Annotated in this window: 39 protein-coding genes and 3 pseudogenes; 19 read left to right on the plus strand and 23 right to left on the minus strand. The window is 52.5% G+C overall.

Going from position 1 to position 48,428, the window contains the following annotated elements; all coding sequences use genetic code 11:
- Together ACHHZ7_RS22275 and ACHHZ7_RS22280 are read left to right on the plus strand one after the other, a co-directional pair.
- Window positions 1-147: Tn3 family transposase (locus ACHHZ7_RS22275; protein WP_395149212.1), on the plus strand; the 147-nt coding region annotated here is incomplete at its 5' end.
- Window positions 148-177: 30 nt separating this feature from the next.
- Window positions 178-891 (plus strand): annotated as a pseudogene (locus ACHHZ7_RS22280) (AraC family transcriptional regulator); the annotation flags it as partial.
- Window positions 892-1,010: 119 nt separating this feature from the next.
- Here ACHHZ7_RS22280 and yncL read toward each other — a convergent pair.
- Window positions 1,011-1,106, minus strand: coding sequence for a stress response membrane protein YncL (yncL, locus tag ACHHZ7_RS22285; protein WP_071524268.1), 96 nt, complete (start codon window positions 1,104-1,106; stop codon window positions 1,011-1,013).
- Window positions 1,107-1,298: 192 nt separating this feature from the next.
- Here yncL and ACHHZ7_RS22290 point away from each other — a divergent pair, with 192 nt between their 5' ends.
- Window positions 1,299-1,472: a GhoT/OrtT family toxin gene (locus ACHHZ7_RS22290; protein ID WP_003020198.1), complete on the plus strand. Its 174-nt coding sequence runs from the start codon at window positions 1,299-1,301 to the stop codon at window positions 1,470-1,472.
- A 19-nt stretch (window positions 1,473-1,491) separates the two neighbouring features.
- Here the strand turns inward: ACHHZ7_RS22290 and ACHHZ7_RS22295 are convergent, their stop codons facing one another.
- The 3 genes from ACHHZ7_RS22295 to ACHHZ7_RS22305 are packed head-to-tail and all read right to left on the minus strand — an operon-like array spanning window position 1,492 to window position 7,944.
- The gene (locus ACHHZ7_RS22295; protein WP_060682175.1) at window positions 1,492-3,654 is read right to left on the minus strand and encodes a virulence factor SrfC family protein; all 2,163 of its coding nucleotides are present in this window, start codon (window positions 3,652-3,654) and stop codon (window positions 1,492-1,494) included.
- Window positions 3,651-6,632, minus strand: coding sequence for a virulence factor SrfB (locus ACHHZ7_RS22300; RefSeq protein ID WP_060683725.1), 2,982 nt, complete (start codon window positions 6,630-6,632; stop codon window positions 3,651-3,653). Before ACHHZ7_RS22300 ends, ACHHZ7_RS22295 begins: the two co-directional genes overlap by 4 nt.
- A gap of 4 nt (window positions 6,633-6,636) precedes the next feature.
- Window positions 6,637-7,944: an SrfA family protein gene (locus ACHHZ7_RS22305; protein ID WP_060682176.1), complete on the minus strand. Its 1,308-nt coding sequence runs from the start codon at window positions 7,942-7,944 to the stop codon at window positions 6,637-6,639.
- Window positions 7,945-8,226: 282 nt separating this feature from the next.
- Between ACHHZ7_RS22305 and ACHHZ7_RS22310 the strand changes: the two genes are divergently transcribed.
- Together ACHHZ7_RS22310 and ACHHZ7_RS22315 are read left to right on the plus strand one after the other, a co-directional pair.
- A complete protein-coding gene (locus ACHHZ7_RS22310) occupies window positions 8,227-9,825 on the plus strand; it encodes an ABC transporter substrate-binding protein (protein WP_060682177.1) in 1,599 nt (532 codons plus the stop codon).
- A gap of 17 nt (window positions 9,826-9,842) precedes the next feature.
- Window positions 9,843-10,076 (plus strand): YdcY family protein, encoded by a 234-nt coding sequence (locus tag ACHHZ7_RS22315; RefSeq protein WP_003020183.1) that lies wholly within the window; start codon window positions 9,843-9,845, stop codon window positions 10,074-10,076.
- Window positions 10,077-10,140: 64 nt separating this feature from the next.
- Here ACHHZ7_RS22315 and ACHHZ7_RS22320 read toward each other — a convergent pair whose 3' ends face one another.
- Together ACHHZ7_RS22320 and mddA are read right to left on the minus strand one after the other, a co-directional pair.
- A complete protein-coding gene (locus ACHHZ7_RS22320) occupies window positions 10,141-10,590 on the minus strand; it encodes a DMT family transporter (protein ID WP_008784831.1) in 450 nt (149 codons plus the stop codon).
- A complete protein-coding gene (mddA, locus tag ACHHZ7_RS22325; RefSeq protein WP_060682178.1) occupies window positions 10,587-11,105 on the minus strand; it encodes an L-methionine sulfoximine/L-methionine sulfone acetyltransferase in 519 nt (172 codons plus the stop codon). Before mddA ends, ACHHZ7_RS22320 begins: the two co-directional genes overlap by 4 nt.
- Before the next feature lie 37 nt (window positions 11,106-11,142).
- On the opposite strand from mddA, the gene ACHHZ7_RS22330 reads away from it, so the two are divergent.
- The gene (locus ACHHZ7_RS22330; protein WP_060682179.1) at window positions 11,143-11,718 is read left to right on the plus strand and encodes an XRE family transcriptional regulator; all 576 of its coding nucleotides are present in this window, start codon (window positions 11,143-11,145) and stop codon (window positions 11,716-11,718) included.
- A 58-nt stretch (window positions 11,719-11,776) separates the two neighbouring features.
- The gene (locus ACHHZ7_RS22335) at window positions 11,777-12,811 is read left to right on the plus strand and encodes an NADP-dependent oxidoreductase (protein ID WP_060682180.1); all 1,035 of its coding nucleotides are present in this window, start codon (window positions 11,777-11,779) and stop codon (window positions 12,809-12,811) included.
- Window positions 12,812-12,849: 38 nt separating this feature from the next.
- Here ACHHZ7_RS22335 and pqqU read toward each other — a convergent pair whose 3' ends face one another.
- Window positions 12,850-14,970 (minus strand): TonB-dependent receptor PqqU, encoded by a 2,121-nt coding sequence (pqqU, locus tag ACHHZ7_RS22340; protein ID WP_060682181.1) that lies wholly within the window; start codon window positions 14,968-14,970, stop codon window positions 12,850-12,852.
- A gap of 259 nt (window positions 14,971-15,229) precedes the next feature.
- On the opposite strand from pqqU, the gene ACHHZ7_RS22345 reads away from it, so the two are divergent.
- Window positions 15,230-16,291, plus strand: a complete 1,062-nt coding sequence (locus tag ACHHZ7_RS22345) for a YncE family protein (protein ID WP_032943509.1) — start codon at window positions 15,230-15,232, stop codon at window positions 16,289-16,291.
- 137 nt (window positions 16,292-16,428) lie between these two features.
- Entirely contained in the window at window positions 16,429-16,650 is a 222-nt protein-coding gene (locus tag ACHHZ7_RS22350; RefSeq protein ID WP_060682182.1) for a YgdI/YgdR family lipoprotein, read from the plus strand.
- 41 nt (window positions 16,651-16,691) lie between these two features.
- Here ACHHZ7_RS22350 and ansP read toward each other — a convergent pair whose 3' ends face one another.
- Both ansP and ACHHZ7_RS22360 read right to left on the minus strand, forming a co-directional pair.
- Window positions 16,692-18,134, minus strand: coding sequence for an L-asparagine permease (ansP, locus tag ACHHZ7_RS22355; protein WP_395149210.1), 1,443 nt, complete (start codon window positions 18,132-18,134; stop codon window positions 16,692-16,694).
- Window positions 18,135-18,414: 280 nt separating this feature from the next.
- Window positions 18,415-19,956: a PAS domain-containing methyl-accepting chemotaxis protein gene (locus tag ACHHZ7_RS22360; RefSeq protein ID WP_048235339.1), complete on the minus strand. Its 1,542-nt coding sequence runs from the start codon at window positions 19,954-19,956 to the stop codon at window positions 18,415-18,417.
- Between the two features lie 514 nt (window positions 19,957-20,470).
- Here ACHHZ7_RS22360 and ACHHZ7_RS22365 point away from each other — a divergent pair.
- The 6 genes and pseudogenes from ACHHZ7_RS22365 to ACHHZ7_RS22390 all read left to right on the plus strand — a co-directional run bounded on the left by ACHHZ7_RS22365 (window position 20,471) and on the right by ACHHZ7_RS22390 (window position 27,087).
- Complete coding sequence (locus tag ACHHZ7_RS22365; RefSeq protein ID WP_060682183.1) at window positions 20,471-21,469, plus strand: LLM class flavin-dependent oxidoreductase; 999 nt, start codon at window positions 20,471-20,473, stop codon at window positions 21,467-21,469.
- Window positions 21,469-22,590, plus strand: a complete 1,122-nt coding sequence (locus ACHHZ7_RS22370; protein WP_008784823.1) for an amidohydrolase — start codon at window positions 21,469-21,471, stop codon at window positions 22,588-22,590. Before ACHHZ7_RS22365 ends, ACHHZ7_RS22370 begins: the two co-directional genes overlap by 1 nt.
- 25 nt (window positions 22,591-22,615) lie before the next feature.
- A pseudogene (locus tag ACHHZ7_RS22375) lies at window positions 22,616-24,874 on the plus strand (NtaA/DmoA family FMN-dependent monooxygenase).
- Window positions 24,875-24,884: 10 nt separating this feature from the next.
- A complete protein-coding gene (locus ACHHZ7_RS22380) occupies window positions 24,885-25,394 on the plus strand; it encodes a GNAT family N-acetyltransferase (protein WP_003833076.1) in 510 nt (169 codons plus the stop codon).
- A gap of 9 nt (window positions 25,395-25,403) precedes the next feature.
- Window positions 25,404-26,330 carry an amino acid ABC transporter permease gene (locus tag ACHHZ7_RS22385; protein ID WP_060682185.1) on the plus strand — a complete coding sequence of 309 codons (927 nt, stop codon included), beginning with the start codon at window positions 25,404-25,406 and terminating at the stop codon, window positions 26,328-26,330.
- Entirely contained in the window at window positions 26,314-27,087 is a 774-nt protein-coding gene (locus ACHHZ7_RS22390; protein ID WP_008784819.1) for an amino acid ABC transporter ATP-binding protein, read from the plus strand. Before ACHHZ7_RS22385 ends, ACHHZ7_RS22390 begins: the two co-directional genes overlap by 17 nt.
- A 35-nt stretch (window positions 27,088-27,122) precedes the next feature.
- Here ACHHZ7_RS22390 and ACHHZ7_RS22395 read toward each other — a convergent pair whose 3' ends face one another.
- On the minus strand, window positions 27,123-28,112 hold the full coding sequence (locus ACHHZ7_RS22395; RefSeq protein ID WP_060682186.1) for a zinc-dependent alcohol dehydrogenase family protein: 990 nt from the start codon (window positions 28,110-28,112) through the stop codon (window positions 27,123-27,125).
- An 89-nt stretch (window positions 28,113-28,201) separates the two neighbouring features.
- Window positions 28,202-29,131: a LysR family transcriptional regulator gene (locus tag ACHHZ7_RS22400; protein WP_060682187.1), complete on the minus strand. Its 930-nt coding sequence runs from the start codon at window positions 29,129-29,131 to the stop codon at window positions 28,202-28,204.
- Between the two features lie 112 nt (window positions 29,132-29,243).
- On the opposite strand from ACHHZ7_RS22400, the gene ACHHZ7_RS22405 reads away from it, so the two are divergent.
- Window positions 29,244-29,861, plus strand: coding sequence for a glutathione S-transferase family protein (locus tag ACHHZ7_RS22405; RefSeq protein ID WP_060682188.1), 618 nt, complete (start codon window positions 29,244-29,246; stop codon window positions 29,859-29,861).
- Window positions 29,862-29,930: 69 nt separating this feature from the next.
- On the opposite strand, the gene ACHHZ7_RS22410 is transcribed toward ACHHZ7_RS22405, so the two are convergent.
- Both ACHHZ7_RS22410 and ACHHZ7_RS22415 read right to left on the minus strand, forming a co-directional pair.
- A complete protein-coding gene (locus ACHHZ7_RS22410; RefSeq protein WP_032943494.1) occupies window positions 29,931-31,241 on the minus strand; it encodes an MFS transporter in 1,311 nt (436 codons plus the stop codon).
- Window positions 31,242-31,315: 74 nt separating this feature from the next.
- The gene (locus ACHHZ7_RS22415; protein WP_060682189.1) at window positions 31,316-32,512 is read right to left on the minus strand and encodes an L-talarate/galactarate dehydratase; all 1,197 of its coding nucleotides are present in this window, start codon (window positions 32,510-32,512) and stop codon (window positions 31,316-31,318) included.
- 319 nt (window positions 32,513-32,831) lie between these two features.
- Here ACHHZ7_RS22415 and ACHHZ7_RS22420 point away from each other — a divergent pair, with 319 nt between their 5' ends.
- The gene (locus ACHHZ7_RS22420) at window positions 32,832-33,836 is read left to right on the plus strand and encodes a LacI family DNA-binding transcriptional regulator (RefSeq protein WP_162623432.1); all 1,005 of its coding nucleotides are present in this window, start codon (window positions 32,832-32,834) and stop codon (window positions 33,834-33,836) included.
- A gap of 34 nt (window positions 33,837-33,870) precedes the next feature.
- Window positions 33,871-34,098 (plus strand): tautomerase PptA, encoded by a 228-nt coding sequence (gene pptA / locus ACHHZ7_RS22425; protein ID WP_032943490.1) that lies wholly within the window; start codon window positions 33,871-33,873, stop codon window positions 34,096-34,098.
- A 37-nt stretch (window positions 34,099-34,135) separates the two neighbouring features.
- On the opposite strand, the gene ACHHZ7_RS22430 is transcribed toward pptA, so the two are convergent.
- Window positions 34,136-36,112: an alkyl/aryl-sulfatase gene (locus ACHHZ7_RS22430; RefSeq protein ID WP_395149211.1), complete on the minus strand. Its 1,977-nt coding sequence runs from the start codon at window positions 36,110-36,112 to the stop codon at window positions 34,136-34,138.
- Window positions 36,113-36,326: 214 nt separating this feature from the next.
- Window positions 36,327-36,899, minus strand: coding sequence for a flavin reductase family protein (locus ACHHZ7_RS22435; RefSeq protein ID WP_008784810.1), 573 nt, complete (start codon window positions 36,897-36,899; stop codon window positions 36,327-36,329).
- A 157-nt stretch (window positions 36,900-37,056) separates the two neighbouring features.
- Between ACHHZ7_RS22435 and nhoA the strand changes: the two genes are divergently transcribed.
- Window positions 37,057-37,902: an N-hydroxyarylamine O-acetyltransferase gene (gene nhoA / locus ACHHZ7_RS22440; RefSeq protein ID WP_060682190.1), complete on the plus strand. Its 846-nt coding sequence runs from the start codon at window positions 37,057-37,059 to the stop codon at window positions 37,900-37,902.
- Between the two features lie 58 nt (window positions 37,903-37,960).
- On the opposite strand, the gene ACHHZ7_RS22445 is transcribed toward nhoA, so the two are convergent.
- The 8 genes and pseudogenes from ACHHZ7_RS22445 to ACHHZ7_RS22480 all read right to left on the minus strand — a co-directional run.
- Window positions 37,961-38,854: a PhzF family isomerase gene (locus tag ACHHZ7_RS22445; protein ID WP_192464119.1), complete on the minus strand. Its 894-nt coding sequence runs from the start codon at window positions 38,852-38,854 to the stop codon at window positions 37,961-37,963.
- Window positions 38,855-38,953: 99 nt separating this feature from the next.
- Entirely contained in the window at window positions 38,954-39,634 is a 681-nt protein-coding gene (narI, locus tag ACHHZ7_RS22450) for a respiratory nitrate reductase subunit gamma (protein ID WP_003833047.1), read from the minus strand.
- Complete coding sequence (narW, locus tag ACHHZ7_RS22455) at window positions 39,631-40,326, minus strand: nitrate reductase molybdenum cofactor assembly chaperone (RefSeq protein ID WP_048214176.1); 696 nt, start codon at window positions 40,324-40,326, stop codon at window positions 39,631-39,633. The genes narI and narW overlap by 4 nt, the downstream gene beginning before the upstream one ends.
- Window positions 40,326-41,870, minus strand: a complete 1,545-nt coding sequence (gene narH, locus ACHHZ7_RS22460) for a nitrate reductase subunit beta (RefSeq protein WP_008784807.1) — start codon at window positions 41,868-41,870, stop codon at window positions 40,326-40,328. Before narH ends, narW begins: the two co-directional genes overlap by 1 nt.
- On the minus strand, window positions 41,867-45,607 hold the full coding sequence (locus tag ACHHZ7_RS22465) for a nitrate reductase subunit alpha (RefSeq protein WP_060682192.1): 3,741 nt from the start codon (window positions 45,605-45,607) through the stop codon (window positions 41,867-41,869). The genes narH and ACHHZ7_RS22465 overlap by 4 nt, the downstream gene beginning before the upstream one ends.
- Before the next feature lie 96 nt (window positions 45,608-45,703).
- Window positions 45,704-47,089: a NarK family nitrate/nitrite MFS transporter gene (locus tag ACHHZ7_RS22470; RefSeq protein ID WP_008784805.1), complete on the minus strand. Its 1,386-nt coding sequence runs from the start codon at window positions 47,087-47,089 to the stop codon at window positions 45,704-45,706.
- A gap of 212 nt (window positions 47,090-47,301) precedes the next feature.
- Window positions 47,302-47,760, minus strand: a pseudogene (locus tag ACHHZ7_RS22475) (TetR family transcriptional regulator); the annotation flags it as partial.
- A gap of 21 nt (window positions 47,761-47,781) precedes the next feature.
- Window positions 47,782-48,428, minus strand: a 647-nt coding sequence (locus ACHHZ7_RS22480) for a Tn3 family transposase (RefSeq protein WP_140416262.1), incomplete at its 5' end; no start/stop codon positions are given.

A 48,428-nucleotide genomic window follows, 5' to 3' on the forward strand; every position in this document is an offset into this window, starting at 1 on the left:
ACCGTCCATCTTGGTCATGCCGTCACGGAGCGGCGGAACGAAGGGTTGGATGTTCCCCCTGAATTTCTTCCCCACATATCCCCATTGGGCTGGGCGCACATTCTACTGACTGGCGAATATCTTTGGCACAAGGAACCGAAAGCTTAGGGTGTCATTTCGCCCTCAGCCGGAACCGACCCCGATATGGGCGTACATGATTCCGGGCGGCATAGTCATCTTCGTCATCAGCTACTTTTTTCGGCAGCGGGAAGTATTACGATTGAACTGGAGCAGGCCCTGTGTCTGCTACCGCCACGCCGTGCGGTTTGGATCCCGGCAGGCACGGTACATCGCGCCATAATGCGTGGTGTGATGGCTTATCGCTCTTTGTACTTTTCAACCACATTGCCGTTATCTGAGTTACCGCTGCAGATAGTCGAAGTTAATCCGCTGTTTTTTGAAGTGATAGAACGTATGGCCTTCTGGCCATGGGAAATGCCTGCCGCACAGCAGTCCAGCCTCATTGCCGTTTTTTGTGAGGAAATGCGTGCCGCCCGCAGTGAAAACTGGACATTGCAGTACCCCTCAGATCCACGGCTTAACGAGTGGCTCAAGGGATTACGCATGGGTGAATTGCCACCACGACTGAATCAATTGTCCCGACAGGTTGGGGCATGCGAGAGGACGATCAGCCGAATATTTATCAGGGATACCGGGATGAATTATCAGGACTGGCGACAGCAATTTAGGTTGTTAAAAGCCATGGAAATGTTGGCTGATGGATGCCATATCAGCCAGGTCGCGCAATATCTGGAGTTTGTCAGCGACAGTGCTTTTATTGCTTTCTTCCATCAACATACCGGCACAACACCTGGCCGTTATTCGGGCAATATAATGCCGCAGAAGGATTAGGGGTATTACATATTAAGGATAATTTACCCAGTGATAGCAGAGTGGGAAGATTGTTTACTGATGGCAGAGAGAAGATCCTCTCTGCCAGCGGACGCTGCAATTAATCAAGAAGCGTTACATCAAGCAAACCAGCCGAACCTTGCGGATATCAGACTGAAAAGTCCTACAGCAGCAAATATATTTATCAGCACCACAGTTTTACTGGAAACATTCATTTTTGCCACCTTTCGTTTTAACCCTTATGGGTATAGTACGGCTTATAACTATCCGCAATAGTACGAATTCTGAACATAATGAAAATGGGTTGTTTTACAGCCGTTTTTCTTAAATTAATTAATAAAACTTGATGTGAGTCATGAAAAATAGCATATTGCGCGCGATTTTCTCTTCTGGCCAGGATGCCTTAAATGTCCCTATACCAAAAAATGTTGGTTTTTTATGCGGTGATGGCCGTCATCACGGCAATCATCACCTGGTTTCTTTCCCGCGATAAAAAGCGGATCCGCTTTCTTAGCGCGGTATTAGTCGGGGCGACCTGGCCGATGAGTTTTCCCGTTGCGCTGATGTTTTCTCTTTTCTGATGACGGCGTATACGCCGTTTCAGGAGAAAAGCAGGGCATCTAATCGTTTTTTGTCGGTTTCAGAGACATCCTGTGGGTGCTGATATCCCGCATTCTCATTCGCACGGGTGTACAAGGCAACCAGCCAGTCGTAAACGTAACGGCTTGCACCATGCGAGGGTTGTTCATCCAGCTTCGTCAGGCGTAGCATCGGCGATTGCTTCGGCGCGCTAAAAATAGCCGATCCTTTTTGGATCCTGCTGGCAGGGCGCTGTTCCTCAGCAACGTCGGCAAATCCAAGCCAGGTAATAAAATCACCAATATCGGCGTGTAACTGCGCGGCACAGACGTTTTCTCGCTGCATAATGCGCTGTAAGCGTTGTGGCATCTCCAGGCGATAGCTGGTGGTGACGAGAATGTCGGCAACCAGCCTTAACGTACGGGGATCGAGTCGTAAACGGCGGGCATTATTTTCATCGCGACACCACTGGCGCACGTGGTTAATCCACATTTTGTGTGCCTGATATCCGGTCTCCTGACTTTCCGGCGAGTGTAGTGTGTCACGCACTTCGGCAAACAGGTCAATCTCTTCATTAAATAAACCGCTTACCTGCTCCTCGCGTGGTTGCTGAATACGCAGCAGCGACTCAAAAATGCGCATCGGCGGGAGCAAACCATCCAGCAGTTCGCCATGTTTTGCCGCTTGCGCCTGTAACTGGCGGATCACCGACTCGTGGCTATCCGATTCAGCTTGAGCGGGATTAATCCAGCTTATCAGCGTTTCGCGGATGCGCTGTTGATGCTGCTCGCGTAGAGAAGTCAACTTGGCCTGGCGCTGCTGTGGTGAGGTTGCCTGAGTCAGCCATTCGACAAGACGTTGTAAGCTATGTTTATCCAGCGCCTGCAATGTACCCCAATGCAGCCCGGGCTTGCCCATTAATTGCTGCACGGATTCATCAAGGTTTTGCTGGGTACTAAAACGCGCATCCTGTGGGGTGATGGCCCAAACCACGCCCGGTAATGCGGCATCATGAACAGGTTGGGTATCGTTGACCCAGCCCAACAGCTTGCGGGTGATGGCGGGCGTCTGGGCGCGGGCAGAGACCGCGTTGCAGATTAAGAGCACATCCGGTTGCAGGTGCTGGCGATAATGTTCCAGCATCCAGCCTAATTTTGCCTGCCACAGTGGGTTAGGATGAGCATCCGGGGCGAGGGGAATATCGAGCAGATCGACATTCTCCAGCACCGAGTCTTCAACCGTCAGAACCAGCTCGCGCGTGAGCAGCGCCAGTGACGACAAAGAAAGACTGACCGCATTGAGCAACTGATGATTTTCAATCGGATGAACCACCACATCGCTTTGCGTCTCATTATTGCCGGTCAATGCCACCTGGGTCAGGAAACTTTCGGCCGGTAAACCAAAATGATCAACCAGCAGACTCAGCGGGGCCGCTAATTCTTGCGCGTGTCCGGTTTGTTGCAACGTGTGCGCCAGCGCCAGCCACTGCTGCGTCAGCTCTGGTTGTTCTCCCCACAGTAACGCCCAGGCGTTTGCCCGGGTAGTCAGGTCAAGTGCGGGCAGCAACGTGGCAAACTGATACCATAGTGCATCGTCAATTTGCTGCTGGTTTGCCGGTACGCAGGAGCGCCAGAAACGACCAATTGCCGCAACATCATGTGCGGTAATGCCCGGCACCGGGTGACGCTGACGCAGCGTTTGCCATTTTTCCAGGCGCGCCTCAATAATCGATTTCTCGACCTGTCGGTTGCCCGGGAGCGCGCTGAACTGGGCGATAAATAGCTGTACCAGTTCGGCTTCACTGAGTAACCGCAGACGCAACGGCCATTCGCTATCATGCGGATTTTCATCGCGCGTAAAACGGATCGCCATATTGGTTGGTGCATGGCCCGGATTAATATGCGAGAAATAATCAAAGCTGCGATCCGGGGTAACAATATTCACTTTGCCAGTGGCATTGCAGCACAATGCTGCCAGCAGATGTGCTTTTGCCGATTGTGAGTGTCCGTATAACCCTATACATCCTTGCGATGAAAAGGTCTCCTTCAACGCAGATTCACTCACTGCGGCTAGCGTAAGCTGTGCCAGCAGGGCATCCGCTTCATCATCAAGACGCGCCGCACGTTGACGGGTATCTACCACCCACTCGATGGCGGCCTGCCCGGTATTTAACATCTTACTCATTTCAGGTACACGCTCCCGCTATCAATCCAGTAATGGCTTCCGCTATGACGACGGTCTGCCAGCGTATTCAGTTTTAACGTTAAGGCATTGGCGGCAACGGGGGTGCCATCCTGTAACCAGGCATCACTCAGGATGAAGAATTCCGGGCCACTTTCTTTGCTGCCGCCGCGTAGCTGCAGCCGAACATTCAACACGCCATCTCCGGCGATAGTTTTTGCCAGTTCGGCAGAGTTTATGCTGAGCGTATACAGCGGCGTGGCAGGCCAGCGGCTGTTTGCCAGTTGCCGAAATCCTAACGTCACGTTGCCACGTAACGGGAAATGCAACCGGGCATCCAGCTTCGCCCCAGGTTTATCCAGATCAATATCGTGATACCAGATGTTCTCATCGCGCAGGGTATTGACCGTATTATCCAGCACACCGAGAAAGCGTACGGTCGAGTAAGCGCCTATATCGGCAGCTTTAAAGTTAAAACGTGGCAAACGCAAATCCAGCGCCAGGCTGCACAGCATAGCGCCTACAGCAGCGGTGGATTTAGGGTTACCAATCCGCCCTTGCTGGCTGAACGGATACCACTCATGCACGCGGTAGTTATCCATCCAGATCATACGATTAACCGGAACAGGTTGCAGATGGCGGATCAACGCCTGTACACCGGGTAAACAGGCGGGTCTGCCGGTCACTAATAAGATATCGCAGCGATAGTGTGAAATGGCCTCACAAACCGCGTGCAGTGGGGAAGTCAGGGTAAATTGCCCCGCCAATAGTGCTTCTTGTAACTGCCTGAACTGTACCTGTAACGGCACGCTCAGAACATCAAACGCTGGCGACCCTGCTGGCAACGCATGGTCGATAGCCTGTTGGATGTAGTTCATCACGTTGCGCGTGGGTTGTTGACTCAGGAGTTCGCCAAAGGTGGCATGTAGCCCTGCGACCGGATCGTTAATATCGCTTTGTTCCCAGGCAGAGAGGACCGCATGACCAAGCGGCATAAAGAGCTGCAACGCCGTTTGTTGACGCAAAATCGCCTGGGTGTCAATGCGCCCGGAATCGCCAAACAGCGTGGCCAGCAATGCGGCGGCGTCGGTCACGCCAGCCTGTTGTAAGCGGGTTTGCAGCGCAGGCAACACGCAGCGCTGAATCACGTCCAGCAGCATGTCATCGCCCGCAACTTTAAAACCTTCACGGAACAGCAGATGCGGGGTAATTTTGACATTCGCGCCAACGCCGTCATCAAGCTGGTAATGAACGACGGCCATATCCGTTGTCCCGCCGCCAATGTCGATCGATGCCACGCGCAGTGCTCGACCTTTAGTCTCACCAGGCTCCGGCAAACGGTCCGGGCGGGCAAGGGCGTTAAAGAACGATTCGGTGTGGCCATCGTAGTGTGAGATAGCCTCGTTATACAGCCACACCAGTTGCCCGCAGCTGGCTTCATCCCATTCCATCTGAATTTCAGGTACGGGAACCACACTCTTTTCCTGCTGCTTACGGGTGGTGAAGTCTTCATCCTGCGGGTGCCAGCCCATCGCTTTCCAGACCAGGGCAATAGCTTCAAACATGCGCAGGCGGAAAATCTCGCGCTCCTGTTTGGGCATCGCCGACGGTAGGGTCAGGATCAGCGTCCGCAACTGACGAGGAGACGCCGGGAATCCGAGGCGCAAACGCGTCGCAACGCTGTTAATTTGCCCCAGCGCCTGGGCCAGTATTTCGCACAGCATATGTGTCATCAGCGTGCTGCGGCTGTATTGTGGTGAGAACACTGGCAGACGATCGTCCTGCGGCAGGCTGAACAGCGGTTGCCCGTCATCGTTCATCAGGTTCATCAGCGGGAAGGCGGTAGCCAGCGGTTCGCGCTGGGTTTTGCCATTCATCTGGCTAAAGCGCCAGTCATGTAACACCGGAGTTTCATCCCACAGATAGCGGCGCGGGCTTGAGATCCCACTGTTGCCCTCGGTGCCCATACGCTGCATCGCCAGCTTACGGGCTTCATCACCCACACGCACAATCGACGGCCAGATAAAGGCGTCATCACGTCCGCTCTCAACGGAAAAGTGCTGCTTACCAAAGCGTGCTTCGGAAAACTCCAGCCGACTGGTGAATAGCGGATCGTTGAGGAACTGCGGCTCGCTTAACGAACGGACCTGCAATTCAGCGGTCTGACGCAGCCCGTCATTGGCATCCCCGTGATCTTCAATCAGGACACCACAGGTATGGGTATTACCGATATCCAAAATAAGATCGACGGGAATGGCGGGTGTGCTAAGGGTGTGCGTAACCAGTTTCACTTCCGGGACGGAAAGCTGCTCACCTAACAGGGTCAGCACATTCAGCCAGTGCGCCTGGTATTCAAAGTTACGCAGCGCCTGCTGGATCTCTTGTTCTGAGCGGTTCTCATGTTGGGTGACATGGTGCATAAAAGATTCGCGCAACCAGCCGTCAATCCAGGTCTGGTCAAGGAAATCAGCAATTTCGTTGTCATGCCAGGCCAGCGCAAACCGTGTACCGTTAAGCAGATCATTTTCGTTGGGGGTTAACGCCGCAGGGGCATTTTCAGTAAGCTGGCTGTCCAGCGCTACGGTAACACGGTGGGTGTTGCCCGCGCTGTCCGGCTGCGGCAGCTTTCGCACCTGCACGCGAGCCCAGTTATCCGGGCCTTCAACAAACGTACGCGGCGGGTTAAAGCGCAAAAACGGCAGCGGCAGCCAGACGCCGTCGAGCACGTCCAGCGAATAGTGCAGCGTCTGAGTACTTTCCGGCTTCACCACTTCGGGTTGCGCGCCGGTGCTGCCCGGTAGGGTATAGCGTCCTGACGTCAGATCGAAGTCTAGTCTCAGTAGCGGACCGTTTGCCGTTTTGCGCACAAAGCGTCCATGGTGCGCAGATTCCTGCGGCGTGAGGCCGAAATCCAGAAATTGCACACCGCTATTGGCGATGAGCGTCACGCTCTGTTTGTAATCACACAGATTCACCAACATAAAATCAGGCACCTATCTTTTTGATCGTCAGAGGGATTTCCGCGTGATCGTCATAACGCGCGGTACAGGCGGCGACGTCATTGGTTCCCGCTTTGCAGGTAATTTCAGGCATCGGATAACGTGAACCGTCGGTACAACGGGCATTGCCGCGACTCTTAATCATTAATTCACCCGACTGGTGCAAACCAGAGAAAATCTCGGCACGACAAACAATGTTGTCACCATGAACCACGCGCGCAGTGCCTTTATTGGCCTGGATCTGATAGCGCAGCGACGGCGCTTTGCCGCTCACCGGATCTTTAACATCGACCATGACGCGCCAGTTACCGTTGAGAAAACGCGTCGTTCCTGCCTTCATCTGGTTGGCATCCATCACCAGCGCATCTTTTGGAATCGCGGCGATCACCACCGGTCCTTCGACAGGTTTCTCTTTCTTCGCAGCGGGAGTCACTTCAGCACGATGCAGGGGCAGTACAGATGTCAGTGCTGGCAGCGGTGCCATATCAACCTTAGCGACTTCAATAGCGGCTACTGCGGGTACGGGCTGGGTGGTCTGTTGCTTCCACAGCAGCGGCCCAACGATGGCTGCAATAATCACTGCGGCAACGGGTAGGCTCCACAGCGATATGCGGCGTATGGGCTTTTCATGTACCGGCGGGGCAGTGACTTCAGGTTCGTTAACAATAACCGGGGGTTGAGGTTCAGGTTCAGCCGGTTTTGGCAGATCAACGACCGGCGTCAGTAAGGGGACATCGGCCTCGGCAAAGGTAATTTCCGGTGCGATTTCTTCTTCCTGTTCTGGCTCTGCTACGGTAACCACAGGAGGAACATCGGCAATGCGCAGGCAGTCGAGCACATCGTCGCGGGGATTTTCATTCAGATTGACGAAGCCCCAGAACGTAATAACGGGTTTGCCATCAACCAGAAACACGTGATTTTCACCGGGAAATTGGATGGCTTTTTCGAGCAGTGAGCCAAACAGCTGTAGGGAAGTTTTCCCCGATTGCAGGCTTTTACGGCTCAGGGTCGCCGCATTTTCCAGCGTGCTCCCCAGATAGCGCAGCGCACGAAAACGTGCTTCTTCATCAGCGGCTTTCCACGCCACGGCTTTCCCTTCTATCGGGGAATACCAGTCAACCCGATCGCCGTTGTCGTTAATTTGTGGGATCGCCAGACAATCCACCATCGCCTGCTGTTTACGCAGACGAAGCGTTTCACGAATTTGCAATGCTGAATCAAACACGGCCTGACCACCGCCGCCTACGGCCTGATAGTCATCCAAATTGCCGCTGCGCAAGAGAGTTTTTGCCACGTTGTTACCCCTTAGACTTCTTCACGTATCTACTTTACGTTTTATAAAAACGAGCAAACGGCGAAAGAGAGGCAAAAAGGGGCTAATTTTCATGGCATAGAGTGCCGGGAAAAATCTTGACGTTTTGAAAAAGACTTAAGGGAAATTAATTCGCTTGGAGTGATGAATTATTCAGCGAAATACACCGGATTAGAATAACCTGATAGTGATTTGTTATTGGTCAGTTTTTGTCAGCTATGCTCTGATATCCCTGTTAATAATAAAATAAGAAGGCTTATAACCATGATTGCAAGGAAAACGTTACTCGCGCTGGCTCTCAGCGCCGTCTTACCGTCAGGCGCTGCGTTCGCGGCCAATACTGACACCATCATCTATTGCTCTGAAGCATCGCCGGAGTCATTTAACCCGCAAATCGCCAGTTCAGGTCCTTCATTTGTGGCCAGTTCACAGGTGCTCTACAACCGACTCATCAACTTTGATCCAGTAAAGAATACCCCGATACCGTCTCTGGCAACGGACTGGACGATTTCCCCGGATGGTAAGACTTACACGTTTACCCTGCGTCAGGGCGTGAAATTCAACAGTAATAAATTCTTTAAACCGACCCGCGACTTCAACGCAGATGACGTGATTTTCTCGGTATTACGGCAGAAAGATGCCGATCATCCGTATCACAAGGTTTCTCAGGGAAGCTACGAATACTTTAACGATGTTGGTCTGGATAAACTGATTAAAGAAGTGAAGAAGGTCGATGATTATCACGTTCAGTTTGTCCTCAATGAACCTAATGCCGCGTTTCTTGCCGACTGGGGTATGGATTTTGCCTCCATCCTTTCTGCGGAATATGCCGACGCGATGCTGAAAAAAGGCACCCCGGAAAACGTCGATAACTGGCCGATTGGCACCGGGCCTTACGTGTTGCAACAGTACAAGCAGGACTCGCAAATCCGCTATCTCGCTAACCCGAACTACTGGGATGGCACCGTTCCAACAAAGCACCTGATCTTCTCAATCACGCCAAACGTCCAGACGCGGCTGGCAAAACTGCAAACCAATGAATGCCAGATAATCCCGGCGCCAGCCCCCGTACAGTTTGACGAGATTAAAAAGAATAAAGATTTGACGCTGCATTCAGTTGAAGCGCTAAACGTCGGGTATCTGGCGTTTAATACCGAGAAAAAACCGTTTGATAACGTACTGGTGCGTCAGGCGCTAAACTACGCGACCGATAAAAAGGCCATTATTAACGCCGTCTTTTTAGGTTCCGGTACGGTGGCAAAATCACCGATTCCGCCGAATATGATGGGCTTCAATAAAGATCTGCAGGATTACGCTTACGACCCGCAAAAGGCAAAAGATCTGCTGAAGCAGGCGGGGCTGGAAAACGGCTTTGAAGCGACGCTGTGGTCAATGCCGGTTCAGCGCCCTTACAACCCGAACTCCCGACGGATTGCTGAGATGATCCAGAGCGACTGGGCAAAGGTGGGCGTGAAGGCGAAAATTGTGTCGTACGAGTGGGGGGAATATCTCTCCGGAATGCGTAAAGGTGAGCATGACACCGCGTTGTTTGGCTGGATGTCAGACAACGGCGATCCGGATAACTTCGCCGATGTGCTGCTGGGCTGCGACAGCATAAAAACCGGATCTAACGCCGCGCGCTGGTGCGATAAAGAGTATAATTCGCTGGTTCAAAAGGCGAAGCTGGTGAGTAAACCGGAAGAGCGCGCCGCGCTTTACCAGCAATCGCAAGAGATTTTCTACCAGCAGGCTCCGTGGATAGCCCTGGCAAACGGTAAAACGTTCTATGCTACGCGCAGCAACGTTAGCGGATACAGCGTCAGCTTGATGGGCAGTGATTTTTCAAAAGCAAAATTAAATTAATGAGTTAAGGAGAGGTTATGTCGCATCTGGATGAGGTCAGCGCACGTGTTGATGCCGCCATTGAAGAGAGCGTCATTACGCATATGAATGAATTGCTGATTGAACTCAGCGATGATGTCGCGTTGAGCCGGGAAGACCGCTATACCCAGCAACAGCGTTTGCGTACGGCTATCGCACATCATGGCCGTCAGCATAAAGAAGATATGGAAGCCCGTCGCGAACAGTTGACCAAAGGCGGCACAATCCTCTGATATTTCCCTTATCCGACCTACAGGCACGTTCTGTAGGTCTGATAAGCGAAGCGCCATCAGGCAATTAAAATGAACGTCTCGCCACCAGCCACGCCCCGATGACCAACAGCACCGCGCCACAGACCGGGCCTACCAGCGCCCGCAGCGGCACGCCGTGACTACGTAGAATATCCAGCACCAGCCCGCCGATTAACTGGCTAGCCACCAGTACCGCAATCGTCGTGGCGGCGCCTACATTTTGGTATCCACTAATACTGGCGAAAACAAAGAACGATCCCAACAAGCCGGGGATGAGCGTCCACCAGCGCACGCTGGATACCAGTTCACCAAACCCTGCCAAACCTTGCTTAAACCACAATATGCTGACAAACAGCACGATCCCAACCAGCGAGTTAAGCAACATGGCGATGAGGATCGTCGAGGATGTCTGGGTGATGCGTACCATCAAGGTATTTTGCACCACCAGACCAATACCCGCGGCAATCAGAAAGGAGAGGGTCAGCGTCTGGTTCATCTAAGGGCATCCGGTTCGCGGCGATCGTCTAACTGTAATTGCATGAAGGTCAGATCCAGCCACCGCCCAAATTTAGTGCCAACCTGCGGCATTTGCGCGGTGGTTTTAAAGCCCAGCAAGCTGTGCAGATGCAGTGATGCCTGATTTTGAGACTCAATACCTGCCACCATCACATGCTTGCCGCATGCGCGGGCTTCGTCTATCAGTCTGCTGAGCAGTGCCCGTCCTAGCCCTTTTCCCTGATGTTCAGGATGAACATACACCGAATGTTCAACGGTATGACGGAAGCCATCAAAGTTACGCCAGTCGCCAAAGGAGGCGTATCCCGTAACCACGCCATTCTCTTCACTCACCAGCACCGGATACCCCATCAATTGGCGGGCTTCATACCAGGAAATACAGTTTTCGGCATCGATCGTTTGATCGTTCCAGATAGCCGCCGTATGCAGTACCGCATGGTTGTAGATTTCTGCAATGGCGGCGCAGTCTTCTTTGCTGGCAAATCGAATTGACATGTTGAACCTCAGGGCTTGTTCACTATAGTATTACAATATGAATACTATTGAAGACAGCATAAATCAACGGATCAGTGCAAGAATTCGCATCGAGCGGGAATCTCGCGGTTGGTCACTCACGGAACTTGCCGAGCGCGCGGGTGTGTCGCGGGCCATGATCCATAAAATAGAACGCGGCGAGAGTAGTCCAACGGCTACGCTGCTGGGCAGGCTTTCCGGCGCGTTTGGCATTAGCATGTCTACCCTGATTGCGCGGGCTGAAATGCAAGAGGGCAAGCTGCTGCGATTCGTCGATCAGCCTGTTTGGCACGATCCACAAAGTCACTATCTGCGCCGCCATGTTTCACCGCGCAGCGATCTGCCTATCGATCTGGTGCAGATCGAATTACCCGCCGGAAGTGATATCCCAATGCCAGCCTCTTCCTATGTGCAGGCCAGACAACTTATCTGGTTACAGCAGGGAGAATTAGTCTTTGTCGAAGGGGACGTACGCCATGAAATGCAGGCAGGTGATTGCCTGGAACTTGGCCCGCCGAATGACTGTCGGTTTATCAATGAAGCCGCGCAACCCTGCGTTTACCTGGTTGTGCGGTTAAATCACATCGTCAGCTAAATAGCAGGAACGGGCTGCTACTATTGATGGATTCATGCCAAAAGCAGAGGAGCACATCATGGGTCAACAGACTAATCGTAACCGTCGTTGGGTACTGGCTTCCCGTCCACATGGCGCGCCAGTCCCAGAGAACTTCCGTCTTGAAGAAGATGAAGTCGCAACACCGGGCGAAGGCCAGATGTTGTTGCGCACCGTTTATCTTTCCCTTGATCCCTACATGCGTGGCCGCATGAGCGATGAGCCATCTTACTCACCACCAGTAGAGATTGGTGGTGTTATGGTGGGGGGTACCGTAAGTCGCGTGGTGTCATCCCACCATCCGGACTACCAGCCAGGCGAATGGGTATTGAGCTACAGCGGTTGGCAGGACTATGACATCTCCGACGGTAACGGGCTGGTGAAGCTTGGCGATCATCCCGAGCATCCTTCCTGGGCGCTGGGAGTTATGGGTATGCCGGGGTTTACCGCTTATATGGGCCTGCTGGATATCGGTCAGCCAAAAGCCGGGGAAACGCTGGTGGTAGCTGCCGCAACCGGGCCGGTTGGCGCAACGGTCGGGCAGATCGGTAAGCTTAAGGGGTGTCGGGTGATCGGTGTGGCGGGTGGGGCAGAGAAATGCCGACATGCCACCGAGGTCTTGGGTTTTGATGTCTGTCTCGATCACCACGCACAAGATTTTGCGCAACAACTGGCAAAAGCCTGCCCGCAGGGTATTGATATTTATTACGAAAACGTCGGTGGAAAAGTATTTGATGCTGTCCTGCCGTTACTCAACACCTCAGCACGCATCCCGCTTTGTGGCCTGGTCAGCGGTTATAACGCAACGTCGCTTCCGGCCGGACCTGACAGATTACCGCTGTTAATGGCAACGCTGCTGAAAAAGCGTATCCGCATGCAGGGTTTTATCATTGGTCAGGATTATGGACACCGTATTCATGAGTTTCAGCGGGAGATGGGGCGCTGGGTTAAAGAGGGCAAAATCCACTACCGCGAGCAGGTGACCGACGGTCTGGAAAATGCGCCACAAACCTTTATCGGTCTGCTGACTGGCAAAAACTTCGGCAAGGTAGTGATTCGTCTTGCTGAGGAGTGATGCGTAAAAACTGATGGCGGGAGTCATTCCCGCCAGTGTTACTCAAAACGCCAGGCCAGATTAATACCTACGCCATAGTTTCGTCCTGGCGCCGGTTCGTAGTATCTGCCATTTGACTCATTCACAATCACCGAGCCGACATATGTTTTATCGAACAGATTATCCACCCGTCCGAACAGGTCTACCATGAGATTGCTGTAATAAAATTTATAACCGGTATTCAAGCCAACAACGGAATATGACGGGGCTTTCGCCGTATTTTCATCATTGGCCATAATGTCGCCCATATAACGCACATCTGCTCCCGCATACCAACCTTCATCAGGAACGTAGCCCAGTGACGCAAATCCCATGTTTTGCGCTATGCCGGGCAGTCGGTTGCCGTTGCAGTTTTGATCCCCACAGACGTTGCTGCGGTAGGTTGCATCCAGCCAGGTCCATGATGCTTTTGCGCGCCAGTTTGCGGCAAAGCGTTGATCCCAGGATAATTCCCCTCCCTGACGGCGAGTTTTTCCGGCGTTTTTATAAGTTGTCCGTCCGCCGTTGCTGCTGTCAACGACGATTTCGTCGTCTGTGTTAGTCTGGAACAAGGCCACGGTAAACAACCCATCGCCAACACGTGTTTTGCTACCGATTTCAACGGTGTCATTTGTGGACGGCTGTAAACCAAAATTCATGCCGCTTTGGCCGTCGGAACGGTAGGACAGTTCGTTAATGGTGGGTGTTTCGAAACCGCGACCCGCGGCCAGATAGACGTTCCAGGCATCGGTGATGGCATATTTTAACGATCCGGCTGGCAGCCATTGGTGATAGCTGGCGTCACCGCTGTCATCTCCGTTACCGGGCGTAATATAGCGATCGTTAGAATCAAACCACACCGAACTGTAACGAACGCCAGCATCCAGTGAGAGTTTCTGCGTTAATTGCCACTGTGTTTGCAGATAGGGGTCAACATTCCACATCAGGTTACGTTCGTTACGTCGTAAGTCGCCTTTCTGCCCATACTCCGGCACGCCATCATCAAGACGGAAGTTGTTGTAGCCTTTACGGTTTTCGCTCATGTTTTCATAATTCAGACCGGTGGTGAAGGTCACGGGAATGCCCAACTCACCCCGATGAGTCCAGCGGTTGTCTATCCCCTGATAATGACGTTGCAGGGTAATGACGCCTCCGGCATGAGACGGTTTTAACTGTGGTGCCATCGGGATCGACTGATACTGAGTAGTTTCACGTTCTCCTGCATAGGTCATGATACTGATATCATCCTGCTCGCTAAGCTGGCGTTCATAGCGCAATCCCGCCTGGGTCTGCTTGATGGTTTTTCGCGTATTGAATTGCTCAGCACGGGGTGATTGCTGTGGATCAACCAGCCATTCCGACTCGGTAAGACCGCCGGGATCGGCGGCTTTACTGTCAACACTATTGAAAATCAGAGTTAGTTTGCTCGCATCGTCTATGCGCACGCCAAGTTTGGCATTGGCCAGATTTTTTTGCGCGCTACTGTGATCGCGATAACCGTGGGTGGTAAACCGGGTTGTCGAAACGGTGTAATCCACATCGCCTTGCTGAGTACCATCTCCCAGAGCTCCCGTTGCTTTTAACCCGTAGCGCCAGGTGCCAAAACTGCCGTAATAACTGCTGGCCTCAATGGTTGGCGGCTCATGTCCTGTCTCAGTACTGACATTCATTACCCCGCCGGACGCATTGCCATACAGAGCAGAGAAGGGGCCGCGTAAAACCTCAATGTTTTGTACGCTGCTAATGTCAATATTGGATGTTTGACCCTGTCCATCCGGCATGGTTGCTGGAATACCATCGACGTACAAACGAATACCGCGGATACCATAAGTGGTTCGCGAACCAAATCCACGAATCGATAGCTGGAGGTCCTGGGCGTAATTTTGTCTGTTTTGTACCTGTAACCCCGGGACGCTGGTTAAGGATTCAGACAAGTTAATGCGCGGCGTTGCCAGACGCATATCCTCTCCGTCAACAACGCTGACGGCAGCAGGGGTGTCTAGCTCAGAAACGGACTGTGGCGTCGCACTCACGATCAGCGTTTGATCTTTTATCTCACTTTCTGCCAGGGCAAAAGGCGAGAAGAAGGCAGGCAATAAAGAAACAGGAACAACGGTATAGCGGGCTGAAAAAATCGTCATGAACAAGGCCAGTTAGGATGCTTGCGTCGAAAAATGAACGGTAAGCATGTGAATTTTATTTATAAAAAATGAATTTTAGCGCTGCGTAATTGCGGTAATTTTTCGGGCAATGAAAACGATTGTAGTCAATATGTGAAGAAGTGCTCCACTTTGAGATGAATAATGATTACTATTCTCATTCCTAAAAAGGCAAAACCATGATTTTGCTCATTGAAGCTATGTGAAGCAGTAACAAACGAATTTATCAAAGGGAGTCGTCATGTCTTTACGTCATCTGTTTTCGCCGCGTCTGCGTGGTTCTTTACTGTTAGGTTCACTGCTCGTTGCATCATCTTTTACTACGCAGGCTGCAGAAGAACTGCTGCGCAAAGCCGTCGGCAAAGGTGCCTATGAAATGGCGTACAGCCAGCAAGAGAACGCGTTGTGGCTGGCGACCTCACAGAGCCGCAAACTGGATACCGGCGGGGTGGTTTATCGTCTTGACCCGGTCACCCTCGAAGTGACCCAGGTGATTCATAACGATCTCAAACCGTTTGGTGCCACCATCAACAACGCCACGCAAACGCTGTGGTTCGGCAATACGGTAAACAGCGCGGTAACGGCGATGGATGCCAAAACGGGTGCGGTGAAAGGACGTCTGGTGCTGGATGCGCGTAAACGTTCTGAAGACGTTCGCCCGCTGCAGCCGCGTGAGCTGGTCGCCGATGATGCTACCAACACGGTATACATTAGCGGTATTGGTAAAGAGAGCGTGGTTTGGGTGGTGGACGGTGAGACGATCAAGCTGAAGGACACCATCCAGAATACCGGCAAAATGAGCACTGCTCTGGCTGTCGACAGCAAGGCTAAACGCCTGTACACCGCCAATGCGGACGGTGAATTCATTACCATTGACACCGCCACTAACAAAATTCTCAGCCGCAAAAAACTGCTGGATGACGGGAAAGAGCATTTCTTTATCAACCTGAGCCTGGACACAGCGGGCAACCGCGCATTTGTCACCGACTCTAAAGCGGCGGAAGTGCTGGTAATCGATACCCGTAATGGCAATGTACTGGCAAAAGTAGCCGCGCCGGAATCCCTGGCCGTGTTGTTCAACCCAACGCGTAATGAAGCCTACGTGACTCATCGCCAGGCCGGTAAAGTGAGTGTGATCGACGCGAAAAGCTATAAAGTCGTCAAAACATTCGAGACCCCAACGTTCCCGAATAGCCTGGCGCTCTCCGCCGATGGTAAAACCCTGTATGTCAGCGTGAAACAGAAATCTACCCGCGAGCAGGAAGCCACCCAGCCGGACGATGTTATTCGTATTGCGCTATAAAACATCCGGAGGGGGAAACCCCTCCTGTCATTTCTCTAAACCCCACGATACGCCTCGTTACACCCCGGCGGTAGCCCGAGCCACTTCAGGGACTTACACTACGCCCTCAACGGCTAACTGAATAACACGGGAATACCATGAAAAAGCCATTTATCTTTCTTTGTGCAGGCGTAATGCTGTTTACCCTTGCAGGATGTACCACCGATTACGTCATGACGACCAAAAGCGGACAAACCATCACCACCCAGGGTAAGCCAAAACTGGATAAAGATACGGGAATGACCAGCTATACCGATCAGGATGGAAATGCGCGGGAAATTAACAGCAACGATGTAGCGCAGTTGATTGAAGCGAACTAAAAATGAAGGCCTGAAGGGTTAACCAGTCAGGCCTTCAGCCATTACGGCGCGGTGCGGTGGATTTCCGCGACGCGTTTACGCACGCCGAACCACCCTGCAACCAGCAGGATGGCAATCAACGGTAATGACGCGATGGTGTAGGTGCCGTTTGGATAGTCAAACGCCATCAGCACTAGCACGCTCAGCAGGAACAGTAGGGTTAGCCACGAGGTAAACGGAGCGCCCGGCAGTTTAAAGCTGACGTCTGCCGTTTTACCTTCTTTTATGGCCCGGCGCAGACGCATCTGACAGACCATGATAAAGCCCCACGACGCAATAATGCCCAACGACGCGAAGTTCAACACGATCTCAAACACCTGCGACGGTACCAGATAGTTCAGAAATACCCCGACGACATAGACGACCAACGTGGCGAGGATCCCAGCCCAGGGTACTTGTTGACGGCTCATTTTAGCCATGAATTTAGGCGCCGATCCGCCCATCGACATGGAACGTAAAATACGCCCGGTGCAATACAGCCCAGAGTTAAGGCTGGAAAGCGCCGCGGTGAGCACCACAATATTCATGATACTGCCGATATACGGCACGCCCAGTTTGGAGAAGAAGGTAACAAACGGGCTTTGCCCCGCCTGATAGGCATTCCACGGCAGTAACAGAACCAGCAGAACGACAGAACCCACATAGAACAGACCAATACGCCAGATAACGCTATTGATCGCTTTTGGCACCATGGTTTGCGGATCTTTGCATTCTCCAGCAGCGGTGCCCACCAGTTCAATGGAGGCAAACGCAAAAACTACCCCCTGAACCAGTACCAGCGCTGGAAGCAGACCATGTGGGAAGAATCCACCGTTGTCGGTGATTAGGTGAAAACCGGTGGCGTTACCATCCAGCGGCTTTCCAGTGCCTAAAAAGACGGTACCCACCACTAGGAAAATCACAATCGCCAGCACTTTGACCAGCGCAAACCAAAACTCCATCTCCGCGAACCACTTCATGCCGATCATGTTCATGGTGCCGACAATGGCCAGCGCGCCGAGGGCGAACACCCACTGCGGTACATCACCAAATGTGCCCCAGTAATGCATATACAACGCCACCGCGGTGATATCGACAATGCCGGTCATCGCCCAGTTGATGAAGTACATCCAGCCAGCCACATAGGCGGCTTTCTCACCTAAAAATTCGCGAGCATAGGAGACAAAGCTGCCGCTGGAAGGGCGATGTAAAACCAGTTCACCAAGCGCACGCAGTATAAAGAACGAAAAAATACCGCACACCAGATAAACCAGCGCCAAAGCAGGACCCGCCATTTGCAAGCGTGCGCCAGCCCCTAAAAACAACCCGGTACCGATTGCGCCGCCAATGGCGATCATTTGTACCTGTCGATTACCCATCGCTTTGTGATACCCCTCTTCGTGGGCATTCAACCAGCGTCGTTTCGCCGCATGTTGTTCCGCGGCTTGCGTGTTGTTTGTGTTCATTACTTTTCCTGTTGACCTGACAAAAATACAAAATCCTTTTTGCCGCACCTGCTGCGGCGAAAACAGCCTTACCCTTCATTGTGTTACGGGGGAAAACTGCCGGCCGAGCATCCTACATTCAATTGTTCGGTTCCGCAAAGCCCCGATAACAAGAATTCAGCATTTTTGTACAGCCAGCACTGGCGCGGTGTGGCCTCGATTCAGCCAATAAAAGAGAAGGGCGTAAATACGTGGAGAGGTGTGCGCTTATCGAGACATTCACCCGATAAGCGCCGTAAGGTTATGCTGATACGCCAAAGACCTGAACGGCCTGCTGTAAGCGCGATGAACGTTGAGTCAGATCGGCGGTAGCATCGGTGACACGCTCCACCATCTCGGCGTTATTGTGTGTCATGGTGCCAACGCGTGAAATCGAATCGTTAATCAGATCCAGCGCCTGGGTTTGCTCACGCGTCGCCAGACTAATATCTTTGATCATCATCGACATCTGCAGGACATCGCCAATCATCCCAGTGAGATGCGTTTCCGTTTGCTCCACCATTTTGACGCCGCTATTGACGTTGGCGACGTTCTTCTCAATCAGCTGTTTGATCTCTTTTGCTGCAGACGCCGAGTGCTGCGCCAGATTACGGACCTCTGCCGCCACAACGGCAAAACCACGCCCGGACTCCCCGGCTCGCGCGGCCTCAACCGCGGCATTGAGCGCCAGAATATTAGTCTGGAAAGCAATGCTGTCGATAACGCCAATGATGTCGACTATTTGCCCGTTGTCACGCGATATCGCCTGCATCATGGCGATAGTTTGTTTCATAATATCGCCGCCTTCTGCCGCATTGGCGCTGGTTTTATCGGCCATGGTCATAGTATGAGCCGCAGTCTCAGCAGTTTGCTGTACCGCGCTACCAATTTCTTCAATGGCGGCAGCGGTTTGTTGCAGGTCGGCGGAGGTTTCTTCTGAACGCTTGTGCAGCGCCGTACCTTCTTTTGATACCCGCTGACTGATGGCGCGAATACCGGATATTTGCGTACTGACATCATCGACCAGGGAATTCAGATTAAGCCCGGACTGATTAACCAGACGCATCAGCATTCCGATCTCATCCACCCGATTTAAATGACAGTTATCAGGTTTTCTCCCGGATACCACTTTCTTCATTTGCGTCAGTAGCGTATTAACTGGCTGACAAATTTGATACTTAAGGTAAATAGCAAGCATCAGAAATAAGAACAATAACCCTCCCGCCTGAATAAATGGATTAACAGGAGCGAAGAGAAATAGCACAGCGAGCAGGGCGATTACCCCTAAAGAATAATTGACGCGCTGGCTAATGCTCAGCCATTTAAACATTGATGCCCATGACAATATTCCGCGACGAATGATAATGCCTTTAAAAAGACGAAACCCTTTAAGCTGCTGATTATTAATTTTTTGATATAAGCTTTCGCTTTGAGTTATTTCATCGCGCGAAGGAACGGTACGCACCGAGATGTAGCCGGTGAGTTTTTCATTGTGCCAGACTGGCGTAACGTTGGCGCGAACCCAGTAATGGTCGCCATTCTGCCGACGGTTTTTCACCATCCCCGTCCAGCTGTCTCCCTGCTGTAGCGTGTACCACATATCGGCGAACGCCGCGGGAGGCATATCGGGATGGCGAATAATATTATGTGGTTCGCCCATTAACTGGTGTTCGTTAAATCCGCTGGCATCAATAAACGCGGAGTTGGCGTAGGTAATATGACTTTCTTTATCCGTCGTAGAAAGCAGCGTCGCTTTATCGTTAAGTGCGTGCTCAATTTGTGTAACGGGCATGTTACTTTTCATAGAGGTCCCATGGTGCTATGTATAATCCATACAAAAATCCCCGCAATAAAATCGGGGGATATTAAAATCTGTTTTAAACCGTTTTAATAAGAACGTTGCATTCTCTACTAATCATCAATTCTGTGGAAGTAGTTAAAATAAAAATTCCTATGTAAATCATTCATCCTGTGTCATAAAAGTGAAACAATTAATACAAGCGCATAACGTGACAAGTCGTTTAAACTGACTTAACGTAAATCGCGTTAAAAAACCTTTTCGTAAAAAGAAAACTGGCATGAAATGATTTTGATGTTATTACCGTGATTCCAACGACCCTATTATATTTTGTAGGCTATTAATTGCGGGTGTTTTTCTGTTTAGCGTTACAACCAGTACTGGGCGATCCAAATTTTAACCCTGGCAGCGACAGGGGCTGTTATCTACTTTTTAGCTGAGCAAATGTGAATTAAATGTTTCAGTATAGCTATTTGATAAATTAATAATAAAGACATGTTAACAAACATAGGCTCGTAACATGTCATATCGCCTGAGTATTCTGGATAAAAGCCCCATCGGGGAAGGTGAAACTGCCGCGACCGCGCTTTCCCGTACGTTGCGCCTGGCGCAACTGGCAGAAGAGTGGGGGTACCATCGTTTCTGGATCGCGGAACACCATAATACGGCACAGCTGGCCAGCCCATCGCCGGAGCTGGTGATCGCCTGGATCCTCGGGCAAACCCAGCATATCCGCGTAGGTTCCGGCGGCGTAATGCTGCAACATTACAGCCCGTACAAAGTGGCGGAAAACTTCAATCTTCTGGCATCGCTGGCTCCTGGACGTGTCGATCTCGGCGTAGGGAAAGCCCCTGGCGGCTTACCGCTGTCGACCCAGGCGTTACAGCATGGGCTGCATCAGGAAGAAAAAGGCAGTTTTGCCGACCAGCTTTCTTTGCTTAACGATTGGCTGGCGCTGAGCGGAACGGAAAGCGGGGAAACGGTATTCCCGACGCCAATTCCACCGATTTCACCGGAAAAGTTTGTACTGGGAGCCAGTGTGCAAAGCGCGCAGTTAGCAGCGCAATCCGACTGGGATTTCATCTTCGCAGCGCACCTCAATGGTGACAAAGCGTTATTGCATGACGTTTTGTCCTTCTGGCAGACCCACAGTGCACGCCCGACGATAGTCGCCGTGCAGGTAATTGTGGCTGACAGTTACGACACCGCTGCGCAACTGGCGGAAAACGTACAAATCTGGGGCGTGGAGCTGGAAGATGGTCAACGTGTCACGGTAGCCAGCGAAGAACAGGCGCTGGCGTTTGCCGCTCAGTCTGGCAGCCCACCACGCAAAATCGCGCCTCGTGAGCAGGCGTTGCTATATGGTACCGCTCAGGAGGTGATGGCAAAGCTGAATGCTCTGCATACGCAATTTGGCATTGACGAGTTCATTATCGACACGCCAGTGGCGCAAGGGCATGCGCGTCTGACATCGCTGCGTTTGTTGGCGCAAGCCCATAACGCCGTGGAGGTGCTCTGATGACTCTCGGCTCAACGCTGATCGACTGGCGTCGTGAACTACATCAGCATCCGGAGCTTTCCCTGCAGGAGGAAGCAACCACGGCGCGCATTCACGCCTGGTTGCACGCTGCGGACGTCGACATTCTGCCGTTCGAGCTGAAAACCGGTCTGGTAGCGGAAATTGGTCAAGGAGAAGATGTCATCGCGCTGCGGGCGGATATCGACGCGCTACCGATAGAAGAAAGCGCCGACGTTCCGTTTCGTTCACTCACGCCGGGCGTGATGCATGCCTGCGGGCATGACGTCCATACCAGCGTCATGCTTGGTGCAGCACTGCTGCTAAAACAGCAGGAAATAACCTTACCGGGGCGAGTCCGTATTTTGTTCCAGCCAGCTGAAGAGAGTTTCGGCGGCGCAAAAACGTTGATCCGCGCCGGTGCGCTGCAAAACGTAGCGGCTATTTTCGGTATGCACAATGAGCCCGGTTTGCCGGTGGGCGAATTTGCCACACGCGGCGGCGCATTTTATGCCAATGTCGACCGCTTCGTACTGCGCATTAATGGCAAGGGCGCACATGCGGCGCGTCCGCATGAAGGTAAGGATGCCATCCTGCTCGCCAGCCAACTGGTAACGGTGCTGCAAAGCGTTGCCAGCCGCGACATAAACACGCTGGATTCGGTGGTGCTCAGCGTGACCCGTATTCAGGGAGGAAACACATGGAACGTTCTGCCGGAGTCCGTTGAGCTGGAAGGGACACTCAGAACGCACCGAACCCAGGTACAGCAGCAGGTTAAGGCTCGGGTTAATGACATTGCCGCCGGATTTGCCCACGCCTTTGGCGCACAAATCGACGTAATCTGGCATGCGGGACCAACCGCGTTGGTAAATGATGATCGTTGGGCCGATATTGCCACCGCGGTGGCGAAACAGTCAGGCTATACCACCCACCATGCCGACCTGCATATGGGCGGGGAGGATTTTGCCGTCTACCTGCAAAATACACCTGGCGCATTTGTCAGTATTGGCAGCGCCAGTGAATACGGATTACATCACCCGGGATTTAATCCGGACGAGCGTTTAATTGAACCTGCCGCGCACTACTTTGCGCAGTTAGCAAAAACGGCATTCGCACACCTTTAAGTTTACCTGTTGGGTAGGGGTTATTATGGCTGGAAATCGGCAACTACGGCTCGGCACTATTCTACATGGCGCATCTGGAAATATGTCCGCATGGCGCCATCCGGCGGCTCAGGCTGATGCCAGTATTAATTTTGATTTTGTCAAAGAGACGGCGCTTATTGCGGAAAAAGGGAAGCTGGATTTTATTTTTGTCGCCGATGGTCTGTATATTAATGAAAAATCAATCCCACACTTTTTAAATCGTTTTGAGCCGCTGACAGTATTATCCGCTTTGGCCAGTATCACCACGAATCTGGGGCTGGTTGGCACGGTGTCCACATCATACAGCGAGCCGTTTACGACCGCACGGCAGTTCGCTAGCCTGGACCATCTCAGCAAAGGGCGCGCGGGTTGGAACGTGGTGACGTCGCCTCTGGAAGGATCGGCAAAAAACTATTCTCGCGCTCAGCATCCAGAGCATGCCCAGCGTTATCGTATTGCCGATGAATATTTACAGGTAGTGAAAGGGCTGTGGGATTCCTGGGAAGGTGATGCTTTTACCCGTAATAAAACAAGTGGGGAATTTTTTAATCCGCAAAAATTGCATACGCTTAATCATCATGGAGATTATTTCCAGGTTGCCGGGCCCTTAAATATTGGGCGTACACCACAAGGTCGTCCGATTATATTTCAGGCGGGCGCTTCAGCAGATGGTAAAAAATTAGCGGCGCAGCATGCTGATGCCATTTTTACCCATCAGGAGTCGCTGGCAGAGGCTAAAGCGTTCTATCAGGATGTAAAAAGCCAGCTGGAAGTCGCCGGACGACATCCCGATCAACTGCATATATTCCAGGGCGTCAGCGTTATTGTTGGCGACAGCGCAGAAGACGTTGAGCAGCAGTATCAGACTACCGCTGCGCTGGTCTCCGTTACTGACGCGCTGAACTATCTTGGCCGCTACTTTGAACATCATGATTTTGCCCAATATCCGCTGGACGCACAGTTCCCGGATCTGGGCTCTCTCGGACAAAACAGCTTTCGCAGTACGACTGATGAGATCAAACGCAACGCACGCGAGCGTGGTTTAACACTTCGTCAGGTTGCTCTGGAAGCGGCCAGTCCACGTCCGCGTTTCAGCGGCACGCCACAACAGGTTGCCGACGGCCTGCAGCAGTGGTTCGACGAAAAAGCCGCAGACGGTTTTATCATCCAGGGTGGCACGCCGGATACCTTCCCGCGTTTTGTCGAACAGGTTGTCCCTGTGCTTCAGGCGCGCGGCCTGTTCCGCCATGAATATCCCGGTACGACCCTGCGCGCAAGCCTGGGATTAGCGACACCTGCAAATCAATTCACACAATAAGAGAAAAACGCTATGCAGAAAAAATCAGTATTTCTCGCGCTGTCACTGGCTTTCAGCGCGACCGTTTGGGCAAATGAGGTGACGATTAACGGCACCGGCGTAAGCCTGGAAGCCAATAAAGCGCCAATCAATACAGCAAAAAACCCGCAGGCGATTGCGCAGTTGCCCGCAAACCTGCATCTGGCCGTACCGGGTAAATTCACCGTGGCGATTGCCGGGCTCAGCCAGCCGCCGCTGACCGTCTTTGCCGATGACAATAAAACGCTGATCGGCAGCGAGGCGGATATCGCGCGTCTGGTGGCTGACAGTTTGGGGCTGGAACTTAACGTTGTACCTACGTCATGGGAAGACTGGCCGCTGGGCGTCACTTCCGGCAAATACGATGCCGCGATCAGCAATATTACCGTCACCAAAGCACGCAAAGAAAAATTCGATTTCGCGACGTATCGGAAGGACTCTCTTGGCTTTTATGTCAAAACCGGTAGCAAGCTGAAGAAAATCGAGCAGGCAGAAGATATCGCAGGACTACGCATTATCGTCGGTTCGGGGACTAATCAGGAAGCCATTCTGTTGGCCTGGAACGATGAGAACGTGAAGAAAGGGTTACAGCCGTTTACGCCGGTGTATACCAAAGATGATGCCGCGCAAACCCTGGCCCTACAGTCGGGCCGCGCCGATGCCTACTTCGGTCCTAATGTAATCGGCGCGTGGAAAGCTGCACTCAACGGTAAAACGCAATTAGTGGGTAGCGTTGATGGCGGTTGGCCAAAAGCGGCACATATCGCTGTGACGCTGAAAAAAGACAGCGGCCTGGTTCTGCCGGTACAAACCGCCCTCAACGGCGTGATTGGCAACGGCGACTATGACAAGGTGCTGAATCGCTGGGGAGAAGGGGTGGAACGCATTCCACAATCTGAAATCAACCCGGCCGGTTTAGGCGACTAAGGAGGTCATCGTGAGCGATCAATTTCGCGTGCTCTCACCGGAAGCCAGCGAGCTGCAGCCCATTTTGAACGGTCTGTTCGGTGAATATGCCGCCCGCTATGGCGATTACTTTTCTCGCGACGCTGAAGTGGAACTGACCGAATGGTATCTGGCGCCGCAGGGACTTTTTGTGGTACTGGAGCGCCGCGGCGAAATTATCGCCACCGGGGCTTACAAACCTTACGATAAAGATACCGCCGAGATTAAGCGCATCTGGACAAAAAGCAGCCTGCGTCAGCAGGGGCTGGCGGCGCGCGTGGTGCAGGAACTGGAACGTAGAGCGCTGCTCGCAGGCTACAGCCGGATTTATCTGACCACGGGATTTCGCCAGCCGGAGGCCGTCAGACTTTATTTAAGCCAGGGCTACGATCCGCAATTTGATACGACGCGCGATCCCGAAGAGTACAGTCTACCGCCGTTTGATGGACGGCTGCGCTTTACCAAACTGCTGACTATTGCCGGTCAGGCCAGAATCGCCTGAGGAGAGAAAATGAAAACGACAGATAGCATTAGAGTCGTACCGGCACGTTATCCCATGCGTACCGTAGGCGCGGTCATTGCCTTATTTGTCCTTGCGGTAATTCTCCAGTCCGTGGCGTTTAATCCGCGCTGGGAATGGAGCGTGTTTGCCCGCTGGTTCTTTGATCCGGTTATCTTGTCCGGCCTCGGGCAAACGCTGTTACTGACGCTGATCGGGACGCTGTTGAGTATTGTCATCGGCGGTCTGCTGGCGTTGGCGCGGCTTTCATCTTCCTGGCTGTTGAACGGTCTGGCATGGGGATACATCTGGCTGTTTCGTTCGTTACCGCTGATTGTGGTGCTGATCGTTTTGTACAACTTCTCCTATCTGTACGACACGTTGACGATTGGTATTCCGTTTACTCCCATTCAGTGGGGAAGTTTTGAGACCATCAATGTACTCGGTCAGTTTTCCACTGCGGTGGTTGGCCTGACGCTGGTGCAAAGCGCCTATACCGCTGAAATTATTCGGGGTGGATTTTTAGGGGTCGATCACGGTCAGTACGAGGCAGCGGCAGCACTGGGCTTACCAGCAGGGCGACGTACGCTGCGGATTATTCTGCCGCAGGCGCTGCGCACCATTTTGCCTGCTGGATTCAATGAAATCATCAGCCTGGCGAAAGGGACGGCGATGGTATATGTGCTGGCAATGCCGGAGCTGTTCTACACCATCCAGATGATATATAACCGCACGCAGGAAGTGATCCCGCTGCTGATGGTGGGTGCGGTGTGGTATCTGGTGATCACCAGCGTCCTGTCGTTAATTCAGCACCTGGTTGAACGTGCGTTGGCACGCAGCGAACGACGTTCAGCGATCAACACAGCCCGGGTGAGTCGTGCAGAAAAACGCAGTCGTCAACGTCCACAGCAGGAGGCCGTCCATGTCCCGCTCGCCTGAAGGCCATATTTCTATTACCGGCGTTAGCAAATACTTTGGTCGCCACAAAGCGCTGGATAATGTGTCGCTGGAGATCCCTCCCGGTACGGTAACGGTTATTCTTGGCCCGTCCGGTTCAGGGAAATCCACACTCTTGCGGACCATCAACCATCTGGAACGCGTCGATGAGGGGTTTATTCAAATCGATGGCGATTACATTGGCTATCGTCGGCAGGGAGACAAGCTATATGAGCTGAAAGAGGCGGAAATTTTGCGCCAGCGTGTTAACGTCGGCTATGTGTTCCAGAACTTTAATCTGTTCCCGCACTTAACGGTTCTGGAGAATCTGATTGAAGCGCCTATTGCGCACGGACTGGCAACGCGTAAAACCGCCACCGAGCGGGCATTAACTCTGCTTGATGCGGTAGGGTTACGGAATAAAGCCGATGCCTGGTCGCGTCACTTATCCGGAGGTCAGCAGCAGCGTATCGCTATTGCCCGTGCGCTGGCGCTAAATCCGCGCGTCATGCTGTTTGATGAACCCACGTCAGCGCTTGACCCCGAACTGGTGGGCGAAGTGCTGGATGTCATTAAAGCGCTGGCGAAGTCGGGAACCACGCTGGTTGTGGTAACGCATGAGATTGGCTTCGCCCGGGAAGTGGCGGATCAGGTGGTGTTTATGGTCGATGGCAAAATCATCGAGCAGGGCAGCAGCGAGCAGGTGCTGAATCATCCACGCCACACGCGCACTCAGCAGTTTTTGTCGAAAGTGCTTTGAGACACATTGCGGCACAAGGCTGTGCCGCACAGAGATTACAGAGTGACGACGATTTTGCCTACCTGGCCGTTGGCTTCCATGTATTGATGTGCTTCGACGATATCATCAAAGGCAAAGGTTTTATCAATCAGCGGCTTGAGCTGGCCAGACTGCAATCCTTCAAAGATAAACCGTTTCGCCCGCGCAAGTTTTTCTGCGTCCGTGGTGATTTCGAAAATCTCATAGCCGCGGAAGGTCAGATGACGACCGAGTATCTCAATGACCGGGATAGAAAGGTCACGTGAATCAAGCGAACCATACTGGAAAAAGAGCCCACCGGCTGGCATCACTTGGGCAATTTTTGCCACCGCTGGGCCACCGACCGGATCGAACACCACGCGGGTTCCTTTACCCTCAGTAATCCGCTGAATTTCGGCCACCAGATCCTGCTCCTGGCTTGCAATAACCTCTGCCGCGCCCAGTTGCAGCAACTGATCACGTTTCTCACTGGTCCGTGTCATCGCAATCGGTTTTGCTCCCCGCATGTTAGCAATCTGAATTGCCGCCAGTCCGACGCTGCTGGAAGCAGCATTGATCAGCACGTTATCACCGGGCTTAATATCCGCATACTCAACCAGCGCACCGAAAGCGGTCACATACATCATCCAGCTGGCAGCAGCCTCGGTAAAGCTCAGGTTTTGTGGATGCTTTACGACCGCGTGAGCGGGGGCATTAACGACTTCACCATACATTCCATATTGATGAAAGCTGAATGCCGGGATGACGCTAACGTAATCGCCAGGTGCAAACTCACGTACGTTGTCTCCCACTGATTCAATGACTCCGGCAGCTTCATAACCCAGTCGCGCCGGGAAATTAGGTTGGTAAATATACTGTCCGGTGCGGTACATAACTTCCGCACGGTTGATACCAATAGCCCGCACGCGGATCTGAACCTCATTTGCATCAGGCGCGCGAACCTGCATCTCCTGAATCTTCAGGACTTCAGCGCCACCAATTTGATTAAAAACTACGACCTTAGACATAGCAGACCTCAGTAAATTGTTCTGTATTGGGTCTGCACAATTTAACGACTCAGATGAGAGTGAAAAACCGTTGTTGCGGAACTTCACTATTACTCATTTTGTAATAATCCATGAAGCCGCGGTTTTTGTTGGCTAAAAAGTTCGCATAACCAGTCAATGAATACCCGAACCCGAGGGGCGAGATGACGTCTGTCCGGGTAAAGCACCGAAACTGGTTTTGATTCTCCGGTATAATCGGCCAGCACCTCAACAAGCTGGCCTGACTGAAGATAGGGCGCAAGGACAGCATGAACGCCACGTATAATGCCGAGTCCAGATAAGCAGCCGGTCAACAGAATATCGGAGTTATCAACGCTTATCCGCCCTGCGGGGGTGAACGATTCGGTTTTACCTCTGTTGACGAAGGTCCATTCCAGCGCTTCGCGATGACGCTCGCTAAAAAAGTTAAGCGCCTGGTGTCGGGATAAATCCTCTGGTACCTGCGGCACCCCCTGTTTTTGCAGATAATCCGGTGAAGCACAGGTCACCATTTTGACCTCACCAAGCCGCCTGGAGATCAAGGTCGAATCTTGTAGCTCGCCAATACGGATCATGCAGTCGATGCCTTCGGCAAGCATATCGATTCTACGGTCGGTGGAGGTGAGTACCATCTCGATGTCAGGATATCGCGACTGGAAATCTTTCAGCGCAGGAACTAACACGGAGTGCGCCAGCGACAGAGGGGCATTAACCCTGAGTTTTCCGCGCGGCGGGCGGGCAGGTGAAAAAGAAGCCATGATGTCATCAACGTCACTGAGCAGGATTTTTGTGCGTTGGTAAAAGGCATCACCTTCTTCTGTCAGACTCACTTTACGAGTCGTGCGGTTAAGCAACTTTGCCCCCAGATCGTCTTCAAGATGTTGGATAGCTTTGGTCACCGCAGGGCGGTGCAGGTGTAACACATCTGCGGCTCTGGCAAATCCACCTTGCTCAACAACCTGTACAAAAATGTTCATGTATTCAAACATACTGGAACGCATTGCTTATTCTCTCCCGGTATTCGACCATTGTTATTATGAAAGTAATAATCATGTCTGCATAGGTTGCCGAATGCTGCTCTACACTTAGGGTTTTAACGTTGGGGGTTGCAGCATGATTAAGGTCTATGGGGTACCGGGCTGGGGATCGGCCATCAGTGAAGTGATGCTCACACTGGCGGAGATCCCTTACAGCTTTATTGATGTGGACGGTTTTGACAGCGATGGTCCTTCGCGGGAGTTGCTTAAAACAATGAATCCACTATGCCAGGTGCCCACGCTGGTACTGGAAAATGGCAGCGTGTTGACGGAAACGGCGGCGATCGCGCTGATGATCCTCGATCGTCGCCCCGAACTTTCACCACCCGTTGGACACGCCGAACGCCAGCAGTTTCAGCGTCTGCTGATATGGTTGGTGGCAAATGTCTATCCCACGTTTACCTATGCCGATTATCCTGACCGATGGGTACCGGACGCCCCGGCGCAGTTGAAAAAGAACTGCATTGAGTACCGTAAATCCCTCTATATGTGGCTGAACAACCAGCTAAGCGCCGAGCCGTACGCATTTGGGGATCAGCTAACACTGCTGGACATTTACATTGCCGTTATGCGCTCCTGGGGACCAGGGCATGACTGGTTTCAGGACAACACGCCGAATATTAGCGCTATCGCCGATGCGGTTTGTCAGCACCCACGGCTGCGTACTGTACTGAAAAACAATAAGATTATTTGATTAAAAAAACGCTGTTCCGCAGGAGTGCAATTCCCGGAACAGCGGGCGAACTATCGCCATAAGTTTAAATTACGCAACAGAAGGGGTGAGCGTAATACGATCCAACGGACCCACGATAAACAGATAGGAAACCAGGCCGATCAGCCCCATCGAGCCGACATACAGGATGGCGTAATCAAAGGACTGGGTATTCGCCAGAATGACGCCGATCACCAGTGGTGTGATGATACTGGCCATATTGCCGCACATATTGAATACGCCTCCTGCAATGCCAAGCACTTCTTTTGGTGAGGTATCGCTGAGTACGCACCATCCCAGATTGCCAAAACCTTTGGCGAAAAACGCCAGACTCATCGCCGCGATCACCACAAATTCTGACGAGGTGTAGTTGGCGATAACGATGACGCAGGAAAGCAGCATTCCGCAGATAACCGGCAGCTTACGGGCAATCGTCAGGCTGTAGCCGCGCTTTAAAAGCCAGTCGGAGAAAACACCGCCTAATAATCCACCGATAAAACCGGCAATGGCAGGGATACTGGCGACAAACCCCACTTTGAGGATCGACATGCCTTTCGCCTGATACAGATAAGTAGGGAACCAGGTCAGGAAGAACCAGGTAATTGATGTCACGCAGAACTGTCCGATATATACGCCAATCATCATGCGGTTGACGCAGACGCTTTTAATTTGCGCAAAGGTAACCTTCTGTGGCTCTTTTTTATTACCCAGCGACGGTTCACCACCGCCTTCCCGAATATAGTCAATTTCCTGCTGGTTCACCTTTGGATGATGCATAGGGTCTCTGACTTTGACCAACCAGAAGATGCCAAGAATAACGCCTATTGCCCCAATGTAATAAAACACAAAGTGCCAACTGAGATTATGCAAAATAATCGTCATTAGCGGCGTAATAATCCCTAACGAGATATATTGCGCGGCCTGATAGACAGAGGTAACAAAGCCCCGTTCGTTATTAGGAAACCACTGCACGCTTAATCGGCTGTTGGCCGGAAAGGCCGGAGCTTCAATCGCACCCATCAGTAATCGTAAGATAATCAATACGACAAGCGGGCTGGCGTACAGATAAATGGTGCCCTGAAACATCGTTACCAGCGACCAGCCAATCAGTGCGCAGCCGTATACCAGACGAGAACCATAGCGATCCAGGAGCCAGCCGCCGGGCAGTTGCATAATTACATAAGAAATACCGAAGGCAGAAAAGGCCAGCCCCATTGCTTCAGGATCAAAACCTAATTCTTTGCTCATAATCGGCGCCACGACGGATAACGTCGCGCGATCGGCGTAATTAAATACGGTCGCAAGAAACAGAAAAATCAGAATGCCGTAACGCACTTTTGTACGCTTTATTATTGTGTTCATCACCCACTCCTTTCATAAGGTTGAGAGCGTTTTTGTAGGGGAGGATGGCGGGTATTGCTTACCCGCCAAATTAATTAAGGACGTTTGCCAAACTCGCAGGTTAATTGCGTCCAGCGGCGCGCCTGCTCGCTGATGCTGAAGCCCAGACCGTGACGATCGGAAACCCACATCCGGCCATCGCGCAGCTCAAGTTGTTCGTTAAATAACGGGTTCAGCCATTCGAAATGCTCCAGCCATGGCTCAAGCGGATAAGCAGCGGACAGATGCAGGTGAACTTCCATAGCGAAGTGCGGAGCCAACTTGCGACCATGTTTAGCCGCCAGGTCCATAATTTTCAGGAACGGTGAAATCCCTCCCACACGCGGTGCATCGGGCTGCACAAAATCGCTGGCATTGCCGAGGATCAGCTGTTCATGCTCGCGGAAGCTGGTCAGCATTTCACCGGTGGCAATCGGGGTATCAAGCGCGGCGGCCAGTTGGGCGTGGCCCTCAACATCGTAGGCGTCCAGCGGCTCTTCAATCCAGATTAGATTAAACTGCTCCATTTTACGTCCCATACGGATGGCGGTTTCCCGATCCCACTGCTGATTGGCATCGACCATTAGCGGGAAGTCATCCCCCAGCGCTTCACGCACCGCGGTTAAGCGGTGAATATCCTCGGCGCAGTTTGGCTGACCAACCTTGAGTTTGATACCACCAATGCCGTTTTCACGGGAAATAACCACGTTTTTTAGCACCTGATCCAGCGGCGTATGCAGGAATCCGCCGGAGGTGTTGTAGCACTGCACGGAGTCCCGATGCGCGCCAAGCAGTTTTGCCAGCGGCAATCCTGCACGCTTGGCTTTCATATCCCATAATGCGATATCGATAGGGGAGATGGCTTGTACCGCCATGCCGCTGCGCCCCACGGAAGCGCCAGCCCACAGCAGCTTGGTGTAGATCTTGTCAATATCGTTTGGATCTTCGCCTAACAGGTTATCGGCAATTTCTTTGGCATGCGCATAGATTCCCTGGCCGCCAGCCCGCTTGGAGTAACTAAATCCCACGCCTTCAAACCCGTCGCGGCTGCGGATCTCGGCGATGATTATGGCGACTTCAGTTAGCGGTTTCTGGCGACCGGTGAGCACTTTGGCATCGCTCACGGGTGTTGCCAGAGGAAGGAAAGCCAGAGACAGTTTTACCCATTCAATACGGTCACCGGTTTCTGCTGCGGTTTTAGCGTTAGCCGATTTGGCATAGGTCACGGCATCGGAATTGGCACTTAAAGACATATTGTTCTCTCCTGGTGATAACAAATGATTGCGCTATCATTTTTAATGTTAGCGCAATCACTGTGCCAGCGAATTGACTGCGATTTGAACAATTGCTCACAAATTCAGAGAGAGAAGGGTGGTAAATTATAAACGACGTCACATTCCAGTACTTTATGGAGAAATGCACAAATCATTGTGATTGCGCTATCATTTTGAGTGGCGATAATTAACTAAGCTGCTGTTTTCCCTGCGTTATCACTGAGCAACGCTGGCAATAGCCAAAATCATGATGAATAATGCCAGGATAAATCAGCGATTTTTGACAAGGGCATCGACAGTGAAAAATCCCAAACCACCGCGCGCTCCCACGCTGGAAGATGTTGCCCGTACCGCGGGATTGTCACCCATGACGGTGAGCAGGGCGTTGAATACCCCGCAGCTGGTGCGCCCGAAAACGGTTGAAAAAGTGATGCAGGCGGTGCGCGCCACCGGCTATATTCCCAACGCACTGGCTGGGGGACTGGCGTCGCGTCGCAGCAAGCTTATCGCCGTGGTTATTCCGCAAATTAACAACAATATGTTTGTCGATACCATCCAGTCATTAAGTGATGAACTGGCAGAACGCGGATACCACATTTTGCTTTGCGTGTCGGGTTATACACCGCAAACTGAGGCAGAGCTGGTGGCGACGCTGCTTTCTCGTCGCCCGGATGGTGTAGTACTCACCGGTATTCATCATACCGCTGAGCTGAAAAAAGTGATTCTTAATGCGGCCATCCCGGTCGTGGAAATCTGGGATTTAACCCCAACACCCATCGATATGCTGGTCGGTTTTTCGCATGAAAAGGTCGGGCAAGCGGTGGCAGACTATCTGCTGAATAAAGGCTATCGACGTCCGGGGTTGTTATGGACTGCCGATCGCCGGGCAGGCCAGCGTAAACAAGGACTGTGCGATGCGTTGAGTCGTCATGGTATTGCGGCTGACGCACAGGTGGACGTCCCGCTACCGGCCTCTCTGGCATTGGGACGCACTGGATTAACGCAGCTATTGGCGGAGCGCGAGTTTGATGTCATTGTCTGTAGCTCTGATACGCTAGCCCAGGGGGCGATCATGGAGGCCGAAAGTCGCGGTATACGCGTGCCGCAAGAGTTGGCGGTAATCGGTTTTGGCGATCTGGATTTTGCTGCCAGCAATCGGCCCGCCATCACCACCGTCAGCGTCGACAGACGGGCCATCGGGCAACGTGCTGCCTCACTGCTTGCCGATCGTATCGAACAAATTCCGCGTGAAGACGATATTATTGATGTCGGTTTTCATCTGGTAGAACGAGAGTCCGCATAAGTTACCTGCAACCCAAAACAATAAGGAATCTGCTATGCCGCACGTTGATATTAAATGTTTTCCTCGCTCTCTTACCGACGAACAGAAAACCGCCCTGGCGGCGGATATTACCGAGGTTATTATTCGTCATTTGCAAAGCAAAGACAGTTCAGTCAGCGTGGCGCTCAATGAAGTTGAGCCAGAGGCGTGGCAGGCCGTGTGGGATAAGGAAATTGTGCCGCAGATGGCGAGATTAATTAAAAAACCTGGCTACAGTATGTAAGAAAAAACGGGCGGATTTCCGCCCGTTTTCGTTGTGCTTATGGCGTAACGATGTTGAACCAGAATTCGAATTTATCCATATAGCCGAGCATGGCATCAAGCTTGGCGCCGTCACCGGTTATCTTCACGTCACCGCTGTCTTGTGCCTGTTTCAGCGTCACTTCCTTGAGGATGATTTTGTTCAGCGTATCGCGATTAAGCGTGATCGTAGCATCGGCATCTTTCGCTTCGGCATTGGCGGTATGGTTCAGGACGCCATTCTCCAGCTCAAGCTTATATTTACCGCCATCACTGCCAAGATCGATGTTAAACACCGACTTCGCATCACCCGCTTTTTGTCCGTTAATATGCACTGCCAGATAATCGAAGAACATTTCCGGCGTCATAGCACGAACGGTATCCGGGCTGGCGGTATTCGGGGTTGGGCCTTTGACCACGCCGTTACGCAGCTCTTGCGCGCCGGTCAGGTAGAAGTTACGCCACGGGCCGGATTCAGCCTGATAACCCAGTTGCTCAAGCGCATCTGCTTCCAGATTACGTGCGGCCTGGTTATTTGGATCGGCAAACACGACTTTGCTTACCACCTGTGCCACCCAGCGGTAGTTGCCCTGGTCATAGTCGGCTTTAGCTTTCTGCAAAATGGCGTCCGCACCGCCCATGTAGTCGACAAATTTCTTCGCAGATTCTTCCGGCGGCAGCTCATCCAGCGTTGCCGGGTTGCCGTCAAACCAGCCGAGATAGAGCACATACGTCGCTTTTACGTCATGGCTCACGGAGCCATTGTAACCGCGGTTAGCCCAGGTATGTGCCAGTGAGTCCGGCAGCTTAAAGTTGGCAGCGATTTCATCGCGGGTCAGACCTTCGTTAGCCATGCGTAGCGTCTGGTCGTTGATGTAACGATACAGATCGCGCTGACTTTTCAGCAGGCTGACCACCTTATCATTACCCCAGGTTGGCCAATGGTGCTGCGCCATCAGCACTTCGGCTTTATCACCCCAGCGCACAATCGCTTCGTTGATGTATTTGGACCACGGCAGCGGCTCACGAATTTTGGCTCCGCGCAGGGAGTAGGTGTTGTGCAGGGTGTGGGTAACATCTTCTGCGGATTCAATCAGTTTCTTCTCTTCGATGTACCACAGCATTTCCGATGGTGCTTCGGAACCCGGGGCCAGCATGAAGTCATAGGTCAGGCCGTCGATGACCTCTTTTTGTCCATCTTTCTCAATGATATTTGTTGGCGCAATCAGGGTAACGGTTCCCGCGGAGGTCGTGGTTCCCAGTCCCGCGCCGACCTGGCCTTTGGCATCAGGTTTTAACAGGTTGCCGTACATGTAGCTCGCGCGGCGGCTCATGACGTTACCGGCCATGATATTCTCAGCGACCGCGGCTTCCATAAAGCCGGCTGGCGCATAAACTTTCACTTTTCCCGCTTTAACGTCGGCTTCATCGACAACGCCGCGTACGCCGCCGTAATGGTCAACGTGGCTGTGGGTATAAATCACCGCAACAACTGGTTTTTGACCGCGGTTTTTAAAGTAAAGATCCATCCCGACTTTGGCCGTTTCTGCCGAGACCAGCGGGTCAACAACGGTGATGCCTTCTTTACCTTCAATAATGGTCATGTTTGACAGATCGAGGTTACGAATCTGGTAAACGCCATCCGTTACTTCAAACAGCCCGCTGATGTTGATCAACTGAGATTGACGCCACAGGCTCGGGTTTACCGTATCCGGGGCTTTATCGCCTTCTTTGATGAACGCGTACTGCTGCGGATTCCAGATAACATTTCCCTGCTCGCCCTTGATCACGTCCTGCGGGAGTGGGGCGATAAAGCCTTTGTGGGCGTCGGTAAAGTCGGTGTTATCGGAGAAGGGCAGTTGATTGTAAAGCGCGTTGTTGGCTTGTTGCGTGGCGGCTGTAGCGTCTTTGGGGGCTTCAGCGGCCATAAGGGGAACAGAAAACGATGTGAGTAACCCAGCAAGTATAAAACTTTGTGCGATTCTATTAAGTTGCATCGTAAAACCTCTCTGACACTTCAAAAGTACAGTTGGGGATGCTGCTTTGACGGATAGCGTTTTGATTAGGTATTTGAGTTAGTGCAAGATTAACTATAATTCACATGAATGATTAGGCAAGGAAGGCAGAGATAATTTATCTAACTGGTTTTTCAGAAGTTTTAAGAAAACAGTTGCGGATGACAGAGCAGAACTGCCATCCGTTAGCATACTATCATTCACCTGCGATAATGCGTTTCCCGCTGGAGATAAACGTTCCGGCCCCAAGGTGATGCAGAGTATTGAGCTTGCCATCATCAAACTGCCAGCGTCCTTCCACGAAGGCTCGCTCATCAGCGGCTGCGGAGACTACTTCCCCAAACAGAGTGTCATATTTTTCCTGTGCCGCCGTGGCTGGCAACAGGCGACACTCCATCCAGGCCAGACATTTCGCTTCTATCAGCGGTAAACCTAGCACGGGTCCTTGCACCACGGGAATGCCGTAACAGTTGAATTTATCTTCCACGCGACCGGAAACGCTGCCTACGGCCCAGGTCCAGTTGACGGCGGCGATACCCGGAATAACGATGCCGAATTTACCGCTACGTTCAATGAGATCTCGCGACCAGGCGGTCTTATCAACAACAATTGCTACCCGCGGCGGCTCAAATTCCACGGGCATTGACCATGCCGCAGCCATCACATTTCGCCGCTCGGTATGCTCATCCTGGCTGGTTATCAATATCGTTGGGCCATGATTGAGTAGCCGGCTGGCATGTTTTAATTCGATCGGACGAAAATGGCTCATGGATGCTCCTTGGCTGAGAGATAACACACCACAATAAACATAGATATTAACGGTATTAGCGATTTTGTCGCCTCACAGGAATTAACAACGCACAAAATCGACAGCGTAAATCGAAAAATACGTTATAAGTACTGCATTAATCGAACAGGAACTCCGTATGACGCCTTTTTTAACCGCTTATTTTGCCCGTATTGGCTGGTCAGGTTCGGCCAACGTCAACCTTGAAACCTTGCAAGCGCTACATCTACTGCACAACAGCGCAATTCCCTTTGAAAACCTGGATGTATTACTGCCAAGAGAGATGCAGCTTGACGATTTGTCGCTAGAAGAGAAGCTGGTAACGGCGCGTCGTGGCGGTTATTGCTTTGAACAGAACGGCGTGTTTGAGCGCGCGTTACGCGAAATCGGTTTTAACGTACGTAGCCTTCTCGGTCGCGTGGTTCTGGCAAATCCGTCAAGTCTGCCGCCGCGCACGCATCGTTTGTTGCTGGTTGAATTGCAGGGAGAGCAGTGGATCGCCGACGTCGGTTTCGGCGGGCAAACGCTGACAGCACCAATTCGTCTGCAGGCCAACACTGAGCAGAAGACGCCACACGGCGAATATCGGCTGATTCAGGAAGGTGAAGATTGGATCCTCCAGTTCCGTCATCACGAACACTGGCAGTCAATGTATCGTTTCGATCTGGTCGCGCAGCATCAGAGCGATTATCTGATGGGCAACTTCTGGTCCGCACACTGGCCGCAATCACATTTTCGCCATCATCTGCTGATGTGCCGTCATCTGCCCGACGGCGGGAAATTAACGTTAACCAATTTTCACTTTACCCATTATCAGGATGGACATGCGGTAGAGCAGATTAATTTGCCTGACGTCGCCAGTTTGTATGCATTGTTGCAAGAACGATTTGGACTGGGTGTGGATGACGTGAAGCATGGATTTACCGAAGATGAGCTGGCGACGGTCATGGCGGCGTTTGATACGCATCCGGAGGCGGGGAAATAGGGGCATCGGAATTAATGCCGGATGCGGCGTCATCGCCTTATCCGGCCTACGGGAACAATTAAAAATCTATCGCCCATTCTGCGTGAAACAGGATCACCGCCGAACCGGTAATGGTGACTTTTTCCGGCTGGTTTTCACGGATAGTCACCGTCACATCAACAATCCCGTCGCGCCCGAGCGCACGGCCCTGATGCCCCTGAACACGTAACGTTTTGCCATCATGCGCCATCAGCCCATGGTGGACCAGCCACGCGCCCATTGGACCGTTGGCATTGCCGGTAACCGGGTCTTCCACAATACCAATAGCAGGTGAAAACATGCGGCCATCAGTGGCGTTTTCGCCCTTGCGGATTTGAAAAGGGAAAAAGCCGTTACAGCCAATTTGCTGGCTGATGGCGGTCAAAGCCGGTAAATCAGGGGAAAGGGCGTCAAGGTCCACCTCGGGTTTCAGTGGAATCATCACTTTCGAATGTCCGGTCGTGGCAACCTGAATGGGTAAGCCTGCCAGCATATCGTCTTCGCTCAGGTGCAGCGCATCGAGAATCGCAGTACGAACAGCGCCCTCCAGCGGAGGTTCAAAACCCGGTTCACCTTGCTCAAGGCTAATGCGATAGTCGTTCCCGGTAGCGTCAATATCCACCCGATGACGTCCGGCCAGCGAGGTTTGCCAGACCATGCAGTTGCCCAGACCCAGCGCCCTGGCCCGCACGTAATGCGCGGCGACGGTAGCATGCCCACAGATAGGAACTTCGACCGTCGGGGTGAAATAGCGGATGCGAACATCGCTGTCGTCACTGGTCAGCAGAAATGCGGTTTCTGAATGACGCAGCTCGCGAGCGATGAGCTGCATCTGCGCGTCACTCAGCCCATCAGCATGTAAAACCACACCTGCTGAGTTGCCGCGAAAAGGGACCGGGGTAAAGGCATCGACGTGGTAAACCTGTGGTTTCATTAGCGTTCTCCCTGAAATGGAGAAGCATCATAACGTACAAAAAGCGGGATAGCGATGCAGGCCCGGTAAGCGCAAGCGCTACCGGGCATCAGAGTTCAATTATCGGCGGGAACGAACTATTTGATAGCGGCGAGTGAAGTACTCAAACGGCGCACTCCATACGTGGACCAGACGGGTGAACGGGAATAGCAGGAAGATAGTCATCCCCAGAACCAGGTGCACACGGAAAATCAACGCCACGCCATCCAGATGTGCAGATGCGCCGCCCTGGAAGGTCACCACTGACTGCGCCCAACCAACCAGTTTCAGCATTTCACTGCCGTCAGGATGCTGTGCGGAGAACGGGATGGTGGTTAAGCCGAGGATACACTGAATCAGCAGAACGCAAAGGATCAGAATATCAGCGGTGGAAGACGTTGCACGAATGCGCGGGTTGGTCAGACGCCGCACCAGCAAACCTGCGCCACCAACCAGCGTCAGTACGCCACAAAGCCCACCGGCAATCATCGCCATCTGTTGTTTCACCGCAATCGGCAGGAACCAGGCATACATCCAGTGCGGCGTTAGCATGCCGAACAGGTGACCGAAAAAGATCCCCAGAATGCCGATGTGGAACAGGTTTGACCACAGCACCATGCCGCGTTTGTCCAGCATCTGGCTGGAAGAGGCGCGCCAGGTGTATTGCCCGTAGTCATAGCGTAGCCAACTGCCGAGGATAAATACCGTACCGCACAGGTACGGGTAGATATCGTAAAAAAAGACGTTCAGGTACTGTATCATTTCGGGCCTCCCGCGCTGACGTCGACATACTGCGGCGCAACGTCCTGGCTAAAGCGTCGTTGATAGTTTTGTAACGGTGAACTGTCGCAGGCGGTGGCGTTATCCTCGATAAACTTCACCTGTTCCTCTTCCCACACCGCATCCAGCGCCTGACGAGTATCATCGCGGGTTTCAGCACCAACCTGCTTAGTGACACTGTCACTTGAAAGAGGGCTTCCGGCAAGCAGCAGCAGGGCGTCAAACAGTTGATACCACGGTGTATCGCGCTGTTTTAAGCGCCCGCCCAACAGAGCCAGAATCGGTGCAACGTTCTGCAGTCCTTCTTTAGCCTGGTCCTCCGGCAACACGCTCAAATACTCCAGATACAACGGCAGGTGATCCGGTAGTTCGCGGCAGTCGAGCTGTAGCCCGACCTTTTCATACTGCGCCAGCAGATCAACCATCGCCTGACCCCGGTCACGGGACTCGGCGTGCACGTGCTCAAACAACAGCAGAGAGGTGGCCCGGCCCCGGTCAAAGATTTCGCACCATTCCGCTTGTTTATCCAGCAGTGGCGCATTGAGCAATCCCTGGCTAAATTCGGTAAGCATGGGGGCATCGCTGGCCACAAGCGCCAGCGCGTCGTCTTTATACTCCCACAGCAGCTCGTCGGGATATTCCATCAGCAGGCCGATAACCTTCAGGATTTGCATTATTCACCCTCCGCTTTATCGCGAACTTCGGTGATGTCGATGGCATCAATACGGCTACTGTTAAACAGGTTGAATTTGGTATCTGAGCCATGGCAGCCGTCACCGAAGGTAAATCCGCAGCCGTTTTTCTCAGGGAAGGCATCGCGCGCCATTTCACGGTGGCTGGTCGGGATCACAAAGCGGTCCTCATAGTTGGCGATGGCCAGATAGCGATACATCTCTTCAACCTGCTCAACGGTCAAACCTACTTCCTCAATCGCGCGGGTGTCCGTCACGCCTTCCACTGTTTGCGCACGCATATAGTGGCGCATGGCCATCATACGTTTCAGCGCGCGCAGCACCGGACCGGTATCACCCGCACTGAGCATGTTGGCGAGGTACTGAACCGGAATTCGCAGCGACTCAACCGCCGGCAAAATGTTGCCATTGTGCGGCAGTCCGCCCGCGTCGGCGACCGACTGAATCGGTGACAATGGCGGTACATACCAGACCATCGGCAGGGTGCGATATTCCGGGTGCAGCGGCAGCGCCAGTTTCCAGTCCATCGCCATTTTGTAGACTGGCGAACGTTGGGCCGCTTCGATGACGTTGTGCGGAATACCTTGTTTTAACGCCTCTTCAATGACCGCCGGATCGTGCGGATTGAGGAATACATCGCACTGACGCTCATAGAGATCGGTCTCATGCTCGGTGCTGGCCGCTTCTTCGATGCGGTCGGCGTCGTACAGCAATACGCCGAGATAACGAATACGTCCAACGCAGGTTTCCGAACATACCGTCGGCTGGCCGGACTCAATTCGTGGGTAGCAGAAAATGCACTTCTCTGACTTACCGCTCTTCCAGTTAAAGTAGATTTTTTTGTACGGACAGCCGCTGATGCACAAGCGCCAGCCGCGACATTTGTCCTGGTCGATCAGCACAATGCCGTCTTCTTCACGCTTGTAGATAGCACCGCTTGGGCAGGTGGCGACACAGCTTGGGTTCAGGCAGTGCTCGCACAGGCGCGGTAAATACATCATGAAGGTGTTTTCGAACTGGCCGTACATCTCCTTTTGCATCTTCTCGAAGTTACGGTCGCGGGCACGTTTTGAGAATTCGCCGCCGAGCAGTTCTTCCCAGTTGGGGCCCCAGATAATCTTGTCCATCCGTTTGCCGTCAATCAACGAACGTGGACGCGCAGTGGGCTGGTTTTTGCTTTCCGGCGCGCTATGCAGATGCTGATAATCGTAGGTAAACGGCTCATAGTAATCATCGATTTGCGGGATCACCGGGTTGGCGAAAATTTTGGTGATGACGCCCATCTTACCGCCCAGACGCGGTCTTATTTTGCCGTTAACATCGCGAACCCAGCCGCCTTGCCACTCTTCCTGATCTTCCCAGTTTTTTGGATAGCCAATCCCCGGTTTAGTCTCGACGTTGTTAAACCACGCATATTCCATCCCTTCACGCCCGGTCCAGACGTTTTTACAGGTGACGGAGCAGGTGTGGCAGCCGATGCACTTATCCAGATTAAGAACCATGCCTACCTGTGAGCGTATTTTCATTTTTTCGCCTCCTGTACCTGATCGCGACCTTCATCATCCAGCCAGTTAATATTTTTCATTTTTCTAATCATGATGAACTCATCGCGGTTAGAGCCGACCGTACCGTAATAGTTGAAGCTGTATGCCAGCTGCGCATAGCCACCTATCATGTGCGTGGGTTTCGGGCAGACGCGGGTCACCGAGTTATGGATCCCGCCGCGCATCCCGGTCACTTCTGAGCCAGGGATATTCATGATTCGCTCCTGAGCGTGATACATCATGGTCATTCCCGGTGGCACGCGTTGACTCACCACTGCACGCGCGGTGAGCGCACCGTTGGCGTTGAAGGCTTCAATCCAGTCGTTATCCTCAATGCCCAGCTCTTTGGCATCGGTTTCGCTGATCCAGACAATAGGTCCGCCGCGCGACAGCGTCAGCATCAGCAGGTTTTCACTATAGGTGGAGTGGATCCCCCATTTCTGATGCGGCGTCAGGAAGTTGAGCGCTTTTTCCGGGAAGCCGTTAGGCGGAACCTCGCGCATTTCACTGACGCTGCGGGTATCGATAGGTGGACGATACGCCACCAGACTTTCACCGAACGCACGCATCCACGCATGATCCTGATACAGTTGTTGGCGACCGGACAGGGTACGCCATGGGATCAGCTCGTGGACGTTGGTATAGCCTGCGTTATAGGAGACATGTTCACTTTCCAACCCGGACCAGGTGGGGCTGGAGATGATTTTGCGCGGCTGTGCCTGGATATCGCGAAAACGGATCTTCTCGTCTTCTTTGTTCAACGCCAGATGCGTATGGTCGCGTCCGGTCATCGCCCCCAGCGCTTCCCAGGCTTTCACCGCCACCTGACCATTTGTTTCCGGTGCCAGGGCAAGGATCACCTCAGATGCATCCAGCGCAGTGTCAATCAGCGGGCGTCCTTTTGCCGGGCCTTCGCGCTTGGTGTAGTTCAGCTTGCCGAGGAAATCGACTTCCGCCTGGGTATTCCACGCAATGCCTTTCCCGCCGTTACCGAGTTTGTCCATGAGCGGGCCAAGTGAAGTAAAGCGTTCGTAGGTGGCGGGGTAGTCACGCTCCACAACGGCGATATTCGGTGCCGTTTTGCCCGGGAGGAGATCGCATTCGCCTTTGCGCCAGTCCTGAATGTCAAACGGCTGCGCCAGCTCTGCCGGAGAGTCATGTTGCAGTGGTTGCAACACCACATCCGTTTCTTGTCCAAGGTGTCCGACGCAAACCTCAGAAAATACTTTGGCGATGCCTTTATAAATTTCCCAGTCGCTCTTCGATTCCCATGCCGGGTCGACCGCCGCAGACAACGGGTGAATAAACGGATGCATATCCGAGGTATTCATATCGTCTTTTTCATACCAGGTAGCGGTTGGCAGAACGATATCGGAGAACAAACAGGTACTGGACATACGGAAATCGAGCGTGACCAGCAGATCGAGCTTGCCCTCTATCGCCGCCGACTGCCATTCAACCTCTTCAGGTTTAATACCCTCGCTTGAACCGAGCGCTTCCCCCTGGATCCCGCTTTCGGTACCCAGCAAATATTTGAGCATGTATTCATGCCCTTTACCGGAGGAGCCGAGCAGGTTAGAGCGCCAGACGAAGAGGTTGCGCGGATGGTTTTTGCCGTTATCTGGCTGTTCGCAGGCAAAACGAATATCACCTGACTTCAGCGCCTGTGCGGTGTATTGCGCAGGAGATAGCCCTGCTTGTTCGGCTTTTGCTTTAACAGTCAAAGGGTTGAGGTTAAGCTGCGGCGCAGACGGCAGCCAGCCCATCCTTTCAGCCCGCACGTTAAAGTCAATCAAATGTCCGCTAAACTTCGACGCATCGGCCAGTGGAGAGAGGAGTTCCTGCGCGGTAAGTTTTTCATAACGCCACTGGCTGGAATGGTTGTAGAAAAACGAAGTGCTGTTCATCTGACGCGGTGGTCGGTTCCAGTCCAGCGCAAAGGCCAGCGGCAACCAACCGGTTTGCGGTCGCAGTTTCTCCTGACCCACATAGTGCGCCCAGCCGCCGCCGCTTTGTCCCACACAGCCACAGAACACGAGGATGTTAATCATGCCACGGTAGTTCATATCCATGTGATACCAGTGGTTGACGCCAGCCCCGAGAATGATCATCGAACGGCCATGCGTTTTGTGCGCCGTATCGGCAAACTCACGGGCGATCTGTTCGATATGACGGCGTGGCACACCGGTAATTTGCTCGCCCCAGGCCGGGGTGTAGGCTTTCACTTCGCTGTAATCTTGCGCGCTATGAACGTCATCCAGACCACGATCGAGGCCATAATTCGCCAGCACCAGATCATAGACGCTCACCACCGGGCAACGGCTACCGTCAGCGAGGGTAAGATGTTTTACCGGTAGTTGACGGATCAGCACCGGTTCTTGTTTTACACTGCGAAAATGTGGGTTTTCGTTGCCGCCAAAATAGGGGAATGCCACGCCGGTCACTTCATCATGCTGACCAAGCAGCGAAAGAGAAAGTTCAGTTTCAGCGCCAGCCGCCAGTGGTTCCAGGTTCCATTTGCCTTTTTCCCCCCAGCGAAAACCGATAGATCCGTTCGGGACAACCAGTTCGCCAGCGCTGTTAAAGGCTACCGTTTTCCACTCTGGATTGTTGCTTTCGCCCAGACCATCGACAAGGTCTGAAGCACGCATCATGCGTCCAGGCACGTAGCTGCCATCTTCGCGGGCATCCAGTAAAACCAGCATCGGCATGTCGGTATAGCGACGACAGTAATTGAGGAAATAATCGCTGGGATTGTCGAGGTGGAACTCTTTCAGGATGACGTGGCCCATCGCCATTGCCAGCGCGCTGTCTGTTCCTTGTTTGGGTGCCAGCCACTGATCGCACAGTTTGGCGACTTCCGAGTAATCCGGCGTAATGGCAATCGTCTTGGTGCCTTTGTAGCGTACTTCTGTGAAAAAGTGCGCATCCGGGGTACGAGTCTGCGGCACGTTAGAACCCCAGGCGATGATATAGCTGGAGTTATACCAGTCGGCGGATTCAGGAACGTCGGTCTGCTCGCCCCAGGTCATCGGTGACGCGGGCGGTAAGTCGCAGTACCAGTCATAGAAACTCAGACATGTTCCGCCGATTAGCGAGAGATAGCGTGTGCCGGCGGCATAGGAAACCATCGACATCGCCGGGATCGGGGAGAAGCCGACCACGCGATCCGGGCCGTAGGTTTTCACCGTCCAGACGTTGGCGGCAGCAATCAGCTGATTAAGCTCTTTCCAGTTCGAACGGATAAACCCACCGCGCCCGCGTACCTGCTTGTAGCTCTGGCATTTTTGCGGGTCGTTCATAATGGATTCCCAGGCCAGCACCGGATCGGGCTGGTGGGAGAGGGCGTCGCGCCACAATTCGATTAAGCGTTTACGCACCAGCGGATATTTCAGGCGGTTAGCGCTATAGAGATACCACGAGTAACTGGCGCCGCGTGGACAGCCACGGGGCTCATGATTTGGCAGGTCAGGACGAGTACGCGGGTAGTCGGTTTGCTGCGTTTCCCAGGTCACCAACCCGTTTTTAACGTAGATCTTCCAGCTGCATGAGCCGGTACAGTTAACTCCGTGGGTAGAACGCACAATTTTGTCGAACTGCCAGCGCTGACGATAGCTGTCTTCCCAGTCCCGGTTGGTGTGCATCACTTGCCCGTGCCCCTCGGCAAATGTATCGCCCTTTTGTTTAAAGTAGCGAAAGCGGTCTAACAGTTTACTCATGACATAACTCCTGCTTCGATAATATTGCCGACGGTGAATCGAACTCCAGGCCTGATCCGACCTACCTGAATGTCCGATCCTGCGGTATCCATTTTGTTATTTTTTTTGTGATTTACGGCCATAGACCAACCAGGTCACCAGCACGCAGACGATGTAAAACACGAGGAATATTTTCATGGCACCCACCGGAGAGCCGGTCAATGCCAGCGATGAGCCAAACGCTTTAGGAATGAAGAACCCCCCCACAGCGCCAATGGCGGAGATAAACCCCAGGGCGGCGGCGGTATCGGTTACCGCTTCCCGCTGAGCTTGCTCTTCAGTGCCACCATGCAGCTTCACCCGATAAATTGTGATTTTGCGAAAGATCACCGCAATCATCTGGAAGGTTGAACCGCTGCCCAGACCCGCGGTCAGGAACAAGCCCATAAACACCAGGTAAAACGCGATAAAGCTACCTTCGCCCGAGCCGGGCAAAGTGAGAAACAGCAGGGCGCTGAACAGTGCCATAAAGATGAAGTTAATTAAGGTGACACGCACACCACCAAACTTGTCAGAGATAACACCACCCGCCGATCGTGCAAGCGCGCCGATGAAGGGGCCGAAGAACGCCAGTTGCAGGATATTCACGTCGGGGAACTGGGTTTTCGCCAGCATGGCAAAGCCTGCCGAAAAACCGATAAATGAGCCGAAGGTGGCGAGATACAGCAGGCTTAATAACCACAGATGAAAACGCTTGAGTACCGGTAACTGGGAGGCAATTGAGGCCTTCGAGCTGGCAATGTCGTTCATTCCCATGCCCGCTGCCACGGTGGCTATCAGCAGTAACGGCACCCATATCCATGCTGCATTGGCCAGCGACAATAACGAGCCGTCAGCTTGCGGTACGCCCTGTACGCCCAAAAAGGTAAATATGGGCAGAAAGATCACCAGTGGCGCGATCAACTGCATCACGCTGACGCCGAGGTTGCCGAGACCACCGTTAACGCCTAATGCGCTACCTTGCTTCGCTTTGGGGAAGAAAAAGCTGATATTGCCCATGCTGGAGGCAAAGTTAGCGCCAGCAAAACCACACATCAGCGCAATGATTATAAATACTCCAAACGGAGTAGCGGTATTTTGCACGGCAAATCCGAGCCAGACGCAGGGAATAACCAGAATAATCGTGCTAAAAATGGTCCAGCGACGACCACCAAATATAGGTACCATAAAGGAGTAGGGTACGCGCAATATTGCACCAGAAAGAGATGGCAATGCCGTTAATAAAAACAGTTGGTCGGTGGTGAAATTAAAACCAATTTTATTCAGATTGACGGCTACGGCACTGAACAGCATCCAGACGCAAAACGCAAGAAGCAGGCAACTCACTGATATCCAGAGGTTTCTGCGCGCAATGTGCTTGCCTTTATTTTCCCAAAAGCCGGGGTTCTCTGGTTTCCAGTCAGTTAAAAGATAACGATTATTTTTCTCATTTGATGATGACATATTATTCTCCATGCACATGCCGTTCATGAAAAAGAAATAAACGCATGCAGCGCCGCGCGGCTTCTTTTTAGAAACTATTGAAAAGTTTTAGGAATATTGACTGAAAGAATAGATAAAAAAGCGCAATAACGCGGCGTGATGGGAGAATTACACGTTGCTTAAGTGTTACTAATTGTAAACATAAAAGATGTATTGTTAATCCATCTATTACATCAAATAAATAACTCCTGCGTTATCATACGATCAAGGTGACGATCGAATGCAGGATCGGCCATTTCCTCAATACCTAATATGTACATACCATCCAGGCCGCAGACTAATGCGATTAAGCGCCATGCGACGTCGGCGGCATCAGGCGCGGATGAGAACTCACCGGCTTTCTGTCCTTGTGTAATGATGTTGGCGGTTTCTTCGTGCCACATTCGCATGGTCAACAGGTAGGCGCTTTTAATTTCCGGATCTTTACCCGCAACAACCTGTGCTTCACGCCATAGCTTAATATAGGGTTCCAGACCACCATCTTCACTGCCTAGCATCGCATGCAGTCGCTCACGGAAACTGGCGTCTTCGCTGACCAGTTCGGCATCAAGTAGGGTGCGGATAAGGCGCACAAATACCTGGGATTTGAGTTCGCCGGCAGAGGCGAAATGGTGATGTACGGGGTCTGACGCTCAGTGGAACGAAAACTCACGTTAAGCAACGTTTTCTGCCTCTGACGCCTCTTTTAATGGTCTCAGATGTCCTTTGGTCACCAGTTCTGCCAGCGTGAAGGAATAATGGCCGAGCATATTGATATGTCCGTGGCAAAGCGGGGAGAGGCGTGCGATATCTTCATCATTCAGTGTTTCACCCTGCGCCCGGAGATGATCCAGGGCTGCCTGCATATAAATAGTGTTCCATAACACGACGGCGTTAGTGACCAGCCCCAGTGTGCCCAGTTGATCTTCCTGACCGTCGGTATATCGTTTTCTTATCTCACCTTTTTGACCGTGACAGATGGCTCTGGCAACGGCATGGCGACTTTCTCCCCGATTAAGCTGGGTCAGAATGCGCCGGCGGTAATCTTCATCATCAATATAATTAAGCAGATACAGCGTTTTGTTGATGCGCCCCACTTCAATGATTGCCTGAGTCAGTCCGGAAGGACGTTCACTTTTCAGCAATGAACGGACCAGCACTGAAACCTGTACTTTGCCCAGCTTCAGGGAGCCAGCGGTCCGGATCATTTCGTCCCACTGAAGGACTATTTTTCGGGGATCTGATTGCCCTCTGGCAATATCATTCAGCACGCCATAGTCGGCATCATGGTCCATTCGCCAGAAAACCGAAGCACCGGCAT

Source organism: Citrobacter freundii complex sp. 2024EL-00216, from assembly GCF_043945515.1.
Classification (GTDB): domain Bacteria; phylum Pseudomonadota; class Gammaproteobacteria; order Enterobacterales; family Enterobacteriaceae; genus Citrobacter; species Citrobacter portucalensis.

Coding starts and splice junctions, on each gene's coding strand:
- ACHHZ7_RS22385 (WP_060682185.1), top strand. CDS start 25,404: ATGAAAACGACAGATAGCATTAGAGTCGTACCGGCACGTTATCCCATG.
- ACHHZ7_RS22315 (WP_003020183.1), top strand. CDS start 9,843: ATGTCGCATCTGGATGAGGTCAGCGCACGTGTTGATGCCGCCATTGAA.
- ACHHZ7_RS22410 (WP_032943494.1), bottom strand. CDS start 31,241: ATGAACACAATAATAAAGCGTACAAAAGTGCGTTACGGCATTCTGATT.
- nhoA (WP_060682190.1), top strand. CDS start 37,057: ATGACGCCTTTTTTAACCGCTTATTTTGCCCGTATTGGCTGGTCAGGT.
- ACHHZ7_RS22395 (WP_060682186.1), bottom strand. CDS start 28,112: ATGTCTAAGGTCGTAGTTTTTAATCAAATTGGTGGCGCTGAAGTCCTG.
- ACHHZ7_RS22310 (WP_060682177.1), top strand. CDS start 8,227: ATGATTGCAAGGAAAACGTTACTCGCGCTGGCTCTCAGCGCCGTCTTA.
- narI (WP_003833047.1), bottom strand. CDS start 39,634: ATGATACAGTACCTGAACGTCTTTTTTTACGATATCTACCCGTACCTG.
- pqqU (WP_060682181.1), bottom strand. CDS start 14,970: ATGACGATTTTTTCAGCCCGCTATACCGTTGTTCCTGTTTCTTTATTG.
- ACHHZ7_RS22290 (WP_003020198.1), top strand. CDS start 1,299: ATGTCCCTATACCAAAAAATGTTGGTTTTTTATGCGGTGATGGCCGTC.
- narW (WP_048214176.1), bottom strand. CDS start 40,326: ATGCAAATCCTGAAGGTTATCGGCCTGCTGATGGAATATCCCGACGAG.
- ACHHZ7_RS22435 (WP_008784810.1), bottom strand. CDS start 36,899: ATGAGCCATTTTCGTCCGATCGAATTAAAACATGCCAGCCGGCTACTC.
- pptA (WP_032943490.1), top strand. CDS start 33,871: ATGCCGCACGTTGATATTAAATGTTTTCCTCGCTCTCTTACCGACGAA.
- ACHHZ7_RS22300 (WP_060683725.1), bottom strand. CDS start 6,632: ATGTTGGTGAATCTGTGTGATTACAAACAGAGCGTGACGCTCATCGCC.
- ACHHZ7_RS22415 (WP_060682189.1), bottom strand. CDS start 32,512: ATGTCTTTAAGTGCCAATTCCGATGCCGTGACCTATGCCAAATCGGCT.
- ACHHZ7_RS22360 (WP_048235339.1), bottom strand. CDS start 19,956: ATGAAAAGTAACATGCCCGTTACACAAATTGAGCACGCACTTAACGAT.
- ACHHZ7_RS22295 (WP_060682175.1), bottom strand. CDS start 3,654: ATGAGTAAGATGTTAAATACCGGGCAGGCCGCCATCGAGTGGGTGGTA.
- mddA (WP_060682178.1), bottom strand. CDS start 11,105: ATGTCAATTCGATTTGCCAGCAAAGAAGACTGCGCCGCCATTGCAGAA.
- ACHHZ7_RS22430 (WP_395149211.1), bottom strand. CDS start 36,112: ATGCAACTTAATAGAATCGCACAAAGTTTTATACTTGCTGGGTTACTC.
- ACHHZ7_RS22370 (WP_008784823.1), top strand. CDS start 21,469: ATGACTCTCGGCTCAACGCTGATCGACTGGCGTCGTGAACTACATCAG.
- ACHHZ7_RS22320 (WP_008784831.1), bottom strand. CDS start 10,590: ATGAACCAGACGCTGACCCTCTCCTTTCTGATTGCCGCGGGTATTGGT.
- ACHHZ7_RS22350 (WP_060682182.1), top strand. CDS start 16,429: ATGAAAAAGCCATTTATCTTTCTTTGTGCAGGCGTAATGCTGTTTACC.
- ACHHZ7_RS22445 (WP_192464119.1), bottom strand. CDS start 38,854: ATGAAACCACAGGTTTACCACGTCGATGCCTTTACCCCGGTCCCTTTT.
- ACHHZ7_RS22365 (WP_060682183.1), top strand. CDS start 20,471: ATGTCATATCGCCTGAGTATTCTGGATAAAAGCCCCATCGGGGAAGGT.
- ACHHZ7_RS22405 (WP_060682188.1), top strand. CDS start 29,244: ATGATTAAGGTCTATGGGGTACCGGGCTGGGGATCGGCCATCAGTGAA.
- yncL (WP_071524268.1), bottom strand. CDS start 1,106: ATGAATGTTTCCAGTAAAACTGTGGTGCTGATAAATATATTTGCTGCT.
- ACHHZ7_RS22330 (WP_060682179.1), top strand. CDS start 11,143: ATGAATACTATTGAAGACAGCATAAATCAACGGATCAGTGCAAGAATT.
- ACHHZ7_RS22335 (WP_060682180.1), top strand. CDS start 11,777: ATGGGTCAACAGACTAATCGTAACCGTCGTTGGGTACTGGCTTCCCGT.
- ansP (WP_395149210.1), bottom strand. CDS start 18,134: ATGAACACAAACAACACGCAAGCCGCGGAACAACATGCGGCGAAACGA.
- narH (WP_008784807.1), bottom strand. CDS start 41,870: ATGAAAATACGCTCACAGGTAGGCATGGTTCTTAATCTGGATAAGTGC.
- ACHHZ7_RS22400 (WP_060682187.1), bottom strand. CDS start 29,131: ATGCGTTCCAGTATGTTTGAATACATGAACATTTTTGTACAGGTTGTT.
- ACHHZ7_RS22390 (WP_008784819.1), top strand. CDS start 26,314: ATGTCCCGCTCGCCTGAAGGCCATATTTCTATTACCGGCGTTAGCAAA.
- ACHHZ7_RS22465 (WP_060682192.1), bottom strand. CDS start 45,607: ATGAGTAAACTGTTAGACCGCTTTCGCTACTTTAAACAAAAGGGCGAT.
- ACHHZ7_RS22470 (WP_008784805.1), bottom strand. CDS start 47,089: ATGTCATCATCAAATGAGAAAAATAATCGTTATCTTTTAACTGACTGG.
- ACHHZ7_RS22345 (WP_032943509.1), top strand. CDS start 15,230: ATGTCTTTACGTCATCTGTTTTCGCCGCGTCTGCGTGGTTCTTTACTG.